The sequence below is a fragment of the Synechocystis sp. FACHB-908 genome, assembly GCF_014698595.1.
Lineage (GTDB): Bacteria > Cyanobacteriota > Cyanobacteriia > Cyanobacteriales > Microcystaceae > Synechocystis.
The window spans coordinates 1-57,671 of the sequence record NZ_JACJTH010000034.1 but is presented as its reverse complement, the minus strand read 5'-3'; the positions used below and the strand labels follow the sequence as shown (position 1 = coordinate 57,671).

Annotated in this window: 49 protein-coding genes, 1 other RNA gene and 1 pseudogene (1 of these 51 running past the window's edge); 25 read left to right on the top strand and 26 right to left on the bottom strand. The window is 48.0% G+C overall.

Annotated elements, in window-relative coordinates; translation table 11 throughout:
* From H6G46_RS11775 to H6G46_RS11745, 7 genes are all read right to left on the bottom strand, one after another.
* Positions 1–595 carry the 5' portion of a YybS family protein gene (locus H6G46_RS11775; RefSeq protein ID WP_010872881.1) on the bottom strand. Its footprint begins 233 nt before the window's first position, so the window shows 595 of its 828 coding nt (coding positions 1–595); it begins with the start codon at positions 593–595; the stop codon falls past the left edge of the window.
* Between the two features lie 130 nt (positions 596–725).
* Positions 726–1,421 carry a Crp/Fnr family transcriptional regulator gene (locus H6G46_RS11770; protein WP_190759862.1) on the bottom strand — a complete coding sequence of 232 codons (696 nt, stop codon included), beginning with the start codon at positions 1,419–1,421 and terminating at the stop codon, positions 726–728.
* 528 nt (positions 1,422–1,949) lie between these two features.
* Positions 1,950–3,020, bottom strand: a complete 1,071-nt coding sequence (locus H6G46_RS11765; protein WP_014407111.1) for a mannose-1-phosphate guanylyltransferase — start codon at positions 3,018–3,020, stop codon at positions 1,950–1,952.
* 83 nt (positions 3,021–3,103) lie between these two features.
* A complete protein-coding gene (locus H6G46_RS11760) occupies positions 3,104–4,396 on the bottom strand; it encodes a D-alanyl-D-alanine carboxypeptidase/D-alanyl-D-alanine-endopeptidase (RefSeq protein ID WP_010872884.1) in 1,293 nt (430 codons plus the stop codon).
* A 59-nt stretch (positions 4,397–4,455) separates the two neighbouring features.
* On the bottom strand, positions 4,456–4,857 hold the full coding sequence (locus H6G46_RS11755; RefSeq protein ID WP_010872885.1) for a ubiquinol-cytochrome c reductase iron-sulfur subunit: 402 nt from the start codon (positions 4,855–4,857) through the stop codon (positions 4,456–4,458).
* Between the two features lie 96 nt (positions 4,858–4,953).
* On the bottom strand, positions 4,954–6,705 hold the full coding sequence (locus H6G46_RS11750; RefSeq protein ID WP_010872886.1) for an HlyD family efflux transporter periplasmic adaptor subunit: 1,752 nt from the start codon (positions 6,703–6,705) through the stop codon (positions 4,954–4,956).
* Between the two features lie 156 nt (positions 6,706–6,861).
* Positions 6,862–9,897 (bottom strand): peptidase domain-containing ABC transporter, encoded by a 3,036-nt coding sequence (locus H6G46_RS11745; RefSeq protein ID WP_010872887.1) that lies wholly within the window; start codon positions 9,895–9,897, stop codon positions 6,862–6,864.
* Between the two features lie 359 nt (positions 9,898–10,256).
* On the opposite strand from H6G46_RS11745, the gene rpoC1 reads away from it, so the two are divergent.
* Positions 10,257–12,137: a DNA-directed RNA polymerase subunit gamma gene (gene rpoC1, locus H6G46_RS11740; protein ID WP_010872888.1), complete on the top strand. Its 1,881-nt coding sequence runs from the start codon at positions 10,257–10,259 to the stop codon at positions 12,135–12,137.
* 87 nt (positions 12,138–12,224) lie between these two features.
* Here rpoC1 and H6G46_RS11735 read toward each other — a convergent pair whose 3' ends face one another.
* On the bottom strand, positions 12,225–14,072 hold the full coding sequence (locus H6G46_RS11735; protein ID WP_010872889.1) for a carbamoyltransferase: 1,848 nt from the start codon (positions 14,070–14,072) through the stop codon (positions 12,225–12,227).
* A 129-nt stretch (positions 14,073–14,201) separates the two neighbouring features.
* Between H6G46_RS11735 and H6G46_RS11730 the strand changes: the two genes are divergently transcribed.
* The 11 genes from H6G46_RS11730 (at position 14,202) to H6G46_RS11680 (ending at position 27,157) form a co-directional block, all read left to right on the top strand.
* Positions 14,202–14,759, top strand: coding sequence for a DUF2808 domain-containing protein (locus H6G46_RS11730; RefSeq protein WP_010872890.1), 558 nt, complete (start codon positions 14,202–14,204; stop codon positions 14,757–14,759).
* Between the two features lie 4 nt (positions 14,760–14,763).
* Positions 14,764–15,945 carry an FtsW/RodA/SpoVE family cell cycle protein gene (locus H6G46_RS11725; RefSeq protein ID WP_010872891.1) on the top strand — a complete coding sequence of 394 codons (1,182 nt, stop codon included), beginning with the start codon at positions 14,764–14,766 and terminating at the stop codon, positions 15,943–15,945.
* A 25-nt stretch (positions 15,946–15,970) separates the two neighbouring features.
* Entirely contained in the window at positions 15,971–17,527 is a 1,557-nt protein-coding gene (gene ggt, locus H6G46_RS11720) for a gamma-glutamyltransferase (protein WP_010872892.1), read from the top strand.
* A gap of 96 nt (positions 17,528–17,623) precedes the next feature.
* The gene (locus H6G46_RS11715) at positions 17,624–19,204 is read left to right on the top strand and encodes a TolC family protein (RefSeq protein WP_010872893.1); all 1,581 of its coding nucleotides are present in this window, start codon (positions 17,624–17,626) and stop codon (positions 19,202–19,204) included.
* 197 nt (positions 19,205–19,401) lie between these two features.
* The gene (locus H6G46_RS11710; RefSeq protein ID WP_010872894.1) at positions 19,402–20,142 is read left to right on the top strand and encodes a WecB/TagA/CpsF family glycosyltransferase; all 741 of its coding nucleotides are present in this window, start codon (positions 19,402–19,404) and stop codon (positions 20,140–20,142) included.
* 251 nt (positions 20,143–20,393) lie between these two features.
* Complete coding sequence (locus H6G46_RS11705; protein ID WP_010872895.1) at positions 20,394–21,158, top strand: iron uptake porin; 765 nt, start codon at positions 20,394–20,396, stop codon at positions 21,156–21,158.
* Positions 21,159–21,187: 29 nt separating this feature from the next.
* Positions 21,188–21,628 carry a hypothetical protein gene (locus H6G46_RS11700; RefSeq protein WP_010872896.1) on the top strand — a complete coding sequence of 147 codons (441 nt, stop codon included), beginning with the start codon at positions 21,188–21,190 and terminating at the stop codon, positions 21,626–21,628.
* Between the two features lie 184 nt (positions 21,629–21,812).
* Complete coding sequence (locus H6G46_RS11695; RefSeq protein ID WP_010872897.1) at positions 21,813–22,916, top strand: type IV pilus biogenesis protein PilM; 1,104 nt, start codon at positions 21,813–21,815, stop codon at positions 22,914–22,916.
* A gap of 81 nt (positions 22,917–22,997) precedes the next feature.
* Complete coding sequence (locus tag H6G46_RS11690) at positions 22,998–23,852, top strand: PilN domain-containing protein (protein WP_010872898.1); 855 nt, start codon at positions 22,998–23,000, stop codon at positions 23,850–23,852.
* A 39-nt stretch (positions 23,853–23,891) separates the two neighbouring features.
* The gene (locus tag H6G46_RS11685; protein WP_010872899.1) at positions 23,892–24,719 is read left to right on the top strand and encodes a pilus assembly protein; all 828 of its coding nucleotides are present in this window, start codon (positions 23,892–23,894) and stop codon (positions 24,717–24,719) included.
* Between the two features lie 95 nt (positions 24,720–24,814).
* Positions 24,815–27,157, top strand: a complete 2,343-nt coding sequence (locus H6G46_RS11680; RefSeq protein WP_020862340.1) for a type IV pilus secretin PilQ — start codon at positions 24,815–24,817, stop codon at positions 27,155–27,157.
* 8 nt (positions 27,158–27,165) lie between these two features.
* Here the strand turns inward: H6G46_RS11680 and H6G46_RS11675 are convergent, their stop codons facing one another.
* Together H6G46_RS11675 and H6G46_RS11670 are read right to left on the bottom strand one after the other, a co-directional pair.
* The gene (locus H6G46_RS11675; RefSeq protein WP_010872901.1) at positions 27,166–27,990 is read right to left on the bottom strand and encodes an FkbM family methyltransferase; all 825 of its coding nucleotides are present in this window, start codon (positions 27,988–27,990) and stop codon (positions 27,166–27,168) included.
* Between the two features lie 19 nt (positions 27,991–28,009).
* Positions 28,010–28,744: an FkbM family methyltransferase gene (locus H6G46_RS11670; protein WP_010872902.1), complete on the bottom strand. Its 735-nt coding sequence runs from the start codon at positions 28,742–28,744 to the stop codon at positions 28,010–28,012.
* A gap of 66 nt (positions 28,745–28,810) precedes the next feature.
* Here H6G46_RS11670 and tilS point away from each other — a divergent pair, with 66 nt between their 5' ends.
* A complete protein-coding gene (gene tilS / locus H6G46_RS11665) occupies positions 28,811–29,803 on the top strand; it encodes a tRNA lysidine(34) synthetase TilS (RefSeq protein ID WP_010872903.1) in 993 nt (330 codons plus the stop codon).
* Positions 29,804–29,852: 49 nt separating this feature from the next.
* Here tilS and thrC read toward each other — a convergent pair whose 3' ends face one another.
* The gene (gene thrC, locus H6G46_RS11660) at positions 29,853–31,001 is read right to left on the bottom strand and encodes a threonine synthase (protein ID WP_010872904.1); all 1,149 of its coding nucleotides are present in this window, start codon (positions 30,999–31,001) and stop codon (positions 29,853–29,855) included.
* 282 nt (positions 31,002–31,283) lie between these two features.
* Here thrC and ndhC point away from each other — a divergent pair, with 282 nt between their 5' ends.
* The 4 genes and pseudogenes from ndhC to H6G46_RS11640 all read left to right on the top strand — a co-directional run bounded on the left by ndhC (position 31,284) and on the right by H6G46_RS11640 (position 34,210).
* Positions 31,284–31,646, top strand: a complete 363-nt coding sequence (ndhC, locus tag H6G46_RS11655) for a photosynthetic/respiratory NAD(P)H-quinone oxidoreductase subunit C (RefSeq protein WP_010872905.1) — start codon at positions 31,284–31,286, stop codon at positions 31,644–31,646.
* A gap of 71 nt (positions 31,647–31,717) precedes the next feature.
* Positions 31,718–32,464: a photosynthetic/respiratory NAD(P)H-quinone oxidoreductase subunit K gene (gene ndhK / locus H6G46_RS11650; RefSeq protein ID WP_010872906.1), complete on the top strand. Its 747-nt coding sequence runs from the start codon at positions 31,718–31,720 to the stop codon at positions 32,462–32,464.
* Positions 32,457–32,996, top strand: coding sequence for an NAD(P)H-quinone oxidoreductase subunit J (locus H6G46_RS11645; RefSeq protein WP_010872907.1), 540 nt, complete (start codon positions 32,457–32,459; stop codon positions 32,994–32,996). Before ndhK ends, H6G46_RS11645 begins: the two co-directional genes overlap by 8 nt.
* A 366-nt stretch (positions 32,997–33,362) precedes the next feature.
* Positions 33,363–34,210: pseudogene (locus H6G46_RS11640) on the top strand (IS630 family transposase).
* A gap of 43 nt (positions 34,211–34,253) precedes the next feature.
* On the opposite strand, the gene H6G46_RS11635 reads toward H6G46_RS11640, so the two are convergent.
* Both H6G46_RS11635 and H6G46_RS11630 read right to left on the bottom strand, forming a co-directional pair.
* A complete protein-coding gene (locus H6G46_RS11635; protein WP_010872910.1) occupies positions 34,254–35,837 on the bottom strand; it encodes a diguanylate cyclase in 1,584 nt (527 codons plus the stop codon).
* 300 nt (positions 35,838–36,137) lie between these two features.
* The gene (locus H6G46_RS11630) at positions 36,138–36,854 is read right to left on the bottom strand and encodes a Crp/Fnr family transcriptional regulator (RefSeq protein ID WP_010872911.1); all 717 of its coding nucleotides are present in this window, start codon (positions 36,852–36,854) and stop codon (positions 36,138–36,140) included.
* Between the two features lie 1,217 nt (positions 36,855–38,071).
* Here H6G46_RS11630 and hik34 point away from each other — a divergent pair.
* Complete coding sequence (gene hik34, locus H6G46_RS11625; protein WP_010872912.1) at positions 38,072–39,466, top strand: two-component system sensor histidine kinase Hik34; 1,395 nt, start codon at positions 38,072–38,074, stop codon at positions 39,464–39,466.
* A gap of 17 nt (positions 39,467–39,483) precedes the next feature.
* Here the strand turns inward: hik34 and H6G46_RS11620 are convergent, their stop codons facing one another.
* Positions 39,484–40,779 carry a serine hydrolase domain-containing protein gene (locus H6G46_RS11620; RefSeq protein ID WP_223211266.1) on the bottom strand — a complete coding sequence of 432 codons (1,296 nt, stop codon included), beginning with the start codon at positions 40,777–40,779 and terminating at the stop codon, positions 39,484–39,486.
* Positions 40,780–40,893: 114 nt separating this feature from the next.
* Here H6G46_RS11620 and H6G46_RS11615 point away from each other — a divergent pair, with 114 nt between their 5' ends.
* The 4 genes from H6G46_RS11615 to ssrS all read left to right on the top strand — a co-directional run bounded on the left by H6G46_RS11615 (position 40,894) and on the right by ssrS (position 43,220).
* A complete protein-coding gene (locus tag H6G46_RS11615; protein ID WP_010872914.1) occupies positions 40,894–41,082 on the top strand; it encodes a hypothetical protein in 189 nt (62 codons plus the stop codon).
* A gap of 172 nt (positions 41,083–41,254) precedes the next feature.
* Entirely contained in the window at positions 41,255–42,301 is a 1,047-nt protein-coding gene (locus H6G46_RS11610; protein ID WP_020862336.1) for a DUF3326 domain-containing protein, read from the top strand.
* A gap of 6 nt (positions 42,302–42,307) precedes the next feature.
* Positions 42,308–42,892: a type II CAAX endopeptidase family protein gene (locus tag H6G46_RS11605; protein ID WP_010872916.1), complete on the top strand. Its 585-nt coding sequence runs from the start codon at positions 42,308–42,310 to the stop codon at positions 42,890–42,892.
* A gap of 142 nt (positions 42,893–43,034) precedes the next feature.
* Positions 43,035–43,220: non-coding RNA, 6S RNA (ssrS, locus tag H6G46_RS11600), on the top strand.
* 93 nt (positions 43,221–43,313) lie between these two features.
* On the opposite strand, the gene H6G46_RS11595 is transcribed toward ssrS, so the two are convergent.
* The 7 genes from H6G46_RS11595 to H6G46_RS11565 all read right to left on the bottom strand — a co-directional run bounded on the left by H6G46_RS11595 (position 43,314) and on the right by H6G46_RS11565 (position 48,980).
* Positions 43,314–44,417, bottom strand: coding sequence for an AI-2E family transporter (locus tag H6G46_RS11595; protein WP_010872917.1), 1,104 nt, complete (start codon positions 44,415–44,417; stop codon positions 43,314–43,316).
* A gap of 135 nt (positions 44,418–44,552) precedes the next feature.
* Positions 44,553–44,933 (bottom strand): DUF4359 domain-containing protein, encoded by a 381-nt coding sequence (locus tag H6G46_RS11590; protein ID WP_010872918.1) that lies wholly within the window; start codon positions 44,931–44,933, stop codon positions 44,553–44,555.
* The gene (locus H6G46_RS11585; protein WP_010872919.1) at positions 44,933–45,895 is read right to left on the bottom strand and encodes a pentapeptide repeat-containing protein; all 963 of its coding nucleotides are present in this window, start codon (positions 45,893–45,895) and stop codon (positions 44,933–44,935) included. The genes H6G46_RS11590 and H6G46_RS11585 overlap by 1 nt, the downstream gene beginning before the upstream one ends.
* 131 nt (positions 45,896–46,026) lie before the next feature.
* Entirely contained in the window at positions 46,027–46,629 is a 603-nt protein-coding gene (gene leuD, locus H6G46_RS11580) for a 3-isopropylmalate dehydratase small subunit (RefSeq protein WP_010872920.1), read from the bottom strand.
* A complete protein-coding gene (gene pyrG / locus H6G46_RS11575) occupies positions 46,616–48,274 on the bottom strand; it encodes a CTP synthase (glutamine hydrolyzing) (protein WP_010872921.1) in 1,659 nt (552 codons plus the stop codon). Before pyrG ends, leuD begins: the two co-directional genes overlap by 14 nt.
* A gap of 93 nt (positions 48,275–48,367) precedes the next feature.
* Positions 48,368–48,655 carry a DUF4926 domain-containing protein gene (locus H6G46_RS11570; RefSeq protein ID WP_020862333.1) on the bottom strand — a complete coding sequence of 96 codons (288 nt, stop codon included), beginning with the start codon at positions 48,653–48,655 and terminating at the stop codon, positions 48,368–48,370.
* Complete coding sequence (locus H6G46_RS11565) at positions 48,633–48,980, bottom strand: DUF6883 domain-containing protein (RefSeq protein WP_010872922.1); 348 nt, start codon at positions 48,978–48,980, stop codon at positions 48,633–48,635. Before H6G46_RS11565 ends, H6G46_RS11570 begins: the two co-directional genes overlap by 23 nt.
* Before the next feature lie 92 nt (positions 48,981–49,072).
* On the opposite strand from H6G46_RS11565, the gene H6G46_RS11560 reads away from it, so the two are divergent.
* The gene (locus tag H6G46_RS11560; RefSeq protein ID WP_010872923.1) at positions 49,073–51,580 is read left to right on the top strand and encodes a sigma 54-interacting transcriptional regulator; all 2,508 of its coding nucleotides are present in this window, start codon (positions 49,073–49,075) and stop codon (positions 51,578–51,580) included.
* A gap of 94 nt (positions 51,581–51,674) precedes the next feature.
* On the opposite strand, the gene H6G46_RS11555 is transcribed toward H6G46_RS11560, so the two are convergent.
* Complete coding sequence (locus tag H6G46_RS11555; RefSeq protein ID WP_020862332.1) at positions 51,675–52,625, bottom strand: fatty acid desaturase; 951 nt, start codon at positions 52,623–52,625, stop codon at positions 51,675–51,677.
* A gap of 398 nt (positions 52,626–53,023) precedes the next feature.
* The gene (gene pdxH / locus H6G46_RS11550; RefSeq protein ID WP_014407112.1) at positions 53,024–53,668 is read right to left on the bottom strand and encodes a pyridoxamine 5'-phosphate oxidase; all 645 of its coding nucleotides are present in this window, start codon (positions 53,666–53,668) and stop codon (positions 53,024–53,026) included.
* Between the two features lie 56 nt (positions 53,669–53,724).
* On the opposite strand from pdxH, the gene H6G46_RS11545 reads away from it, so the two are divergent.
* Positions 53,725–54,567 (top strand): segregation/condensation protein A, encoded by an 843-nt coding sequence (locus H6G46_RS11545; RefSeq protein ID WP_010872926.1) that lies wholly within the window; start codon positions 53,725–53,727, stop codon positions 54,565–54,567.
* Positions 54,568–54,591: 24 nt separating this feature from the next.
* Here H6G46_RS11545 and H6G46_RS11540 read toward each other — a convergent pair whose 3' ends face one another.
* Together H6G46_RS11540 and H6G46_RS11535 are read right to left on the bottom strand one after the other, a co-directional pair.
* On the bottom strand, positions 54,592–55,395 hold the full coding sequence (locus H6G46_RS11540; RefSeq protein WP_010872927.1) for a hypothetical protein: 804 nt from the start codon (positions 55,393–55,395) through the stop codon (positions 54,592–54,594).
* Entirely contained in the window at positions 55,388–55,636 is a 249-nt protein-coding gene (locus H6G46_RS11535) for a YgiT-type zinc finger protein (RefSeq protein ID WP_020862330.1), read from the bottom strand. Before H6G46_RS11535 ends, H6G46_RS11540 begins: the two co-directional genes overlap by 8 nt.
* Positions 55,637–55,854: 218 nt before the next feature.
* On the opposite strand from H6G46_RS11535, the gene ffh reads away from it, so the two are divergent.
* On the top strand, positions 55,855–57,303 hold the full coding sequence (gene ffh, locus H6G46_RS11530) for a signal recognition particle protein (RefSeq protein WP_010872928.1): 1,449 nt from the start codon (positions 55,855–55,857) through the stop codon (positions 57,301–57,303).
* A gap of 236 nt (positions 57,304–57,539) precedes the next feature.
* On the opposite strand, the gene H6G46_RS11525 is transcribed toward ffh, so the two are convergent.
* A partial coding sequence (locus H6G46_RS11525; protein WP_190759818.1) for a transposase occupies positions 57,540–57,671 on the bottom strand: 132 nt, incomplete at its 5' end.

The window sequence follows — 57,671 nt, the reverse complement described above, 5'->3', positions numbered from 1 at the left end:
ATTGCCAAAGGTTTTCCCCCAACAGAAAGGAAAATAGCCAAAAGCGAAAGAAAAAGCCAAAGGTACCGATTAGTGCACCGGTAAAAATGGAAAAGCCCCAGGATGCATTTCTCACCCAGCAGAATCCCAACTGCAAACTCATGAGCCCATAGGGAATGACAAAGACCACACTCCGGGTGGGGCCCATCAACACAGAAAGTAGCAACCCGGCGGCAATCATGCCCTTAATGGCGGCCGGCGATCGCCAACGCAGATAAACCAGAGCCAGGGGAATGGGAAACAGGATCCTTAATAGGGGGCCAATGGGAAAATAATAATTAATCAGCCAAATAATGCTGACCATGCTAGCGAGAAAGGCGCTTTCCACCATGGCCAGGGTCTGGGGAGATTTCAACACCGGCTGTTGACGGCTCAAGGGTAATTCCTGTAGTGCTTTGCTTTCCTCTGTTTCTCCGTCCCCCGCATCCACCCAATTGTCTTCATCCATACTATTCACATCGACCATATCCGCCGTAGTCTCCTTGGGATCACTAACAGAATTGGTAATCTCAGCTTTAATTCCGGTATTCGGCGATCGGTCAGCAGAAAAAGTCATGGAAAAAGTTTTTCAGTTATAACTTTGAACCCATCTAACACGGGATTCTGTGGCAACAAGCCCAACCCACCTAGTGTGACATACTATGTTTCGGCGATCGGCAATGGTGCCAGGGCAATATTTTCTATGTTCAGGAAATTAGATCTTCTAAATCCCTGAGATTGGCCACACTGATAAAATCCGGCTCTCGATGGATTAAGCCCCGTTTTTCCAGTTTAGTTAGGCAACGGGTGACAGTTTCCCTGGCTAACCCACTAATACTACTCAATTCTCGGTGGGGCAAATTGGGAATAATTACCCCTTTGTCCGTATCTCGGCCCCGACCTTCCGCCAAAAATAGCAGGGTATCCGCCACCCGGGTTAAACTTTCTGCTTCCCTCAGCCGCAAACGACGGTTAAGTTGCCGCAGACGGCGAGCAATGATCTGGGCTAAACGAATGCCCGCCATGGGCTCTGTTTGGAGAAAATTGTAAAATTCCGGAGCTGGTACACTGCACACTTCCGCCGGGGTAAGGGTGATGACGTCGGTGGAGCGGGGAGCCTCTTCGATCGCCGCTCCACCGACAATCTCTCCCCGGCCGACAATGTTGAGGGTTACTTCCCGACCATCCACATTATGGGTGCGAATTTTGACCCAGCCATCCATGACGAAATAAACTGAGCCGCCCCAGTCATGTTCGAGGAGAATAACTTGGTTGGCGGGATGACTGCGAACGGAAACATGGGCAATGGCCTCTTGCAATACTTCCAGCCTTAATCCCTCAAAAAAAGGTATTTCTTGGCTTAAACGCTCAGTAAACTCTGAATTTTGGGGACTAGTGCCCATAACCCTCCTCCCTAAACATTGATAGCCTCCCTAGGATGGCTCGGTCTTTTAATTCTGGCAAACAATGGTTGAAACATCTTGTTTACCTGGGTTTGAATTCCCTATAAGTAAACCTTAAATTGGTTGTGCCCCACTCCAGAGAAAGTGAGTTTTTTCACTTGCTAGGGAGCATTTCTGGATTGGATTAAGACTTGTTACCATGAACCGAGTGGGCAAACCAAATCAAAATGGCACAAACAATGCCACTGGCAATAGCCTGTGGGTTCCAAGCTTGGGAATTTTTTTCCTCAACTAAATCCCCCCAAATTAGAATCACATCGAGCAGAATGATCGCTTGTTAGAGAAGGGAAGATAGATATTCTAACGGGTAGTTGACAGTAATTTATTGAAAGACATTTATCACAGTCTAATTCTTTAGGATTTTCTACAGAAGAAACTAAAAAATTGTGTGCTGCCGATATCAATAACTTTTGATTTGTTAGCGGTACCCAGATTTTTTATAAAATCAATTTTTTATGGCCGCTTATTCTACAGCAAATTTTCGTACTCCGGTTGAGATTGTAGTTGTTTAAGCAAATCCTTGATGTCCTGGGTATGGTCTTTGGGCACCACCAGGGTGACATTGCCTTCCCGCACAATTACCACGTCTTTCAAGCCAATGGTGGCAATTATCTGGTTCTCATCACTGGCGTAAACAATACAGCCCCGGCTATGCAAGTTGACATGGTTAGCCAAATCCACATTGGCTTCTGTTTCGGGAAAAAGTCGCTCCAAGGCATTCCAATCCCCCAAATCATCCCAACCAAAATTGGCCGGTAGAACGGCGGCTAATTGGGTTTTTTCCATCAATACATAGTCAATGCTTTTCTTTTCTAAAGCTGGGTAACCGGCTGCTCCCTTAGCCCTTAAAGTAGCTAATAATTCGGGGGCGTGCCGGTCTAATTCCCTTAGTACCACCCCGGCTCGGAAAATGAACATGCCACTATTCCAACTAAACTTACCGCTGTCCACAAAGGTTTGGGCCGTGGCTCGGTCGGGCTTTTCGGTAAAGCGGGTCACTTGATACACCGGTAAACCATCTATTTCCCGTTCCAATGTGCCCTGCTCGATGTAGCCATAACCAGTAGCGGGGCCATGGGGTTTAATCCCAAGGGTGACAATGGCGTCCTGTTCCTGGGCATAGGCGATCGCCGCTTTCAAAGTTTGCTCGTAGGCGCATTGGTCTTTAATCCAGTGGTCAGCGGGAAAAAAACCAATAATGGCATCGTCTCCATACTGTTGGGCGATTTCTAGGCTAGCCCAGGCCACCGCAGGGGCCGTATCTTTTCCCTCTGGCTCCACTAGGCAATTTTCCTTGGGCAATGAAGGCAATTGCTCGAAAACACCTTCTGCAATGGGGGCCGCCGTAATCACCCACAAATTTTCCCAGTCCCCAGCCAAGGATAGTAGACGTTGGGCTGTGGCCTGCAATAGACTAACCCCGGAACCATCCAGGGACAAAAATTGTTTAGGTCGTTGCCTACGGCTTAGGGGCCAAAATCTTTCTCCTTTACCACCGGCAAGAATTACGGGAATGAAAACGGGGGATGATGTATTCATAGGGGGCAAAATTGACTGGCCAGGGATTTCCACCGCCTAGGATACAACGACAGGAATCCCAGGGGTCTGAAAATTCTTAATAATCAAGATTCAGACGGTGGGGGAGTTAGGTTACGGGCCGGATCGCCTAATAAAACCTTATCCATGGGGCCAGCATTTAAATTTTCCGGTAACACCTGCCAATGTTCGGCGATTTGTTGTAACAGTCGGTCCTGCTCGACTCGCAGACGATCAAAATTGGGGCCATTATTGATGATGGCAAACCAAACAGTGCCCCGCTCCTGGGTAGGAATAGTACCCGCTAGGGCACTGACCGTATTTAATGTGCCAGTTTTTATCGTTAATCCCTGGGGCATACTGCGCCATTCCAATGTTCCCCGGCGATCGCGCCCCATGACGGGAAAAATATCGTCAATGCCTAGGCCATGGGGTTCCAGTTGCGCCGCTAAAACTTGATACATTTTGGTCACGGCCCTGGGGGAAAGCCGATTGTCCACCCCTAGGCCGGAGCCATTTTTTAGTTGAATTTCCGCCGCTGGAATTGCCCCCAAGCGCGAGGTGGTTTGGGCCACGATCGCCGCTCCGCCTATGGCCTGGGCCAACATCTCGGCCATATCGTTATTGCTGTAGATGTTCATCTGTTTGAGCAAGGCCGCTAGGGGAAGGGATTGATGCTCTAGTAACGGTTCTAAGTTGGCGGGTAAAACAGCCTGGGTCTGGACAGCGCCAGCAATTTTTACTTGGGGCCGGGGAGTATTGGGAGGTAAATCCCCGAAGGCTTGGCTCACTGTGGCCGACCATTGGCTTTCATCCACGGCTTGTTGAAATAAAGCTCCGGCAATGGCAGGGTTGGCCTCAAAGTTCATAGCAAAATTGCCCACCGCCACCAAATCTCCGGTTACTTCCCGAATGCCTGCTTGGTTCAGGGCATTGCCCACGGCGATCGCCTCTTCCCAGACAAAGAGGGGATCATGGTCCCCAGCGACGAATAAATTCCCCTCTAAAACCCCGTTATGGATGGGGCCATCGGTGTAAAAACGGGTGATAAAACGATGGTTGGGTGCCCATTTATCCAACGCCGCCACACTGGTGGCAATTTTGGTCAAAGAAGCCGCTGGAAAAGCACTTTCTCCCTGGTTGTAGCCCAAATAGGCCCATTCTGACTGTAACCAAATGCCCTGGCGCTGGCGATCGTAGCCCAAGGATTCCAGGCGATCGAGGTAATTATCTACAATTTTGTCGATGGCCGGATCCGCTTGGGTGGGTACAGCAAAAACCTTCGCTTCCTGCCAGGCCACTTCCTGGCCAACTAAGGGTTCCCCCGCGCCCCCCCAACTGAGCAGGGCCAACACCGTCGCCCCAAAGATTCTCACCATAACTTAGCTTTTTCCTCCCACCAATTATCCAAGCGGCTTTGAAAAACCTTGGGTGGCCCCTAGGCTTTGACCAGAATGTTGTTGCCGCTCACCTGGGTAGCATAGGTAGGTAAATCCCTGATGGCGGGCCCCTTCAGCACCTTGCCGGTGGCCGCAAATTCCGCTCCGTGGCAGGGACAGACAAATTTACCATTGGCTTTTTTCCAATTCACCTGACAGCCGTTGTGGGTACAAGTGGGATTAACCGCACTAATCTGGCCACTATTACCATTGGGTACTACCGTCACCGGCCCCTTGGGAGTGTTCCCCTTCAACTCTCCCTTGGCCTTGAGGTCCGCCATGGTACCAACATTTACCGTTTGTCCTTGGCCGTTACTACTATTACCACCAAAACAACCAGTGATGACAGCGATCGCCGTACTGAAAGCAGTGTAAGAAATTAGCTTGCGTCGTTTGACCATGGTGGTAGATAAAAAGAACTGCCCCCAGTTTAGCCAAAGTTTCGATGCGGTGGCAGTTGGAAGCAGTCTGATTTTGAGGCAATAAAAGCAAGAACACTAACGAACAGTTTCTAAGCTCTCAATTTTCTTGGTAAACAGCTCTGTGAAGATGCTCATCACCGTGCGTTTTTCACGGACACGGATGTTAGCTGTGACGGACATGCCCGATTGGAGGGGAATCTCCCGCCCATGACTAACTAATTCCTGGCTATCTAGCTTGATCCTGACGGGGAATCGATAAAATTGATAGGTTTGATCGGGGGGCAGGGCATCGGAGCCGACGTATTCCACTTCCCCATCGACTCCACCAAACTCACTGTAGGGGAAGGAATCAATCCGTACGTCAACGGGCATACCAGTGCGCACGAAACCGATATCTTTATTTGTCACATCCACCTCGGCTACTAAGCTATCGGCGGGAATAATTTTGAGCAGAGGTTCAGTTTGGTTGGGGGGGGTAACGTAACCAGGGGTGGCCTTGAGGTCAAATACAACCCCATCCACCGGGGAAGTGATTTCTTGATAACCAAGGTTTACCTTTGCCCGTTCAATCTGTCCGTTTAATTCGGTCAGCCGTTTGTCGTTATCAACGATGATTTTGGTGATCTGACTATCAATTTCTGCCAGCCGCTTATTGTTGTCTGCAAGGCGATCATAGATGTCCTTATCAGTTACGGCGCTGGTGTTGGCCAGGCGGGCTTGGGCTTGGGAAATTAAAGACTGAAGGCGTGATTGCTCCGTTTCTAAGCGCTGGATTTCTGCTTGGCGGGACTCAATTTGTTGTTTTTGGCGGTCTACTTCCACCACCGTGTTAACTTTTTGCTCGATTAACTGCTGAGTCCTGTCATTGAGGGATTGTTGCTGTTTTTCTACCTGTAACCGTGCCAGGGCTCCCTCCTCTAGCAAGGGGGTCATACTATTAACGATGCCTGCTTCAATCGCTAAGCTTTTCTCTGCCTCCACGAGGGCCGCTTCGTTGCGCCCCAATAGCCCAGCCAAGATTTTCTGGTCTTCCTGGAGCTGACTCCTTTCCGCCCTCAATTGTAGGCTGGCCTGCTGTAATTGTTTTTCAATTTGGCGAATCTCCAATTCAGCAGCGGTCACACGACTGCCTAATTCAAAGCGGGCCATTTCCAGTCGGGAAAGTTGTTCGGCACTGAGTTGGCCTTCACCACTGGCGTTTCTTAACCCCAATTGCTGACGATAAAGTTTATTTTCATTAATCAATTCAGCCCGGTTATTGGCCAAAGCCACTACTTCCCAGGGTAAGTTGAGCTGGCTGATCGCCCTCTGTAGGGTACTGCCCTCCAAACCGTTTTGCAGTAGGGTGCGATAGAAAGCATTTTCCTGGAGAACCTTAGAGCGAATATTTTGGGCGGCGGTCAATTCTGCCCGGGTACTGCTGGAATCCATGATTACCAGCACTTCACCTTTTTTGACCTTGCGGTTGTTTTCGACTAAAACTTCCTTAACCACCCCATTGAGGGGAGCATTGATGTCCTTAACTGTATCGAGGGGTTTCAGTTGTCCGGTGGCGGGGACCACCTGTTCAATGGTAGCGATGGAAGCCCAGGTCACAGCCACCACAGTCACCCCCATAATCGCAATGGCAATACCCCGGGCCCACATGGGGGACTGACGCATGACAATGGCTTGTTCCGGTTGGAATAGGGATGAGTTGGATGAGAGAGCAACGGGAGTTTTGGCAGCCTTTTCCTGTTCTTTTACGTCGGCCAAGGTGCCCGCATCCATGGTTTTGGAGCTGTGGCCGTTCCTTTGGGGAGCATGTTCCTGGGTGGGGCTATTCATAATTCTGGGGGCGATCGCCAAAGATGATGGACAAAGAGTTGATTGGGCGAGGAAATTATTTAGGCTAATGGTAATGGTATAGACAAAGTTTTAAAACCCATGGGGGCACACTGTCTGGCTAGTTGATAAAAATTCACACAGTTTTAGGTGAGGGCACTAAACATCGTCACCGCCGGCGCCCTGTTGTTGGTAAAGGTAATAGTAACGTCCCTTGAGGGCCATTAATTCGTCATGGCTACCCTGCTCAACAACGGAACCTTGGTCCATCATAACGATTACGTCGGCGCTCCGGACAGAGCTAAGGCGGTGGGTGATGAAGAAGACGGTGTGATCCTTGAAGGCATCCCCAAGGTTGATACATACTTGTTGTTCGGTTATGTAATCCAGGGCGCTGGTGGCCTCGTCCAACACCAAAATGCGTGGCCGCTGTAACACCGATCTGGCAATCGCAATTCGTTGCCGTTGTCCCCCGGAGAGAGTAGCTCCCCGTTCCCCTACCCTGGTGTTGTAACCGTTGGGCAAGGTCATAATGAATTCGTGGGCAGAGGCAACTTTAGCCGCCGAGATAATTTGTTCCGTGGTCGCGTCTGGGTTAGTCAGGGCAATATTTTCTTGCACTGTGCCTTCAAACAGGAGGGTTTCCTGGGGGACTACCCCCACCTGACGACGGAGGGAATAGAGTTCCACTTTGCCAATATCAAGGCCATCGACCAAAATCCGCCCCCCTTCGGGTTCATACAGTCGGGAAAGCAGTTTGGTCAGGGTACTTTTACCAGCACCACTCTGCCCAACCAAAGCCACAAAGGTGCCCGGGGGGAAGGACAGGTTAATGTTGTTCAACTGTAATGGCCCCTGTTTTTTAAACCGGAAACTGACGTTTTCAAACTTCACTTCGCCGGCAATTTCGGGCATGGGAATGTTTTGGCGATCGCGCTCCGATTCCTGGGGCGTATCAACAATGTCCGCCAACCGTTCCAGGGACAGGGCGGTTTCCTGGAAGTTCTGCCAGAGTTGGGTCAAACGCAGAATAGGGGAGGTAACGTAGCCGGCAATGATCCGAAAAGCGATTAACTGACCCAGGGTTAAATCCCCATCCAACACCAGGGATGCCCCCACCCAAAGTACGAGTAAACCGGATAACTGGTTGAGAAAATGACTGGAGGAGCTAGCTAGGGTAGAGGTAATGACAGTGTTGAAACCGGCCCCCACATAACGGGAATATTTGTCCTGCCATTGCCAGCGGGAGCGCAACTCGATGTTTTGGGCTTTAACGGTCTGAATCCCTGACATTACCTCCACTAGATAGGACTGGGTTTGGGCGTTTCTTTCCGCTTTGAGCCGTAACTGCCTACGAATAAGGGGGGAAAATACCAGAGTCAAAATAACAAAAATGGGCACAATTCCCAGGGCCACCGCCGTCAGCAGAGGGCTGTAGATAATCATCACGACGATGTAGACCACAGAAAAAACGGAGTCCAACACCACCGTCAGGGCCGTACCTGTTAAAAATTGCCGAATATTTTCCAGTTCGTTAACCCTGGTGGAAATTTCCCCCACTGGGCGGTTCTCAAAATAGCGCAGGGGTAACCGCAGTAGGTGGTCGATGATCTCCGACCCCAAACTCATGTCGATGCGATTGGTGGTATCTACAAATAAGTAGGTTCGTAGGGTGCTTAAGAGGGCCTCAAAAATGGCGATCGACACCAACGCAATACCCAGCACCTGCAGGGTATCTTTGCTGTTTTGCACAATCACCTTGTCGATGATGATTTGGATCATCAAGGGATTGGCCAGACCAAATAGTTGGACAAAGAAGGATGCCACAAAGACCAGCAGGAGAATGTAGCGGTACTTCACCAACGCTGGCCAAAACCAACTCAAGCCGAACCGTTGCTGGGGCGTATCTTTGGAAGGGTACATCATCAGCACTTCCCCTTGCCCCTCTTCTCCCCAGGTTTCAAGAAACTCACTGGTGTCGCGTTTGACTAGACCCAATTCCGGTACGGCAATTTTTACTTCCCGATCGCCAGCTTCGTAGACCAGGGCAAGGCTATCTTGCCAGCGGATGAGAAAAGGGACCTGCATTTGCCCAAAAACTCCCTTGGGGATGCGGACCAACTGACTGGTCAAACCCATCAACTCCACAATGGCACCGCAAATGGGCAAAGAAAGGGCTTCACTGCGCTTAATTTCTTCGGTGACAATCCTTTGGATGATGTCCCGACGGAAAGGCATACCGAAATATTGACTAATCATCTGGAAGCAGGCTACCCCGGCATCGGTGGGATTTTGCCCCCGCACAACGGGATAACTTTTGCGCCCAGATTTGACCACGGTGGGCTCTGGTAGCGGCTCTCCCAATTGGTTGGGGTCAGCATAGGGAATATCATCCCAGGGGGAATCTTCTGGAGCGAGGCGGGTCACCGTGGCCAGGGGCACTTCTCCATGGCCGTTACCATTGCCATTGGTTTTCGATCCAGAACTTCCCGGGAAAAACCGGGGTAAAGGAGGTAGCCCAATCAAACGGACAAGGGTTTGGGCCTTGAGCACCAAGGCAGAGTCTGGATCAGGCAAAGCGCTACCCCGGGGACATTGCTCCAATTCACCACTACTCACCAACCAAAGTCTTTCGGGATCGGGCAAATCACTGGGCAAACTGTGGCTACCGGGTTGCAACTCGTAAACCTGACTCTGGGGCAACATTTCCAGGGTTAGCTGGCGCAAATCCACATTGCCTTGGGCGGTGCGTTGTAGCTGTTCCCCTAATAAATCGAATAGTTCCACCCGACCGCATTGGTGGCGATAAACCCTGGCTAGTTCAGGATACTTATCTACCAAAGCTAAAAACTCGTCCCTAGTGAGGCTGGCGCAAATAGTTTCCGTAGAGGCGATCGCCGTTTCACAGGGGACATTTCTGATGGCGTTGTTATCCCCAATCACTGCCCCATTCTGGAGCAAAGCCATGGTGGCGGGGTAACCAGTGCCGGGGTCGTAACCGAGTAGTCTTGCTTGCCCACTGACTAAGAAATAAACATTATTGGCCAACTTTCCCCGGGCAAGAATTATCTGTCCCATGCGAAACCTTAGCGGCCTCAGTTTTGCCGCTATCTCGGCGATCGCCGGGGCAGGAAGTTGAGCAAAGGGTTCAATTTCCCGCAAGAAGGATTGATAATCGGCAATGGTCAGACTCATAGCAACAGATAATTTAAAGACGGGAAAATTGATTTGGCAAATAGCTGCGCGACAACTAGCGACGGCTTTGGATATGTTGAAACATCTTCACCTTTCAACCAAGGTTTTAGACTACCGAAAAGCCAGGCAGTACCCCTAAGGGTCTCCACTTCCCCCCAGACATTACAACAGATCGGACTTTTTTCACCAGACCTAGTTCCAGATTCTCCTCCAAACAAGTTTGGCAAAACACCTGTTGTCCCACCGAAAAACTATTCCAAGTATAAGAAATTAGACCCATTGATTGACCCGGTTTCCCATCCAGGGGCCGATAAATATCGTACAATGAAGGGTCTGAAATTTTTTGTTCCTTGCCCAGCATGAAAGCCCAATCAGAACCTCGGTTTGATTACGTCAAAATTGCGATCGCCTCCCCCGAAAGGATCCGCCAGTGGGGAGAACGCACCCTACCGAACGGCACCGTAGTGGGGGAAGTGACCAAACCCGAAACCATTAACTACCGGACGTTAAAGCCGGAAATGGACGGTCTGTTCTGTGAAAAAATCTTTGGTCCTTCCAAGGATTGGGAATGCTGGTGTGGCAAATATAAACGGGTACGGCACCGGGGCATTGTTTGTGAGCGCTGTGGCGTGGAAGTAACGGAATCTAGGGTTCGTCGTCACCGCATGGGCTACATCAAATTAGCCGCCCCCGTCACCCACGTTTGGTATCTCAAAGGCATCCCTAGCTATCTCAGCATTCTTTTGGACATGGCCCTGCGGGATGTGGAGCAGATCGTTTACTTCAACGCCTACGTGGTGCTCAACCCCGGCAATGCCAGCAATCTGCAATATAAGCAACTCCTGACTGAAGACCAGTGGGTAGAAATTGAAGACCAAATTTATGCTGAAGATTCTGAGCTAGAAGGTATCGAAGTGGGCATTGGTGCGGAAGCGGTGCAAAGGCTCTTAGCAGAATTGCAACTGGAAGAAGTGGCGGAAAAGCTCCGGGAAGAAATTCTGGCTAGTAAAGGACAAAAGCGGGCCAAGCTGATTAAACGTCTGCGGGTAATTGATAATTTCATCGCTACCCACTCCCAAGCGGAATGGATGACCTTGGATGTGATCCCTGTTATTCCGCCAGATTTACGTCCCATGGTGCAGTTGGATGGGGGGCGCTTTGCCACCTCTGACCTGAATGATCTCTATCGTCGGGTAATCAACCGTAATAACCGTCTGGCCCGTCTGCAGGAAATCCTCGCCCCGGAAATCATTGTCCGCAACGAAAAGCGGATGCTCCAGGAAGCAGTGGATGCCCTGATCGATAATGGTCGCCGGGGTCGCACCGTCGTGGGTGCCAATAACCGGGCGTTGAAATCCCTTTCCGACATCATTGAAGGTAAGCAGGGTCGTTTCCGTCAAAACCTCTTGGGTAAACGGGTGGACTACTCCGGTCGTTCCGTTATTGTGGTGGGCCCCAACCTCAAAATTTACCAATGCGGTCTGCCCCGGGAAATGGCGATCGAGCTATTCCAGCCCTTTGTGATTCACCGTCTGATCAAACTAGGCATTGTTAACAACATCAAAGCGGCCAAGAAATTGATTCTCAAGGGCGATCCGCAAATTTGGAGCGTATTGGAGGAAGTGATCACTGGACACCCCGTTATGCTCAACCGGGCACCCACTCTGCACCGTTTGGGTATCCAAGCCTTTGAGCCAATTTTGGTGGAAGGGCGAGCCATCCAACTCCATCCCCTGGTGTGTCCTGCTTTTAACGCTGACTTCGACGGGGACCAAATGGCTGTACACGTCCCCCTTTCCCTAGAGGCCCAATGTGAAGCCCGGCTGTTGATGCTGGCTTGCCATAACGTTCTTTCCCCCGCTACAGGTAAACCCATTGTGGCTCCCTCCCAGGACATGGTATTGGGCTGTTATTACCTCACCGCAGAAAATCCCAATGCCCAAAAGGGAGCAGGACGTTACTTTGCCGGGATCGAAGATGCCTTGCGGGCCTATGACCACGGCCAAGTGGATCTCCACTCCCAAATTTGGATTCGCCATCTGGATGAAGATGTGGTGACGGAAAAACCAGACACAGAGGTCATCAAAACCGAGGATTTGGGGGATGGCACGGTGATGAAATATTACCGGGAACGGAAAATCCGTGAAGGAGTTGATGGGGAGATTATTACTCAGTACATTCAGACGACTCCGGGGCGGATCATTTACAACAAAACGATCGCCGAAGCGTTGGTGTTCTAAGCCTAGCTAAAGCCGTTAGTAGTTTATCCAGCCGTTTAACTTTTTGCAGTTGCGGCTGTTTTTTTGGAATAAACAGGATGAGAATGTTTAATCTAGCTCAAATTCTTCCTGCCATTTTTGATCCTGCTCCCTTTGGGGTTGGGCGGTTTTAGCTAAAACAAAATTTTCCAACACCAAGTAATCCATTTCCGTCCGCATAAAGCAACGGTAGGCATCTTCTGGGGTGCAGACAATGGGTTCCCCGCGCACGTTGAAGGAAGTATTAACCAGTACTCCACAGTCTGTCAGGGCTTCAAATTGACGCAGTAGTTGATAGTAGCGGGGATTGGTTTCCGGATGAACGGTTTGAATTCGAGCAGAATTGTCCACATGGGTGATGGCAGGTAGTTGGGACCGGGGAATGTTTAATTTTTCAATGCCAAATAGTTGCTCTTGTTCAGGAGTCAATGGCAAACGCAATTCTTCCCTTACATCGGCCACAATAAGCATATAGGGGCTGGGTTGGTCTAGCTCAAAATAATCACCCACTTTTTCGGCCAACACGGACGGGGCAAAGGGGCGAAAGGACTCCCGGTATTTGATTTTCAAATTCATCACCGATTGCATGGTGGTGTTGCGGGGATCTCCTATGATGGAACGTCCACCCAGGGCCCGGGGTCCAAATTCCATCCTTCCTTGGAACCAACCCACCACATTGCCTCCGGCGAGGATATGGGCCACTTTGCCAAATAAATCTTCATCGGAGTAATAGTCGTAAACTGCTTGTACAGCGGGACCTTTCAGATAAGTTTCAATTTCTTCGTTGGTAAACCTAGGGCCTAGGTAGGAACCGGCCATGGCATCGGGTTTTCGCACCATTCTTTCATTCTGTAAATACTGGTGCCATACTGATAGGGCCGCTCCGATCGCCCCTCCCGCATCTCCAGCGGCCGGTTGAATCCAAATATTTTTAAATTTGCCTTCCCGTAGTAAGCGACCATTGGCCACACAGTTGAGGGCTACCCCCCCGGCCAAACAAAGATTTTCCAGCCCCAATTCTTCGTACACCGTATTGCCCAAGCGGAGCACGACTTTTTCCGTTACCACTTGAATGGAAGCGGCAATGTCCATTTCCCTTTGGGTTAACGGACTTTCCGGCGATCGCCGGGGCGCACCAAACAGATCGGCAAACTTTTTATTGGTCATGGTGAGACCAGTGGCATAGTTAAAGTAAGCCATGTTGAGGCGAAACGTGCCGTCAGCCTTCAAATCCAACAGATTATCTAAAATTAAATCCACATATTTCGGTTCTCCGTAGGGGGCCAAACCCATCAGTTTATATTCGCCAGAATTAACCTTAAAACCCGTGTAGTAGGTAAAAGCGGAGTAGAGCAGACCCAAGGAATGGGGAAAATGAATTTCCCAATGGGGCGTTAACTGATTACCTTGGCCAGACCAAAGGGAAGTGGTGGCCCATTCCCCCACCCCATCCATACAGAGCACTGCCGCCTCATCAAAAGGACTGGGGAAAAAAGCTGAAGCGGCGTGGGATTGGTGATGTTCGTTAAATAACAAAGGAGGCAAATCTTTGGTCTTACAGTCGCCCAATTCTGCTAGGGCTTTTTTTAAGACAGTTTTGAGGTAAAGTTTTTCCTGCAACCAAGCGGACATGGCGGCAATGAAAGACCGCAATCCCCTGGGGGCAAAAGCCAGATAGGTTTCCAGTAACCGTTCAAAGGTCACTAAGGGCTTTTCGTAGAAAACAATATAATCCACTTCTTTTAAACTAATACCTGCTTCCCCAAGACAATAATTAATGCCTTGGGTGGGAAAAGAAGCGTCGTGTTTTTTGCGGGTAAATCTTTCTTCCTGCACTGCCGCCACAATAACGCCATCTTTGACCAGGGCCGCCGCACTGTCGTGGTAGTAAGCAGAAATGCCAAGAATATGAGTCACGTTAAACTATCCTGACCAAAGGGAATGTTGGTGTCGCTGTCAATGGGTCGCCCCGTATAATAACTTGGGTTGGGAACTAGACCGATCGCCAATCCGTTTATCTTTCATAGAAGCCGGGATTTATCAGCTATGTCGAAGAATTTTAACTTGCTATTGGGCACCCTGGTGGGGGTTAGTTTAGTTTTTCCCCAGGCGATCGCCGTCCAAGCCCAAACAGACCCTTTTCCCGCCAATGCCACCTTTTTTACCGGCACTCCCCCCAGTTTGGCCGATGTGGATGCGGACTTTAACGGCATTAATATCCCCAACAGCAGATATTTTTTTAGTGTTAGTCTGCCTGCGGGAGAAATTGAGCCCCTAGGCAAGGTAGTGCTGCACCAACAACCCAATCCCTCTCCTATTAGTCTGGATTTAAGTCAAACAGAAGTATTTTTGGGCCTGCCTTCCCAACGGGGTAACGACTTGGCCAGTTCTGCGGTTTCCACCAGCGGCGATTCCCAAACCATTGTGGTGCAGTTCAATCCCCCCATTGCTCCTGGTAACACCGTCACTATTGCTCTGCTAGCGGAGCAAAACCCAGAAGTGGCAGGGGTCTATCAGTTTCGAGTACAAGCCTTTCCCTCCGGGCCAGCCTCTGTTGGTCTAGATTTGGGCGTGGGACGGTTACAATTTTACGAAAATCGCTAGCTCCATGATCACCGCCGCCAATTTGCTCCGAATCATTTTCCCCTTTTATGACCCTGAGGTACTGCGGTGGTCGGGGGAAGCCCGTTTGATGCGGACTTTGTTCTTCGCCTGGATGGCAATGGGCGTGGTGGTGCTATTTTCCGCTTCCTATGCGGAAAGTCTGGATACCAGCGGCACAGGCCTGAGCATTATCCTCAAACAAATTGCCTATCTTTGGCTGGGGCTAAATATTTTTAATTTTCTGGTGCGTTTGCCCCTCCAGGTCTGCCTCAAGCTAGTGCCCTGGTTTTTGATTGTGGTTTTACTGCTGATTTTTTTGACCAAAAGCGGTTTGGGAGTGGAAGTAAATGGGGCCCGTCGTTGGATTAGTTTGGGACCAATCTTGATCCAGCCGTCAGAATTTATGAAGCCCTGTTTAGTGCTGCAGGCGGCTAATTTGTTCGGCAATTGGCATCGTTTCCCTTGGCGATCGCGCCTCATTTGGTTGGGCATTTTTGCCCTAACCCTAGGTAGTATTTTGCTCCAGCCCAACTTGAGCACCACTGCCCTGTGCGGCATGGGGTTATGGTTAATTGCCCTAGCGTCCGGTCTTCCCTGGATTTATCTCATTTCCACTGCTCTGCTGGGGATAACCACTGCAGTGACAAGTATTTCCATCCGGGACTATCAACGGGCTCGGGTCACCTCTTTCCTCGACCCCTTTGCCGACCCGAGGGGCGATGGTTACCAGTTGGTGCAAAGTTTATACGCGATCGCCTCTGGGGGAGTTCTCGGGAGGGGATTTGGCATGTCCCAGCAAAAATTATTCTATTTGCCCATCCAAACCACGGATTTTATTTTTGCTGTCTTTGCGGAAGAATTTGGGCTAGTGGGCTGCATTACCTTTTTAGCGTTCCTCGGCCTATTTACCACCATGGGGCTGCGGGTGGCCATGCGTTGTCGCCATCGGGTCAAACGATTAATTGGTTTGGGAGTAGTGATATTTCTAGTGGGTCAATCTCTGCTCAACATTGGTGTGGCCAGTGGCGCTCTGCCCACCACCGGTTTACCTCTGCCATTTTTCAGCTATGGTGGTAGTTCCTGTTTATCAAGTCTAGTCTTAGCAGGGCTTTTGGTGCGGGTGGCCAGGGAAAGCAATGAAGCAGAAGTGATTCCCCTAGGAACAAAAACTGCTCCGGCGGTTTAATTTTCAATTGTTATCGAAACTTTCTATGGCGGGTAAAACCACTGGGGTTGTGGCGGCGGGCCATGCCCAAACGGCAGAAGCGGGCAAATGTATGCTCGAAGAAGGGGGCAATGCCTTCGATGCGGCGATCGCCTCGGTGTTGGCGGCCTGCGTAGTGGAATCGAGTTTAACTTCCCTGGGGGGAGGGGGTTTTCTGCTGGCCCAGACGGCGGCGAAGAAGAGTTACCTGTTCGATTTTTTCTGCCAAACACCCCAAGTTAACCCAGGGGAAAAAGCAGTGGACTTCTACCCCGTTGCCCTCAATTTTGGTGGAGCTTGGCAAACTTTTCACATTGGTAAAGGGGCGATCGCCGTGCCGGGGATGGTGGCGGGATTATTTGCGGCCCATAGGAAACTGGGGCAGCTACCTTTCAAAGTATTGATTGAACCAGCGGTGGCATATGCCCGCCAGGGATTTACCCTCAACCGTTTCAATGACTTTACCAATGGTCTGCTGGAGCCAATTCTGACCCAACAAGAGGAAGGCAGAAAGTTTTACGCTCCCCAAGGAAAAATTCTCCGCCAAGGGGAAAAGGCCTATCTGCCCCAGTTTGCGGACGTGCTGGAACAATTGGCTCGCCATGGCCCGGATTGGTTTTACCGGGGAGAGTTAACCGAGTGGGTGCTGGAATCTTTGGGGGAAGCCAGTGCTCTGACCGCCAAGGACTGGGCCGACTATCAGGTGGAAATTCGTCTACCCCTGCGGGCCCAATATCGCCAACGGCAACTGTTAACCAATCCTCCCCCCAGTGCCGGAGGCATTCTCATTGCTTTTGCTTTGCAGTTGCTAGAAAAATACGATTTGAGCCAATATCCCCTGGGCAGTGCGGCACAAATTCAGCTTTTTAGCCAAGTGATGGCCCTGAGTAACCAAGCCCGTCGGCAATATTTAGATGGCAATCTCCACTGTGGGGACATTGAAGCAAAATTTCTCGGCGGCGATCGCCTGGCCTCGGAACTAGGACAATCAAAATTTATCAATAAATTGGGTAGCACCACCCACATCAGTGTTTTAGACGGAGAGGGCAATGCCGCCAGCTTAACCAGTTCCAATGGGGAGGGGTCTGGGCATTTTATTCCCGGCACGGGCATTATGCTGAACAACATGTTGGGGGAAGAAGACCTCAATCCCCAGGGCTTTTACCAATGGCCACCGGGGCAACGCCTATCATCGATGATGGCCCCCACTATACTTTTAGACCAGGAACAACCCCGGCTAGTTTTGGGGTCAGGGGGATCAAATCGCATTCGTAGTGCCATTTTGCAGGTGGTCTGTCATCACCTAGATTACCAATTACCCTTAGCCGAAGCGGTGGGGCGGGAACGTATTCATTGGGAGGCCCATAAATTAGATTTGGAGCCAACCTCTGTAGCTGATATTCTGGCCCAGTTGCGATTTGACGACGGCACCCAGGGTACCCTTTGGACGGAACAAAATATGTTTTTTGGGGGAGTTCATGGGGTTGCCACCACCACTGCGGGGACCATGGAAGGGGTTGGAGATCCCCGGCGATCGGGGGCCGTGGCCTACAGTCTGGAATAACATTGGTTACAATTCTTAGGGCAATGCGGTAAGTTATTTAGCGAACAGCGTTTCCCCTTTTTGCGATTACGGCTGAGTTGTCTGGTCACATTCCCAATGAAATCAATCCATCCGCTCAAATTTTGGTCTTCTTCCACTCTGTTGTTGCTACTCAGCACCAGCGTCGGTGTCTTTTTGCCCGGCTTCAGTGGCGGCCAGGGGGCGATCGCCGTGGCCCAAAGTGTTTCTCCTCCGGACAATGCACCATCGGCAGAAACAGGAAATAATGCTGATGACAGTGGGTTTCCTCTTCCCCAATTACCGGACACAGCGCCCAACGAGCGCTTAAATCCCTCCGGTAACCCCCTCATGTTTCCCACCAAGCCCGACGAGGTGGACACCACAGTTCGGCAAGCTATTACTTTGGACGAAGCCATTGATCTGGCCCTGAGAAATAATGAACAACTCCAGCAGGCCAAGCTATCCCTAGAGCAACAGGAAGCTGGTTTAATGGCGGCAAGGGCGGCCCTTTTCCCTAGCCTGGACACGGATTTTACCTTTAGTCGGGATAGTAGTGCGGCGGCCGAAGCCACCAATGCCCTCATTGCCAACCAGAATCAAACCACTACCGTCAACCCAGAACTGCGTTCGGAAACTAGCACCAATGCAGTGGGTAACATCAACCTGACCTATAGTATTTATGCCGGGGGGGAAAGGAGCGCCCAAATTGCCAAAGCCGAGCAGTTGGTGCAAAACAGTCGCCTCCAGGTGGAAGTGGTGGCAGAACAAACCCGCTTTGAAGCCACAGATCGTTACTATGCTCTCCAGGGGGCCGATGCCCAGGTGGCGATCGCCCAAGCCTCCGTGGAAGATGCTTCCCAGAGTTTGCGGGATGCCCGTTTGTTAGAACAGGCCGGGTTGGGCACCCGCTTTGACGTGTTACGGGCGGAAGGAGATTTGGCCACCGCCAACGAAGCTTTAACCAGGTCGATCGCCGATCAACGCAATGCCCGCCGCCGTCTGGCCCAATTGTTGAGCGTGGGGCAACGGGTGGAATTAACCGCCGCCGATGAAATTGTGGAAGCCGGGGATTGGAGCTTACCCCTGGATGAAAGCATTGTTCAAGCCTATAAAAACCGGGCTGAACTGGAGCAACAATTGGTGCAAATTGAAGTGAGCGAACAGGACCGCTACATTGCCCTGGCAGCCATTAAACCCAGGGTGGATTTTCTGGCCAATTACACCTACCAAAATAATTTTGATAGCAGTGCCGGGTTAGTGGATGGTTATGCCTTTGCCGCTCGAGTACGGTGGAACTTTTTTGACGGGGGCCGGGCCTTTGCCGAAGCTCGCCGGGCTGATCGCCAGATGGACATTGCTAAAACTGCTTTTTCTGAGCAAAGAAACCAAATTCGTTTGGAAGTAGAGGAATCCTACTACACCCTAATTTCCAACAAGGAAAATATTGGCAGTACCCGCACCAACGTCATTCGTTTTGAAGAAGCCCTCCGTTTAGCTCGACTACGGTTCCAGGCTGGGGTAGGCACCCAAACGGACGTTATTAACGCCCAGCGGGACTTAGCCAACGCCCGGGGAAGGTTCCTACAGGCGATTATTGGCTATAACCAATCATTGAACCAACTACAACGCTCCATCAGTAATTTGCCCAACAATCATTTGTTTGATATTCAGCCTTAAACGCTGTCTGAGACGATGGGATGATGGGTGGTTAAAGGTGCTGATCAAAGTTTCCTTGAGAAATTGGCGATTCTTCCCTCGTATCCTTGTCACTTAAACTCCGGCAATTCTGGGAGAATACTAGACTGAGTCCCATCCCTCTGGACAATGCGGAGGGAAATGATTAAGGCACTTCTTCACTTCAATTTATTTTCCCTATGGTCACCAACTTTGCTGAGCCAAGCTTGCCAACAGCCTCGGTTTTTGGGGTGAAGGTGCACCTTTCTGATAACTATGGTCATTGGCTAGAAAATTGTCTGCAAAGGGGTCAGGGAGTCCACGTGGTCACCCTCAACTCGGAAATGGTGATGCTGGCCGAGAAGGAACCAGCGGTGCAAGAAGTGATCCAAGGGGCAGAATTGGTCATTCCCGATGGAGCAGGGGTAACCATTTATCTAAAATTGGAAGGCATCGAGCAAAGCCGTTGCCCTGGCATTGAACTAGCGGAGGCCATGGTGCGTCACATTGGCGAAGGTAAGGATAATCAGCCCATTGCCTTTTATGGAGGAGCACCGGGTATCACTGAACTAGCAGCCCAGCGTTGGCAGCGGGAATATCCAGGATTAAAAATTTTGGCTAACCATGGTTTTTTAACCGAATCGGAGCAGGACGCTTGGCAACAAACTCTGGCCCGGGAACGACCCTGTCTAATTTTGGTCGGTTTAGGAGTTCCCCGGCAGGAGTATTGGATTCGGGACCATCGTCATCTTTGTCCCCAGGGCATTTGGATTGGGGTGGGGGGCAGTTTTGACGTGTGGTCCGGCACGAAACAGAGGGCACCGGAATTTTTCTGTCGCTACAACCTGGAGTGGTTTTATCGGCTATACCAAGAACCTTGGCGCTGGCGGCGGATGTTGGCCCTGCCCAAATTTTTCTTCCGTACTCTGGTGAGCCGTTGATAATTCTTCAAACAAAATTGGCCCTTTATGCAGTGGAAATGTTCCAGGGGTTAATAATCGGGGGAAATTGTGGATAAAGGTTACGGCTGGGGGAAATTGGGTTACATTTATTAGGTATCGCCGTCTAAATTGGTGTTGATTGGCAGGCGATCGCCCACACCTCCGGTTACGCTGACGACATATTAAATTTTATTAACTTTTGCGGCTTATTTTCCAGTCCGTTGGTCATTTTGGTTGAGGAGTGTTCTGTAATGATTAACCGATCGATGAAATCTTGTTTGTTAGCGGCCCTGGGGGGATTGCTACTAGGGGGGATGACTCCTCCGGCGATCGCCGACCCCGTCAGTCTTGTCCCTGGTATGCCTGCCCCGGCCCCAGATAAGGAAACAGCCCAAGCTAACTATGACCGGAGTTACCAAGCCTATACAGAGCTATTGGGGCAAGTCACCAGCATTAACCAGTTCCGGGATGTTTCCCCCAACAACTGGGCCTACGAAGCATTACGAAATTTAGTGGATAACTACGGCTGCATTGTCGGTTATCCTGACCGCACTTTCCGGGGCGATCGGGCTTTAACCCGGAACGAATTTGCCGCAGGTTTGAGTGCCTGCCTCACCCAGTTGGAGGCCAGGATGTTAGCCTCTCGGCAACAATTGGGGCAGTTTATGGAAGAGAAAGAAACTTCCGTCGCCGCTGGAGATACTCTGGAGAATGTTTTCACCCGAGCTTCCTACAATGCCACGGGGCGTTTTTACGACCTCACCAGTATTTCTGGCCAAGCTAACAAAATTTTTGGTTGGCGTAGTTGGCCCGGTTCCTACTTTGACAACATGATTGCCGAAGATGCCGCTGTGGTGGAAGCCGTTTACCAAGATGCTTTGGAGCAACAAACCAGGGGGACCGTCATCCATACCAGGGATTTACCTGATCCTTTCAACCAATCCCTGTTGGAAGATTGGTCTCGTTACACCCGTTTTGGCAATCCCACTCTGCCCCCCACTGCCCCAGGTTTTTAAGGCCCTAACGCTCGTTTCCCTTTGAATCTATGTTTTTAACTGCTCTGCGGTCTTTCCTTCTTTTTCTGGCGGTAACCTGTCTGTCCCTGGCGATCGCCATGCCCGCCTGGGCTCTAACGGAGGTGCCCCTGACAGAAATTGACTATAAACCCTGTCCAGCAGACTTAGCGGAAGGCAATGTGGGCAGTGGTTCGAGCAGCCCGGCTAACTGTTTTTTGGTAACCGGCATTGCCAACAATCGGACGGGGAAAACAGTGTATGATGCCGATGTTTTTGGACGCATTTACGATGCTAACCACGAACCAGCCATGCAAAACCGGACTCGCTTGGGTAACATTGCCGAAATTCCTCCTGGAAAAAGCGATTTTGAGGTGCGCATCAGTGTACCCGCCCAGCAACCTCTACCTTTGCAGTTGGAGCAGTTTAAAGCCTCGGGTTTTTCCGCTAAAATCCGTGGCCAGGCACTGTAAGCTTTGTTGATTGCCCTCCGACTGGATTACAGTAAGGTTTCAGTTGAAGCTTAGTTAACACTTTGTTGCTTATTGTTGACAGTGTGCGCCAGAACCCTACCATTGACTGATAGATATTCTCTCCCTCCCATCCTTACTCCTTAATAATTTTGTCTTATTATCGCCAGCGATTACCGCAACCCCCATGTTTAGCCGTTTTACCAGCTTATTTGGCCGTAAATCCTCCGGGGTAGGGCTAGAAATTACCCCAGAAAGGGTTAACGTCGCCCAACTTACTTCCCAGGGTCAGAGTTATAAACTAAGGAAATTTGGACACGCATCCATTCCGGAGGGAATTTTCGAGGAAGGAAAGATCGTTGATTCTCCGGCCCTAGCGGAAATTATTCAGGAACTGCTGAGCGAGAATGGCATTAACACCAAGCAGGTGGCAACAGCGGTACCCATGCGGGAAGCGATCATCCGTATGCTGCCGGTGCCGGCGGAGTTGGACGAAAATGAGTTGCGCGACATGGTGCTAAATCACGAAGCTGCCCTGTATCTACCCTATCCCAGGGAAGAAGTGGATTTGGATTACCAAAAGCTGGGCTTGTTTGAAGATGAGGATGGCATTGAGAAAGTGCAAGTGTTGTTAGTGGCTACCCGGCGGGAGGTAACCGATTCCTATCTGGACACTTTTCAACAGGCAGGGCTCCAGGTGGACGTGCTAGAAATTAATAGTTTTGCGTTGATTAGAACCATTCGGGAACAGTTGCGGCAGTTTGGTTCCCGGGAAGCGGCGGTGCTGGTTGATATTGAGTTCGATAGCACGGAAATTGCCATCATTGTCGATGGAGTACCCCAGTTTTCCCGCACAGTGCCCATTGGTACTTACCAAATGCAAAATGCCCTTTCCCGGGCAATGAATTTGCCCCCTTCCCGCAATCCAGAAATTTTGCAGGGCATGACCATTCCCGTCACCCAGTTTGACACCATGAGCACCCAAGGCACAGCGGTTAATCCTGGGATGAATGCTCTGATGCGTGTGATGGGGGAACTAACCGACGAGTTGCGACGGTCCATTAACTTCTACCTCAACCAGAGTGAGGAATTGGAACTAGTGCAGTTACTCTTGGCCGGCCCTGGTGGTGGCCTGATTCAGTTGGATGAGTATTTCACCCAACGTTTGAGTATTCCCACCGTCAAAATTGATCCCTTTGAAGCTCTGGCGATCGACACGGATCAGAATTTTTCTGACATAGAGCGACCCAGTTTGGCCACGGTTTTGGGTTTAGGTATCCGGGAAGCCTAGCGGCTTGGTTTGTTCACCTTGCCCACACCTATTGCTTCACTCCTCTCCTTGTCCGATGCCATACTCCACTGAAACCATCCCATGTATAGCCTAGATGTAAATTTTCTCAAGGATCGTAACTCTGACGTTGTTCGGTCGACCCAAACTACCACTATCACCCTAACGGGGGACGATCTACAGAAGCAAATGCCGCTTTATATTGGGGCGGGGGTGATGGTACTTTTGCCTGCTTTGGCGGGGTTGGGAGTACTGCTAATCAATTGGCAAAAGGGTGTTGCTCAAACCAATATCCAACAATTGGAAACGGAGTTATCCCAGCTACAGGGGGAACAGCAAAAAATCCAGGAAGTTGAGGCAAAAACGGCGGCGGCTCACCAAGAAGCAGATGGGCTAATTGGCGTTTTTAATCAAATTAAACCTTGGTCAGCCCTGTTTCAGGAGATAACTAATCAGTTGCCCCAGGAAGTGCAACTCCAAAGTATCCAGCAGGAAGGAAATGTAATCACTCTTTCCGGTTTTGCTGGCAACTATGGCTCCCTCAATGATTTTCTGCTGACTTTGCAAAGCTCGAAGTTTTTGCAGGCTAATAAAACTAAGCTGATGACAGCCAACGCGGCAGCCCTACCTATTACGGGGGAAGGGGCAACGGCAGAAACCGGGGGCACAGAGGAGCCAAGTGCAGATCAAGCTGCTTCTGGTGTTGTCATTCCAGCGGGAGTGAGTTATACCATCCAAACGGAAATTACCAATACCCCCGATAAGGAATTGATAACGGCATTGATCGCCAATGGGGCAGCCGGTTTAGTGGCTCGTTTCAAGTTTCTGGAACTGAAGGGCGTCTTGGATCGACCTGCGGGAATACCGGAGGTTGCGCCTATTTTGGAGCCACCGGCGGAGGGAGCTCCTGGAGCAGAAACCCCACCAGCTAATAATTGATGATCCCTAGCCACCGAACTTTGTTTTTAGAGGAGTGCCATGACCAGCTACAGCGAAGAGTATTCATCAACGACAACAATTATTGATGAGGAATTTGATGCGGGAGGAAATTATCCAACTGCATTTGGGATAACCTTCACCCCCCAGGTAAGTGGCATTAGTTTAGGTATTCTTGGCTTGCTGGCCATGGGTTATGTTCTGCTCAATTTTGTCATGCCAGCTTTGGGAGAATATCAACAACTAAGACAGGACGAAGAAGCTAAACAAGCTCAAGTGGATCAGCAGTCCCCGGAAGTGTTGATGCGTCGGCTAGCCAATGCGGAGGTGCAGTTACAGGAAGCTCAACAGCGTAAAGCGACAGTGTTGGAACTCTACGCCAATAGCGAGGACTTGAACACAATCCTCTATAACTTCAATACTCTATTCGTAAATAGAAACGTGAAGTTAGTCAGCTTTTTGCCCCAGGGAGATCCGGTGGTAATCTCCGATGATAGTCTGGGGGCAAACGCAAAAAATCAGCTTAAACGACAAACTTATACCATTTCCATGACGGGCGGTTTTAGTGAAACCCTGGCATTAATTCGGGATATTGAACGGCTGCAACCGTTAATTTTGATGAAAAATTTGCGGACTAGCTTGGTTAATCCAGAATTTCCAGTCAATGTGGTTAGGGATGGTGACACTGTACAAGTGCAAACTGATGCGCCAGATATCCTAACTACGGATTTAACGTTGGAGGTGTTTATGCCATTAACCCCTGAGGAGATTGCCGCCCTGACTCCTCCCCCGCCGCCGCCTGGACAGGAGGGTCAACCACCGGCTGAGGGACAACCTCCAGCGGAAGGACAAGCGGCCCCGGCCCCCTAAAGGGTAATTTTGCTGGTAGATTATCGCTAACGGTCTTACGATTTTTGAATAATTATTCAATAATTGATTTTAATTGGTGTGTGAGGAGCAATTCTGTGAAAAATTTTCGGTTTTGGTTAACAACGGAAATAGCGACCTGTTGCTTGTTGGCCCTAGCGCCTGCCCAGGCAGAAACGGTTTCCCAGTCAAATACTTTGGATGGAGATTTGCGGACGGCGATCGCCGGTGACTCAAGTCGAGATTGGCTACAGTTTGAAAAGAGTTTGGAGCAGTCTCTCAAGCAAAAAGAAGAAATTGATTCTTGGAAACCATCATTGGAGTTGATGCAGGCTAAATCCCTTGTCAAACCAGGGCAAAAGTTGACGAATATTGAGTTGCTGGTGCAGGAGTTGGAAGCCTTATCCGACCCACTGGCATTAAATTTTCCAGAACCGAACCAGACCAGTGTTGCTCAAATGGCTCCCCCCAGCCGCCCTATGCCTCCCCCTCCAGCGGGCAGTGGGCAGGTCATGTTTCCCAATCCCGAAATAATCATCCAACAGCAGGGTGGTGTGCCCCAACGTGGTGCCAGCCCTCAGGTGGGAAATCCTAGCATTTTATCTCCTGCGGTACCTGTGGCTCCGGTACGTTCCCGGGCTGTGCCGCCACCAGTGGGGGATTTGGCCATTTCCAACATCAATGCTTCCTTCGACATGATTGATCTTGGCCAAAGGGGTCAGGTTAACGTACCAAGCTTGGTACTACGGGAGGCCCCAGCAAGGGAAGTTTTGGCTGTGCTAACCCGTTATGCTGGCATGAATCTAATTTTTACCGATAACCAAAACAATGAAGGCACTCCTACCCCAGGTACACCTCCCGGTGGTCAGGTTGCTCCTCCCCAAGCTCAGTCAACCATTACTCTGGACATTCAAAATGAAAGTGTTCAGGACGTTTTTAACTACGTTCTGATGGCCTCAGGGCTAAAAGCTAGTCGTCGGGGTAACACAATTTTCGCTGGGGCTAATCTTTTGCCTTCGGCTCGAAATATTATTACCCGCACTATCCGGTTGAACCAGGCTAGTGCTGAGTCTGTGGCCAGTACTTTGGCTTCTCAGGGTGCGGAAGTTAACATCCTATTTGAAGGTCAGGAAGATGTTCAGTTGGCAGAAAATGCGCCGCCAAGGGTAATTAAGCAGCCTCCTACTCTAGTTCCCTTAACTGTTCAAAAACCAGCCAACGATTCTTCAGTTTTAATTCTGGAAGGGCTAGTGGTTAGCACTGATCCCCGTTTAAACACTGTAACCCTGGTGGGTGAACCCCGTAATGTGGAATTGGCTAGTTCCATGATTACTCAAATGGATGCTCGCCGCCGCCAAGTGGCAGTAAACGTCAAAATTATTGACATCAATCTTAATAATATTCAAGATTATGACAGCAGTTTTTCCTTTGGCATAGGAGATAGTTTCTTTGTCCAAGACAGTGGTTCTGCGGTCATGCGCTTTGGTGACACGGCTCCAGTTCAGGAAATTGATATCAACAATAACCTGGGGCGAATCACTAATCCACCTGCCATTGTTAATCCTTTTCAAGACGGAGAGATTTTCTTTGATCTTAATAGAATAACTAACATTGAAGTGCCTCTTGGCCCAGGGACCATCCCCATAAATTTCTTCACATCAGGTTCTGGAGCCGTTTCCAACAATCCATTGTTTAATGGAGTTACTGAATTTCCAATTGTGGAGGTAGATGAACAAGGTCTGTTAACAATCACCCAACCTGAGTTTGGTTTGCCATCTTTTTATCAATATCCTAAAAAGTTTCAGGCACAAATTGACGCTCAAATACGTAGTGGGAATGCGAAAATTCTCACCGATCCAACTTTGATTGTTCAAGAAGGCGAGGCTGCTCAAGTTAAGTTAACAGAATCTGTTATTGCCAGCGTTGATACGCAAGTTGATACCCAGGGAGATACAGCAGTTAGAACTATTACGCCGGTTCTGGAAGATGTTGGATTAACACTAAATGTCATAGTTGATCGAATTGATGACAATGGCTTTATTACTTTGCGCGTTAATCCAATCGTTGCATCTCCTGCTGGAACACAAGTATTTGATAGTGGTGCTGGCGCCATCAACGAAATAACACTGATAAACAAAAGGGAACTTACTTCCGGTGTAGTTCGGCTGAGGGATGATCAGACATTCATTCTATCTGGCATTATTTCGGAACTTCAACGTTCTACCACAAGTAAAGTTCCAATTCTAGGGGATTTACCGGTGATTGGAGCATTGTTTAGGCAGTCCACAGACACAACAGACCGTTCGGAAGTTATTATTCTCATGACCCCCAAGATCATTCATGATAGTACAGAGGCGCAGTTTGGCTTCCGTTACAATCCTGACGCGGCTACGGCGGAATTCCTGCGGCAGAAAGGATTTCCCGTTCAGGCTCAGCCATAGTTAAATTCCTAGCGGGAGACTAAAGTGTTGACCAGCCGTTCCAGAATGTTAACTCGATAATAGGGTTCACAAATCTGGGATAGCTGGTTTGCTTTTGGTTGATAATTTCTAAACAAGATAATGTTGCCGTAAACGCTTTGAGGGGGGAAAAGTTTATCCAACTCAGATGTTTGCAATTGGCTTAAATCAAAGGTTATTTCTTGGCAATCTGGAGCAAAATCCAATAAAATTCCGGAGCCGTAGCCAAGAGTTTTTAATGATTTAAGAATGTTTAATGTATTTTCAAAGAATTCTGGGGCCCAACCCTTTTGGTTTTGACCTCGGTTGACGCCGCCGCCATATTCAAACATCACTACCGCAGGCAGTAAATAGGATTCTATATTTTCTAGCTGTTTAATTACAGCCCATTCCCAACCTTCAATATCTAGTTTTAGACAGGTGATTTTGTCAATTTTTTCTTGGTCAATTAAACTTTGGAGAGTTAGAGTTTTTACTTTTTTAGCTTGACTAGAAGCTCCAAACCATTGGGGAGAAAGGGAACTGAAATTACTATTGAAAATGCCAGCAAATTTGCCTATATATAGGGTTTGTTCTCCGTTCTGATCCGATAAACACACAGGAAGCAAAGTCAAATTAGGTCTTTCTGCTAATTTTTTTAAAGCCTTCACTGGTAACGGCTCGATCGCCAGACTGGTGAAATTCAACTCAGCAAAAATTTGGCAATAAAAAGCAAAGGTGCCCACCCCCACATCAATGCAAACTCCCTGCCGCTGGGGATCAACTTCCGGTAAAAGCTGGGCTAGGAGAGCTTGGCAACAGGGTTCAACGCGCATAGAAAGGTTTCAAAAATTGTTAATCGGGACGCAAGAAGAGAGCATTGAGATAGCGCACATGGCCATCGGCGGCGACCACTTGATCCAGATTGCCAGCATAGCGCAGTCCGAGATTGTCCAATAGGGGAAAAATATCCCGGAATTGGCATTGCCCCTTATACAGTCCATCTAAGGAAATTTCCAAAATACAGGCCTTAGCTTGCCTTAGTATTTTTTCTCCGCCTCGAATCACCCGGTCTTCGTAACCCTGTACGTCGATTTTTACCAGTAATTCCGGCAGTAGCTTTCCTACAAATTGTTCCATTTCCCGGTCAAGGGTTGACTGGTGAACGATAATTTTTTCCTGTTCCCGCACCATGGGATATAAGCTTTCGCAAAGTTTCGTCGTTGGTAAGAGGGATGAAGAAGCGGTAAAAAGCACATGGCTATTAATTTCCAACTCATCCACCCGATCGCCAAGGGCCAAGTTAAAAGTACGAACACGGTTTTGTTGGCGATCGCCCCATTGTTGGAGTTGTTGATAGGGTAGGGGCAAGGGTTCAAAGGCAAAAATTTGAGCTTGGGGAAAATAGCGGCGCATTTTTTTGGCAAATTGTCCCTTATTAGCGCCAATATCAATAATGGTTTGAATATTTAATTGCCTAATTCCCAGAAGTCTGCCATCCCAACTAGGGGTGAGCAAGTTGCCAACAAAGTTAAAAAAATTGTCACTGCAACGGCGGATAAAAGCGTTATTCAACAGAGCCTGGGCCATGGGATTATTAAATCTTGATGTTTCCCGTGGGAAAAATTGAAAATTTAGTGGACAAAAATAATATAAATGGCTTGGACATTACTGCACAGTAAGCTCCATCAAAATTTGCAACGGCGCTTCCCCGAGTTGCAAGGAACTCGAATTTTAGTGGCGGTATCCGGGGGACAAGACTCCCTCTGTTTACTGCATCTACTTAATGATTTAACCAAACAATGGCAGTGGCATTTGGCCGTAGCCCACTGTGACCACCGTTGGCCCACCGATGCAGGCATTGCCGACCACGTACAAGGCCTAGCCCAAGGTTATAAACTACCCTATTTCCAACGGGATGCCCAAGATTTACCCCAAACGGAAGCCGCCGCCCGCCATTGGCGTTACCACGCCCTCACGGCGATCGCCAAAGCAGAAAATTTTCCGGTGGTTATGACTGGCCATACCCAGAGCGACCGGGCAGAAACTTTATTGTTTAACCTCGTGCGGGGCAGTGGCAGTGACGGCTTACAAGCGATGAATTGGGTGAGGAATTTGGAAGAGTCCGGCTCAGACAAAAGCCCGATTAGGCTAATCCGTCCCCTCTTGGAAATTAGTCGTCAAGAAACTGGAGATTTTTGCCAGCAACAACAATTGTCTGTGTGGGAAGACGTGCTCAACGAAAAGTTGACCTATCGCCGCAACCGCATTCGAGGAGAATTGATTCCCTACTTAAAGAAACATTTCAATCCCCAGGTGGAAAAAAGTTTAGCTCAAACGGTGGAATTGTTAACAGCAGAAGTGGCTTATTTAGAGCAAGTTAGTGGAGAAATTTATCAAACCCTAAGCCAAACGGATCAAAAAAGTTTAAACTGTCGTTTACTCAGTCAAAAACCCCTGGCCTTACAACGGCGTATCATTCGCCAATTTCTACAATCCTGTCAAAGCCAATCTCCCAATTTTGAGGAAATTGAACAGATAGTAGGGTTGATTAATGCCCCCAACCGCTCCCAAACTTCTTCCCTACCAGGTCAAGGAATAGTTAGGGTGGAAGGGGACTTTTTGCGATACATTTACCAGGGTAAATAGTAATCATTTCTCCCCAGCTAAACTATGGATAAATTGGCTGAAATTTAGGCTAAAAACCCATCGCTTTAGCAACAATTTCCAAATCTGGTTTTAAACCCGCTTTCACTTGATTGCCACTATTTTGCACAGCACAATCTGGATCTTTCAAGCCGTTGCCGGTCAGCACACAAACCACGGTGGCTCCAGCGGGAACTTGATCTTTTTGCTTCAATAAACCAGCTACGGAAGCGGCACTGGCGGGCTCACAAAAAACCCCTTCTTCGGCAGCTAGGATACGATAGGCTTCCAAAATTTCGGCATCGGTGACGGGGTGAAATTCCCCATTACTTTCCCTAGAAGCGGCCCAGGCCTTATCCCAGTTGGCAGGATTGCCAATACGAATAGCAGTGGCTAGGGTTTCGGGATGGCTAATGGGTTGCCCTTGGATAAAAGGAGCGGAACCAGCGGCTTGGAAACCCATCATCCTCGGTAGGCGATCGCCTTTGCCCAATTCTTTATACTGACAAAAACCCATCCAGTAGGCGGTGATATTGCCCGCATTGCCCACGGGGATACAGAGCCAATCGGGGGCCTGGCCGAGGACATCAACAATTTCAAACGCGGCGGTCTTTTGTCCTTCCAAACGGTAGGGATTAACGGAATTTACCAAGGTTACGGGGTAATGTTCCGATAACTGCCGCACGGTGGTCAACGCATCGTCAAAGTTACCATCAATGGCAATCACTTCCGCACCGTAAATTAAAGCTTGGCCTAATTTTCCCAAAGCGACATAACCATCGGGAATGATCACAAAAGCCCGCAAACCGGCCCGCCGAGCGTAGGCCGCCGCCGCCGCTGAAGTATTACCTGTGCTGGCACAAATTACCGCTTTGGCCCCTGCTTCCTTGGCTTTGGAAATGGCCATGGTCATGCCCCGGTCCTTGAAACTACCGGTGGGGTTTAGGCCGTCATATTTAACAAAAACCCTTACGTCCTTGCCAATGCGTTTGGCGATCGCCGGAGCGGGAATCAGGGGAGTATTGCCTTCTAAAAGGGTGACCACTGGAGTCTGGTCGGATACCGGTAAATAGGGCCGATAGGTTTCAATCAATCCACGCCAACGACAGGCCGAACTCTGGGGACAGACGGGGGTAGCACTGGGCAACACTGTCGAATTTGGGGCGGATGGGGTCATGGTGAAAGAATGACAAGAAATCATGGGGGGCAATGGCCCGAGGTTCCATTCTACAAAAGAGCGGGCACCGAAATGTGAATCGTTTCAGAATTGGATTATTGCCCAAACGATTAATAAGCATAGGTTAAACATATAGTTCAGGGCTTGGTCTGTCCTGGTTGGAGTCCTATAATCAGAAAAATTGGCAGAATGCCCCCAGGCGATCGCCCACAAGTCCGGTAAGCTTGACCCAGGTGTAATCCCTTGGGGTGCAACACCGCTGGACCCCCCCTGACCACCATTAGCCGTGAGGAGACCATTGGCCCTGTGTTTGTTTTAACCGGTTACGAATATTTTCTTGGCTTTCTCTTTATATGCTCCCTGGTGCCAGTGTTGGCCCTGACCGCATCCAAACTCCTCCGTCCTAGGGATGGTGGCCCAGAACGGCAAACTACCTATGAATCCGGTATGGAGCCCATTGGCGGAGCTTGGATTCAGTTCAACATCCGCTACTACATGTTTGCTCTGGTGTTTGTGGTCTTTGATGTGGAGACGGTGTTTCTTTATCCCTGGGCCGTTGCCTTTAATCAATTGGGCCTGTTAGCCTTTGTAGAAGCATTGATCTTCATTGCCATTTTGGTGGTTGCCCTGGTCTACGCTTGGCGCAAAGGGGCTCTGGAGTGGTCCTAGAAGTTTAGTAATGGCCACCAATCCATTGTCCTTGCCTTGCCTGCCCCCCCTATTGTCTTCTCCTATTTCCCATGAGTCCCAACCCTGCTAACCCCACTGACCTGGAACGGGTCGCCACAGCCAAAATTCTCAACCCCGCCAGCCGTAGCCAGGTCACCCAAGACCTTTCGGAAAATGTCATTTTAACCACGGTGGATGACCTCTACAATTGGGCCAAACTTTCTAGTCTCTGGCCGTTGTTGTATGGCACTGCTTGTTGCTTCATCGAATTTGCCGCCCTGATCGGTTCGCGCTTCGATTTTGACCGATTTGGTTTGGTGCCCCGCTCTAGCCCCCGGCAAGCGGATTTGATTATCACCGCCGGAACCATCACCATGAAAATGGCCCCGGCCTTGGTGCGCCTCTACGAAGAAATGCCGGAGCCAAAGTATGTCATTGCCATGGGAGCCTGCACCATCACCGGTGGTATGTTTAGCAGTGATTCCACCACAGCGGTAAGGGGGGTAGATAAATTGATTCCGGTGGATGTGTATATTCCCGGTTGCCCTCCCCGCCCCGAAGCCATTTTTGATGCCATTATTAAACTGCGCAAAAAGGTGGCCAATGAATCTATCCAAGAACGGGCCATTACTCAGCAAACCCATCGCTACTACAGCACTTCCCACCAAATGAAAGTGGTGGCGCCGATTTTGGACGGCAAGTATTTACAACAGGGTACCCGTTCCGCTCCCCCCCGGGAGTTGCAGGAGGCCATGGGAATGCCTGTACCTCCCGCTTTGACCACCTCTCAACAAAAGGAGCAATTAAACCGTGGCTGAGGAAGTGAACTCCCCCAATGAAGCTGTTAATCTCCAAGAGGAGACGGCGATCGCCCCTGTGGGCCCTGTATCCACCTGGCTGACCACCAATGGCTTTGAGCACCAGAGCTTAACGGCGGATCACCTGGGGGTGGAAATGGTGCAAGTGGAAGCGGATTTGCTTCTGCCCCTCTGTACGGCTTTATATGCCTATGGGTTCAACTATTTACAATGCCAGGGAGCCTACGATGAAGGGCCTGGTAAATCCTTAGTGAGTTTTTACCATCTGGTGAAGTTGACCGAGGATACCCGTAACCCGGAAGAGGTCAGACTAAAAGTATTTTTGCCCAGGGAAAATCCGGTGGTGCCCTCTGTGTACTGGATTTGGAAAGCGGCAGACTGGCAAGAGCGGGAATGCTACGACATGTTCGGCATTGTCTATGAAGGTCACCCCAATTTGAAACGGATTTTGATGCCGGAGGATTGGGTAGGCTGGCCCCTGCGTAAGGATTATATTTCCCCCGATTTTTACGAACTCCAGGATGCCTATTAGTCCCGGTCGCCCACGGCAAAATTAAACATCAAAATTAGTTTTAGCTCCCCCTTCCCCCACTGTTGCCAATGGACTGAAAACTTTGGGGGAATATTTTTGTGTTGACTGATTTTCAATCGGTTAAAACAACAGAAAAAAAGGCTTTGATGGTGGCAAGAACGCTAAGGGAGGTAAGCCTTATGTCGTAGTTGCTTTTCAGGAGCTTGTCTTGGGATTATTGGCAATGGAGGCCAATACTTCAGAGCGACTTGTGGAAATTAGCTACTAATTTATAGCTAATTTAATTAATTATGAGGCGTCTTACCTGGGTTTTGTGGTAATATATTGGAAGAATAACACAAGAATCCATAAACAACTAAATCAGTCATGGCTTACGATCTTGATTTACGTATTAAGGTAATAGATTTCATCGAGAGTGGTGGTGGAATCACAAAGGCTTCGAAAATATTTAAGGTGGGCAGAGCAACAATTTATCGCTGGTTGGGCAGAGAAGAGCTTGGGGCAACGAAAGTTGAGACCCGCCAGCGTAAGATAAACAGAAAAGAATTGGAAGAGGATGTGAAAAATAATCCTGATATGCTTTTAAAAGAAAGAGCTAAAAAATTTGGTGTAACTCCTGCTTCACTCTGTTATCAATTCAAAAAAATGAAAGTTACTAAGAAGAAAAACAGTTACTTTATCAAGAGAGAGATGCCCAAAAGCGAGCAGAATATCAGAAAATCTTGAGCCAATTAGTTTTAATGTACGATACTAAAAGTCCAGTATTTATAGACGAAGCTGGTTTTGAGGAATTTGTATCCTCACTTTATGGATGGTCTAAAAAGGGAGAAAGAGTATATGGAGAAAATCAGGGAAAAAGAGGGAAAAAAGAAAATCTTGCAGCAGGAAGAAGAAAAACGAAAAAAGACTTAATAGTGCCGATGTTATTCACAGGAAGCTTAAATGCAACGGGTTTTGAAGGATGGCTGGAATTCTTTTTAATACCAGCATTAACAGCTACATCAATCTTGATTATGGATAACGCCCCCATTCATCGAAAAAATAAGATTAGGGAAATAGTGAAATCCGCAGGACACACGGTGTTATTTTTGCCAACTTATTCCCCAGATTTGAATGATATAGAGCATGACTTTAGTGCATTAAAGAGAGCGAGAATGTACGCACCTTCCGGTACTAGCATAGATAAAGTTATTCAAGATTACTGCATATCTTAATGTCTCATAATTATCTTGATCAGCTATACATCTCCTACCCTTGTTATTTTTCCAAAGATAAATTTTTTATTGGTAACAGGTGGGATTTGCCATTGGCTGAAGGCTGAGTCTCATCAAAAACCACAAATAGCTCCCCGTTGCGCTTGGCTTCATACATGGCCGTGTCGGCATAATCGATTAAACGATCATAGTCAAACTGTTCGTAGTTGCTGATCACAATACCAATACTGGTACTGATAAGCAGTTGAATTCCCTCCATAGTTAACGGACGGGAAAATAATCGGTGAATGCGGTCTGCACATTTTTTCGCATCATCACCTGACTTGGTTGATTTCAAAACAATTATAAATTCATCTCCACTCAGTCGAGCAACCTGGTCACCGTCTCGCACACACTCCAATAGGATTTCTGCTACCCGTTGTAGCACTTTATCTCCAAACAAATGTCCGAATCGATCGTTAATGCTCTTAAATTTATTCAAGTCCAGCATCAGCAGAGCAAATGCCTGGTCGTCAGAATTATTTCTGCCATGGACATTCTGGTGTAGGTTTTCTAAAAAAAGAGCCAGGGAACGACGGTTAGGTAAACAAGTCAGGCTGTCATGGTGAGAATCATAATAAAGTTGGTCGTTAATGGTTGCGAGGGACGTTATGTCATTTAATAGCCAATAAAAACCATTGATTTCACCATTGTCATTTCTTTTTTGGGTGGCTTGAATATCCACACTGATGGAAATACTGCTCAAGGATTGGAGTTGCATTGACCAACAATAGGGCACCTGCCATTCACTTTGATCTTTAACTATATTTTCCAGATGGTTTTCGAGTAACGAAATTTGTTGTTGCGGTGCATAGTAAATAAAAGGTTTCCCCATTAGGGATTCTCTATCGGTTTTAAGCAAACGACAGGCATTTTGGTTCGCATCTTGAATTTTTCCATGGCAATCAATAATTAAGTAATTTCCAGGTAACAATTCTAATAAATTGTGGTACGAATTTTCGAGAACTGACTTTTGTCGATAAATTTTTTTATAAATTTTCCATAATCTTCGCTGATCCTGTTTCAGATCCGCTGGTGAGTCAACCACGGTTAAGTTTCGGGGGCAGTCCTGTTTAATATCAGCGAAAATACCGATGGCCTTTTCTGCCCTCAAATCTTCGAGATAACCAGGATAAGCTTTGTTAGCTTCTTTTTCATCGGTAAAAGGGCCAAAGTAATAGGTTACACAGGGAATAATAGTGTGCACCCTCACCCACCAATCCCTATCCTGGTAGAGGGAACTTGCCTGGGTATCCTGGTCAATAATTTCCCCTGAATCTTCTTGATGCACACGACTCATTAAGCTATCAATCATGTCTGGCATTGCCCGAAGAATTCTTTCTTCAATAACTAATTTTTCTTCAATTAGGCCGGTGTAGCCATGGACAGAAGTAAATTCTAAATCTTCGTCTGTCCTAACTTTATGACGGTTAGGAATTGTGCTTAAAATCTTCGCCTTGAGTTGTTGGCGGAAGCAGGACAACGACAGGGCCATGACATAGGGATGGTCAGGGGGAAAGTCCGTCAGAAATCGATCAATCTCCTCTTCCACTACCGCTAGAGTTTCGTTGACAAGATAGGAGGACATTGCATTGCACCTGTTGAACTGGCAATAGTTGTATAGTCGAATGACGGGAAGTTCTGGGAAAATCGACAATTATAGTCAGATCTACTTCTCCGAGATGCTTGAAGATTTGGCGTCGGCGCAAGGCTTCTAGGCAGTTGTTGAAAATATTGAATCCAGAATTAATCCAGAATTCTTCACCCGGTAATAGTGTGCCTATGGGCTAGAAACCTCTGCTTTTTATTTATTATTCCCCACATCCAATTTAGAAAAAATATTGCTTTTTGTCTGTACGATCATGCTCTTATCTTTAGCTTATTTAGCTTAACCCTGACGGAAACCAAGTAAACGAATATATTCATCTTGTACTAATTGATAGCATTCACAGCTAGTTTTTTTAAGGGCATCGTAGTCCAACAAAGTTATTTTTCCCCGACGATAGGTGATCATGCCGGATTGTTGGAGAGAGTTCGCTGCAATGGTTACCCCCGATCGCCGGACTCCGAGCATATTAGCGACAAATTCTTGGGTAAGGGGTATCTCGTCCACTTGAAGACAGTCATGGACAGACATTAACCAACGGGCTAGACGTTCTTCAATTTTATGTTGGCGATTACAGGCGGCACTCTGGGAAACCTGGGTGAGTCTGGCTTGGGTATAGAGCAACAAAATTCTCTGCAGTTGGGGAGACTGCTCAAACTCTCGTAAAAGTATATGGGCACTTAGTTTCCAAGCTTCCCCTTGCACCTGGACGATGACCTGGCTTGTGGTTTGTTTTCCCCCCAGAATAATGGGCAATCCCACCATTCCTTCATTGCCAATTAAACCAATTTCTGTGGTGGAGCCATCTTCCATAATTGAGACAACGGAAATCATAGCTGTATTGGGAAAATAGGCAAATTCCATCACCTCATTGGGCTCGTATAGTACTGTGCCGGTCTTGTAGACAACTTTTTTGAGATGGGGCGCTAAACGTTTATAAGCTTCGACGGGGAGGAGTCCTAATAACTGATTTAATTTTATGGGAGGATTATTGGTCATTGGCAATGCAATTAATTAAAAATGGCATCTCAATTCACTAACAATCATAAGGGTTGTATGCTAACGCCACTTAGATTCATTTGAATTAAAATGTTTATGACTCCTTGTCTCCCAAAGCTTGGAAAAATTTACTCTGCACGATAAGCTGATCTCTGTATAGAGTAAGGATTGTGCGCAAACGGGACGCCGGTCAGGCCCAAACCAAGAGTTTATCTTCGGAACTACATTCTTATCTGTACGAAACAGGACTTTAGGAGAATTTATTAATAGAAAATTTTCCGGCCATAGTCAATATCAAGGCGATTTAGTCTCGACTTCAACCTTTTTACTCTGTAATTCATAAATCTTTTAATCCGATTTAGTGAAAATAATCAATTCTCTATGGCCTCGATGATGGCGATCGCCAAAACTTGATAGCTGGTGCCGATTTTATTTTTTTCGGTAACTAAGTATCTCTATTAGACTTGATACAAAACAGGATTCTACAGTGAGAAATACTAAATTTATTAGCGTTTTTTTCTGTCTGTGTTGGGTCCGATTTCACTGTGGGGGCGATCGCCAAGGGTGGAGTAATCAGCAACCTTCCAACAATAGATAAAATAAATATTTAGTGAAAAAATATTGACATTAAGATATCTTAATTGACTCTCGGTGATCTCTTCTTCAAAAGGAGTGAAGTCATGACCAGTTCTAGCATTGATGGCGTGGGGGTGGCATTTTTAGTACGGGTTTAGACCGGCGATCGGTTGCTTAAAAATAACAGGGTGACGGAGTTCTTCCGCTGGATATGTTCACCGTAGGAGGACAATTGCTCGGAGTAGTTGACACCACCAGTGCAAAACCTTAATTAGGTAATTAGATTTTAAAACCGCATAAACTCATAATTTCTATTGGATCGTACCTGCGCCAATGATCATAGTGTTAATGCATCACAAAAATGATTGAGGAATTAACGTAGTTTTGCCCTGGTCAAGACGGAGAGCGGTATAGGTTTGTCATCCTTTCTTCGCGCCTTTGCGTCCATCCGTCGGATTTTGTTCGGTTTTACGCCTAAGGGGGAAAGGAAAATGGGCTTACCATCAGGGAGAGAGGCCACACAAGACTGCTGAGTCTGTTAAATTGCAGTGGCAAAAAGTTTGCTATTTCCTATTCCCTTTCAGAACATCGTCCCCCGTTGTTACCGCTGTTAACTTTCCCATCCTAAAAATCTGGTTCCCGTGAATGAAGTTTGCCTAAAGTTGAGTGATTTGTTTGTGTCTTCCGGTTGGGGAGGATATGACCGAGGGCGGGCTCCCCAGTGGGCCCATCCCAGAGCACAGCAACAATGGTTTGGGGCGATCGCCGCTTTGGAACCATTTTTAAGACAAACTTTGCCCAATGTTGGGGGAGAATTACCGGGAATTTGTTTGACGGGCCCTGCCCCAGTGCTGAAAGATGCGGTGCTGGTGCGAAATTTTTACCAAGGCATTGCCACCCCCTGGGAAGAGTTTTCCCCCTGGCCCTGTTTAGCTGGCGAGGAATCCGAATGGAGTGCTGTCCCCCCCATGCGGGAAATTCCCCTGTTTCCCCAGGACCCCTTGGCGGAAGAGCAATTTTGCTGGCTGATGACCCCCCAATTTGGTCTGCTATTGCTGTTGGGCAAAAATGAGCAGGGTTTGGCCCAGTTCTACTGGACTTTTGACCCAGAAATTTTGCAGCAAGCTTGGTTAAGCCTCCAGGCCCGCCTCAAATATGGCCTAAGTCCTGATCTGTCCCTCTTGCAAAAAACCATAGCGGCTTTTAATTTTCCCCAGCCCGATTTCCGTTTGGTGACTTACTTTGGGCAATTGATGTTGGACTACCAGCCCAATCCCTATAATCTTCCCCCATGCCAAGAACAGGAATCGGCGGAACCATCCCCGGATGTGGAACTGCTCCAAGCCTTAACCCATGAGGTGCGGACTCCCCTGACTAGCATTCGCACCCTAACCAAGTTGTTATTGCGTCGCAAAGACCTTTCCCCGGAAGTGCTCAAACGAATTGAATCCATTGACCGGGAGTGTAGCGATCAAATCAGCCGCATGGACCTGATTTTCCGAGCCACGGAATTGGAATCAACCCCCCTGCCGGAATTGGTGGTGCCCCTGACGGTGACATCCTTAGAAGCGGTGTTCCAAGCTGGCATTCCCCGCTGGCAAAAACAGGCCCAGCGCTATAACGTCAATTTACAAGCTCAGATTCCCCATTCTTTGCCCCAGGTGTGGAGTAACCCCAGTTTGTTAGACCAGGTGCTGGGGGGCATGATTGAAAAATTTGTGCGGAATTTCAACGGCGGCGGAGAGATCAATTTACAGATCACCACTGCCGGTGACCAGTTAAAAGTGCAGTTCCATACCCAGTCAGTACACCAAGCCAATCCCGTCAGGGCTCTGGGGGAATTGTTGATGTTCCAGCCCCAAACCGGTTGCCTGAGTTTAAATTGGGATGTGACCAAAAATCTCTTCCAACTCCTGGGAGGTAAGTTAATCGTCAGACGGCGATCGCCATCGGAGGAGATACTAACCATTTACCTTAAATGTGAACAAAGGACTGTGCCTGTGGCCAACTACGATAGGCAGTTCACCATGGTCTAGGGGCTCAACCGAGAGTTTCAATGGCCTGAAATTTGCCGCAGTAAGCCTGGGGTAATAAAGGTCAAAAGGCCAATGGCGATCGCCCCGGCTCCAATGACTATCAATGCCGGTACAAGGCGGGATTGCCAAAATCGTTCCCTGGCCGCCGTCGTTAGCTTGCCAGTTTCCCAATAAACCCAATCATCCCCTAGATGACTAGCCAGACTACGATTCCCCGATAGCAGCAACACAATGCCATTGCCCGTTTCTGGATTAACTCGCAAAGTGTGGTTCAGAGCGGGCATATTGCCCCCGTCATGGCCGATCACAGCTCCCCCACTGGTGGTGGTTTGGTACAGCATCATACCTAAACCCCAGGTGCCATCGGTGCCCGGTTGGGCCGTTGCCATCCTTTGCAAAGTGTCAGCTTTCAAAACCGAGTTGGGTTGGAGATGGGCCTGGGCGAATTTAACCATGTCAGCCAAACTGGCGTAGAGGGAAGCGGCCCCGGTGGCAGTGAAATGGCGGGGAGGGCTGGGCTGTAAATCTTCGGTAAAACTAGTGGCCAAATTATTAGCTCTTCCCTGGTCAACAATGGTTGGCCAATCAAAATTCGCCCCGGTCATACCCAACGGGTGCAGAATTTGCTCCTGCATAAATTCAGCAAAGGATTGTCCCGTCACCTCCTCCACTAACAGTTGCAAAACGGTATAACCGCCCCCGGAGTAGCTAAACTCTTCTCCCGGTGGATAAACTGCCTCCACCCCCCTTGGTTCCCCAAAGGCCACATCTTTTGTTAGGGTCAAAGACTGTTCCAGGGTTTGCAACGGTTGCCCCGGCAAAAATCCTCCATAGCCTAAATGATCGTTCTGTCCCCCGGTATGGCTCAACAGTTGGGCAATGGTTACCTCTCCTCGGTAAGGACTATCAGCAGGAAATTGCCAACGGCGAAGATGGGATAAAACTGGATCGTCTAAATTAATCTGTCCCATTTCCACCAATTTCATTACCCCCCAGGCCGTAACCAGTTTACTCACAGAAGCCATTTGGTAGAGGGTATTTTCTGGGTCAACGGGGGAACCGGAATCAACATTCTCCACTCCCACCGTATGTATGGTGTCCACTTTGCCATTGTGGATTAGGGCTAGGGCCGCACTGCCCAACTCCTTGCCTTCCCCTTGGTTAAGGCGATCGATTAAATATTGGTTAAGGGAAGCTCGATCACCAGGGCGTAGGGGAGGATGGGAAAACCAAATACTTTCCCCCCATAACACTGCCCCCACCAGTAAACTCCAAATGAGCAGGGCAGTAGTGCCGGTTAAAACCTTTTTCAAGCTCTTGTTTGCCGAGGTAAAACTTGCTGATAGTCTCAAATTTTAGCGGAAAATTTCTGGGGTTTTGCTAGAATCAGTCAGAGTTGCCTTACCCGCCCATATTTGCCAAAACCTATGACGACCCATTTCATCACTGCTGAAATTGACCTCCAGGAAAATCCCCTGCAACTGCAACAGGAAATTGAACAGGAATTGGCTAAACGGGGCGATCCCCTGCGGTGGGCGGTGACAGCGGTGGATAAAGAGCAACAAAAAGCCCAGGTGGAAGCGGTGGTGACGGTGACGGCGGTGCAGGAAGTCTAGAAAAAAAGGTTAAGAGCCTGTTTTAAAAGCCCCCCTGGCCCCCCAAATTTGGGAAGAAATTGAGTGAAAGTTCCCCAGTATTGCCGGAGTTTTAGTGGGTCGAGTTAGGGGGCGGGATAAAACTTTCCAAACACGTTCTAAGTTTTACTAGTTCCAGTCTTTTACGGTCACTTTGAGTTATAACGTCACTTTAATTATTCCCACTGGGGTGGGGGCGGCCCTTGGTGGTTACGCTGGGGATGCTCTACCGATCGCCAGGGCCATTTCCCAGGTGTGTGATCGCCTCATTACCCATCCCAATGTGTTAAACGGGGCCCAGCTTTATTACCCCATACCCAACGCCCTTTATGTGGAAGGTTACGCCCTGGATCGCTTTGCCCAGGGAGATTGGGGTTTAACTCCTGTGGGTAACAACGCCATTGGCCTAATTTTGGATCAAGGCATTGAAGAGGATTTGCGCTGGCGACATTTACAGGTGGCGGACGGGGCTCGGGCTACCCTGGGTTTAACCCTGACGGATTACGTTGTTACTGATGAACCCTTGGGGGTGGAATTGCGCCTGTCGGACTCTGGCACTAGTTGGGGCACCATTGCTAACCCAGAAAGTTTATTGCGGGCGGCGGATAAGTTATTGACCCAGACCCAAGCCCAGGCGATCGCCGTCATTGCTCGCTTTCCCGATGATGTGGGCACTCAAGTGCTGGCTGATTATCGCCATGGCCATGGGGTGGATCCCTTGGCCGGAGCGGAAGCGGTCATTTCCCATTTAATTGTGCGGCAATTTCAAGTGCCCTGTGCCCATGCCCCAGCGTTGAGTCCTTTGCCTTTAGACCCAGACATTTCCCCCCGGTCAGCGGCGGAGGAATTGGGCTACACTTTTTTACCCTGTGTATTGATGGGACTGAGTCGGGCTCCCCATTACCAAAGATTTCCCAATGCCCAGGGCCAAACCCTCTGGAGTCGGGATGTGAATGCTGTGGTTGTGCCCGCCAGCGCCTGCGGTGGTTCCGCTTTGATGAGTTTTAGCCAATCTTCTGCCCGCATCATTGCAGTGGAAAATAACTCTACCCAGCTAGAAGTCTATGGCGAAGACCTAGGCATTTCTGTGGTTAGGGTAAACTCTTATTTAGAGGCGATCGGAGTGCTCTGTGCAGACCGTGCAGGCATTAACCTTGATTGTTTCCAACCGGATTTTCCCCTTCTTCACCGCCTACCCTGAATATCTGTGTCTTCATCCAATAGTCCTTCCGAAATGGAGCCCCTAAGCCGTACCCAAATTTTGGGGGTGATGGGATTCACAGCGGTGCTACTGCTGATCATTGCTAAGCTTTGGCAATGGTGGGGGGATGTCACCCTGTTAAAAATCAGTTTTAATGTTCCAGACGCTTTATTGGGATTGGGTTTAGCAACTGCAATCATTCTGACCAGTGGGTTAATTTATCGGATTTGGCCTGCCTATCGGGTCAGTGCCGATGCCTACCTTGCCTTTGTGATTAAACCCCTGGTATGGGCAGATTTGCTCTGGTTAGGACTATTGCCCGGTTTAAGTGAAGAATTACTGTTTCGGGGAGTGATGCTTTCCGCCTTGGGGGGAGGTGTTTTGGCGGTGGTGGTTTCCAGCCTAGTATTTGGCGTTTTGCACCTCAGTAGTACGGAGCAATGGCCCTACGTGGTGTGGGCAACGGTGGTGGGGTTAGTGTTGGGCTATGGGGCGATCGCCAGCGGCAATTTAATGGTGCCTATTGTGGCCCACATTCTCACCAACTGGGTTTCCAGTGCCCTATGGAAATTCAACCACCGTCAAGGGTAAAAGGGTAATTAGTGAAACTAAATTAGGTTGAGTTTGATTCCCCTTAGTGCGTTATCTGGAAGAATTTCAACTCGATTAACGTCTCTGTTCGGAGGCTAGCCCCATTGCCCGATCGCCGAAGGATGGGGTTATAATGGCAGGGAAGTAACTACCGCGTTGGTGACTGCCAACAACGTTTTTTGATCTATGCTTGAAAAATAAGGGTGTCTCTGTGCATTCTGCGTGGTAGTAGACCGGGCTCGTACCCGGAAACGAAAACGAGAATTGATGACTCCCCCCTGGTTACACCAGGTCATAAACTGAGGTAAAACGGCGTGGTGGTGCTTCTCCTCTGCTTCTCAGGTTTATCCCTCCCCCCAGAACGGGTTTGAGCTGATTGCTCCCGATTTTTTCCGTCATTCTACATAGTTACCCCAACGCCCTAAGCCAGGGATTCCGGCAGTACTTCTACCTGTTCCTCGGTATCGATTTCTTCGTTCTCAGTTTTTCCAGCCCGCATATCATCAATCACTTTCTTGATCACACTGGCGATCGGTACGGCTAGCAACACGCCCAGTAAGCCAGCTATTTCCGCCCCAATAAAAATTGAAATTAAAATCCAGACCGGATTTAAACCAATTTTGTCCCCCATTAATTTAGGCGCAACACCGTTGTCGGTAATTTGGTCAATGACAATGGCGCTGACAAAAAATTTCACCGCTACAACCCAGCCTTTTAATAACAAAACTAAGGTTCCAATCAGGGTAACTACAGCTCCAGCAAAAGGAATTAAACTAGCTAACCCCAAACTGAAGGCAAAAAGAATGCTGTAGGGAATGCCCAAGGCCATAAAAACCACTAACCTAGCCATACTGGAACCAGCGGCAAGAATTAAACGGCTAATGAAATAATCTCGAAAAATTTCACCGGCATATTGGGGGATTTTTTTCTCCCAGGGTGAGGGTAACCAACTTAGAATTCCCTGCCAAAAAGTATCTCCTCCCACCAGCAAGAAAATAGTCAAAACCAGAATGACCAGGGTATCTACCACCCCACCGATGGTTTCCGTTAATACTTTTAAACTGATTTGTCCGATGCGGTCTAATTCCTTGCTTAAAGTTAGGTAAGCTTTCTGAAATAAATCATCGACATTGACCCCCGCATTATCCAAAGTTAAAAACAAAGTAGAGTTTTTCAGGTTGGCTAAATGCTCTTGACTGCCGCTGAGCCAACGGGGAATATCTTGGGAAAGATTGCCCAATTGATTACCCATTAAGGGAATAAGGGTGATGCCTCCCAAGGCGATGAGGGCAAAGCTGATGGTGATGACAGCAAAAATTGCCAGCCTTTTACCAATCCCTTTACTGACCAAAAAATTGATGGTTAATTTGAGCAGGAAAGTCACTAGGGTGGCAATGATGATGTAGTCAAAGAGTTCCCGAAAGCGATTAATAATCAAACTCAGCAAAACCCCATTCAGAAAAAAGATGGGAAAAATCAACATTAGCTTCAGCCAACCCGGTAAAGATTTAATTAACTGAGTCATTATTAATAGCCACAAAAGTAGAATAAATGATTAAGTTTATAGTCAGGCTAAAAAAATATTTGTGGAACTTATTTAAGTATACTCAAAGGCTTTGGCAACGTTACAAGAACACCTTTAGATTAATTAAAAAGAAGATCAAATTTCCATTGCCTGATAAGTATAAAACTGCTTCATTACCCCAATGGTTTGAAACTCATAGGTAGGAAAAGGATCCGGCAGAGATAATGTGGTTTGGTAAATACTAAACAACAAAAAATTTTGCTGATTAGTAGTTTGGGCGATGATTTGTTTAATTTGTGGTTGTCCTGCATCCACCAAGGTTTTGCAATAACTCTGCACGAAGCCGCCAAAATCCGCAGGCGCTTTGGGACAAATCTCGGTTTTTAGATAGGTACTGAGGGTTTCCACTGCGTAGTCTTCATAGTCAGGCTTGCCCGGATTGCCGATCGCCATCAGAGCACCACTGGCCAATACCATCACCCCTCCGATCGCCCCAAACACCGATAGCATTCTCATCAGGGATGTACACTCCCATCGGGCATAATTGTTTTTGCCAAGTTTATGCCGCTAATGTGACTATTTTGAAAATTGACATTACGTAGGTCTGCCCCCCGTAAACAGGCATCGATTAAATTGGCGCCCCGGAGTATGGCCCCGGCCAATAAAGCTTTTTCCATCAAAGCATACTCAAAATTAGCATTCTGGAAATTAGCTCCCTGGAAAATAGTGCCCCGCAGGGCGCAACCGGCACAGTTAATCTGCTCCTTGTTGGGGAGAGCTTTAAGATGAATTTCCGATAGATTAATCAAACTGAGGTTAACTTCCTTCATCAATGCCCTGCCTAAATTCGCTCCTTTCAAATTAGCTTGACTGAGGTCTGCTCCCTGCAGAAAAGCCTCCTCCACTGTGCCATGACGTAATTGGGCTTGACTTAGATTCACCTTATACAAATTGGCATGGTCAAAGTTGGCTTTGCGAAAATCGGCCCCACTCAAATCTGCCCGACTGAAATTAGCCTCTGCCAGATCAACTCGTGTGAGATCGGCCCCACTCAAATCCGCTCGACTGAAATTAACTGCTTCTAGGATTGCTCCCTGGCAATCGGTTTCCGCCAAGTTAGCCCCTTCTAAATTTGTCCGTATTAACCGGGCTTGCTTGAGCTTGGCATAGGCCAAATTGGCTCCACTGAGGTCACAATCGGTTAGGTCCGCCCAACTGAGATCTGAATAGCTTAAATCTATGCCAGTCAGGTCTGACCCGACAAATTTCACTCCCATCAAACGGGCATGGCTTAGGTTAGTACGCCGTAGCTGGGCTTCAGATAAATTACTGCCGCTGAAGTTGCCATATGCGAGCAGGGCCCGGTTGAGGATAATGCCCACTAGATCGGACTGGATTAAATCGGCATGATGTAGTTCAATGCGGCTGAAATCCCTAGTGCCCTGGCCATATTGCCAAAGAAGTTGCTCAGTTTCCATTGTGTCCTGACGGTGGTGGGAGGGGAGAGCAAAGCGGTGTGTTCTGACGACCAGACATAAACCAACTCTGTGGGCATTGTGCCCAAAAAAGCTGACTTACCAACACACCCAACGGAAAAAAGCAATAGGTTCTAGGCGGCGGAAGTTTGCCAATGGAGATAGGGCAATTTTTCAGCGGTGGCGGCAATTTTCCCCTGATTTTGCACCAGTTGACCACAGGTGTCCCATTGGCCATCCAGCAACATTTGCTGGGCCCCGTCGGAGAGAATTACGGGAAAACTCCGATCGCCGTAGGTAACGGCAGCGGTGGTTAGGTCTAAATTCACTGCCAAATTAGGATCGGCGGTAATGGCTTGTTGTAAATCGGCAATCTGACCATGGGGGGCAGTGACACAGGGCACACCGTTGGCCAAGCAGTTACCCAAAAAGATTTCAGCAAAACTTTCCCCAATGATGGCCTTGATACCCCATTTAATAATGGCTTGGGGAGCGTGTTCCCGGCTGGAGCCACAACCAAAGTTGCGGTTGACCACCAACACTGTGGCGTCTTGGTATTGGGACAGATCAAAAGGATGGTTGCCCCCCTGTTGCTGGCGATCGTCGGCAAAAACATGTTCCCCCAGACCGTCAAAGGTGACACAACGCAAAAAGCGAGCGGGAATGATGCGGTCAGTGTCGATGTCATCCCCCACTAGGGGCAAGGCCTTACCCTGGATTTGTTTAACTTGGCTCATGATCTTCGGTAACGGTGTGGCAGTTAACCGCTATCTTAGCAGGGGCATTGCGACGTTTTAAGACCGCATTAATAAAGCCGCTAAAAAGGGGATGAGCTTGGTTGGGACGGGAATGGAATTCCGGGTGAAATTGGCAGGCAATGAAAAAGGGATGGTGGGGATATTCAACGATTTCCACTAGGCGGCCGTCGGGGGATGTGCCACTGACCACAAAACCAGTATCGGTGAATTGGGTGCGGTAGGAGTTATTAAACTCATAGCGGTGGCGGTGCCGTTCGTACACCACTTCCTTTTGATACAGGGAAAAGGCCAGGGTATCTGGGGCAATGCGACAGGGATATAGTCCTAACCGCATGGTTCCCCCCAGATCCACCACATCCTGTTGTTCTGGCAAAAGGTTAATGACTGGGTTGGGGGTTTCCGTTTCAAATTCCGCGCTGTTGGCTTCCGGTAATTTGGCCACATTTCTAGCCCATTCGATGACGGAGCACTGCATACCCAAACATAGGCCCAAAAAGGGCAGTTGATTTTCCCTGGCATATTCGATCGCCTGGACTTTGCCGTCCACCCCCCGAATGCCAAAACCGCCGGGCACTAACACGCCGTCCACATCTTTCAGAAAGGTGGCTGCCCCTTGGGCTTCAATCTCCTCGGCACTGATCCAACGCAGGTGGAGTTTGCTGTCACTGGCGATCGCCGCATGGCCCAGAGCTTCCACCACGGAAAGATAGGCATCGCTGAGTTGGACATATTTACCCACCAGGGCCACGGTGATGTCATGGTGGGGGGACTGCATTTTTTCCACCAGGGATTGCCACTGGGACAAATCTGGCGATCGATTTTCCATTCTCAGCAGTTCTAGGGTCTGGTGGGCCAACCCTTCCTTTTCCAAAATTAACGGCACTTCATAAATACTGCTGGCATCCTGACAGGTGATCACCGATTCCACCGGCACGTCGCAGAATTCCGATAACTTTTCCTTCATACCTGGATGCAACGGGCGATCGCAACGACAGACCAAAATATCCGGCTGAATACCGATGGAACGTAACTCCTTAACCGAGTGTTGGGTGGGCTTGGTTTTCATTTCCTTGGCGGCGGGAATCCAGGGAATGAGGGTAACGTGCATGTAGATAACGTTATGGCGACCCACCTCTTTGCGGAATTGGCGAATCGCTTCCAAAAAGGGCAGGGATTCGATATCTCCCACGGTGCCGCCAATTTCTGTGATTACCACATCGGGGTTCGTGTTCTGGGCCACCCGGAGAATTCTTTCCTTAATCTCGTTGGTAATGTGGGGAATAACCTGTACAGTGCCCCCCATGTAGGCTCCTCGTCGTTCCTTATTAATCACTGCTTGGTAAATGGACCCGGTGGTAACGCTGTTGAGGCGAGACATGGAAGTATCGGTAAAACGCTCGTAGTGTCCCAGATCTAAATCTGTTTCGGCTCCGTCTTCAGTGACAAACACCTCCCCATGCTGAAAGGGACTCATGGTGCCGGGGTCCACGTTGATGTAAGGATCAAGCTTAAGAATGGAAACGGAATAATGGCGGGATTTTAGTAACCGTCCCAGACTAGCGGCCACAATGCCTTTACCAATGCTGGAGACCACTCCCCCAGTCACAAAAACAAACTTCGACATTGGCCAAACTCCCTACAAAGTGCGCTTAAATCCCCGCCCATTTTACCGGAGATACCAGCCAATAACTAAACCTAACCTCCAATTGAGTACTGCCTAACTTGCTAGCAAGATTGGTTGATCGTGTAAAGCCATTAATTTTTCTCTGGGAACCGCCAACATGGCATAAGCCTGACCATCTCCGTCGGCAAACTCGACTTCAAAAGCTTCCCCTCCCCCCAGGATCTCAATAATTGTCCCAACTTGTCCCTGACGCAATAGAATTGGCTGGCTTGTCAGAAAAAGCTTGGCAGTAATATCTTCTTTTAACGCCACAAGACTATGTAGTTGAAGGTTGTCCATAAGTGTAATTTCCTTGATGCTAATTGCGAATGGGATAAACATTGGTTAGTCGAGGATAGGTCTCCCCGGGGCGGATTATCCAAGCACTAAGTACTTTCGCTGTTCCAGTGGTAGTGGTCATGGGAAAAACAGCCACATAACGTTCTCCGTACTGGTCAGAATCTGTCAATTCAAAATTTTGATAATGAGCGGCTACTTTTCTGAGCCTAGTAATAAGAAAGTCTTGGTTATCTATTGTTATACCCAATTTAGCTCGAAAAAGTCTAGCTTTATGTTTGCCATTAGGATGGTTTAGGTTAAGGGAATAGGTCTGTAGTTTATCAGTTATTTGCTTCACATCAGCTTGGTTTCCGTAGGGCAATTTCATAACTTAGATTAAAAATATCCCAGAACTTAATTCAGGATAGATGTTACAGCATCGATTAGTATGATCATAGGTTTTTCCTCAGGGGTTTTGCCATGACCGATCGCCTTTCCTATTTGCTTTCCTGGCTCCGACAACGGACGGAATTAGGCCAACTTGCCCCGGAGATTCTGGAGGCGATCGCCAGCCAATTAATTGAATTTTCCCTGGCTAAGGGTGAAAGTCTGCCCAAAGATAGGGACAAGGGAACGGACTTGTACATTCTTGGTCAAGGACAGTTGGAATCTGATGCCCGGAAATTTTGTTTATTGCCAGGGGCAATTATTAATCTAGAGGCATTCATAATTGATAGTCCCCTAGAACAGGATTTAGTCGCCCTTACTGACTGCCAATTGTGGTATTTACCAGGGCAAAAAATGCGGCAATTGCTGCAAGATTATCCCCAGATAACTCAGGCTTTTTCCCAACAATTGGTGCAGGAACTCAGGGAACTGAATGCCCAATTATTTTTTGAACAGGAAAAACAGAAGATTTTACGCCCCTACCTCGTCCCTGCCGCTAAGCGAGCCATTATGGGTAAAAGTCGCTATGCCCAAAAGCTCCGGGAGCAAATTAAAGCAGTATCAACAGATCAAAAGCCAGTATTATTGTTCGGAGAGCCGGGACTGGAAAAGGATAACACCGCCGCCCTGATTCATTTTGGCTCAGCCCAAGCCCAACGGTCGGTGATGGTGAAGGTCAACTGTGCTCTGCTATCCGCCAGTGGTCAAGAACTCTTTGGCACCAATCAAGGTAAACCCGGAATTTTAGATGCCTTGGGTCAAGGAACCTTACTGTTGAACAATATTCAGGAATTGAAACCCCAACTTTTACCGGCGATCGCCAACTTAATTTGTGAAGGTATTTACCAACCGGTGGCCACAGCAGGGGGAGCAGAACCAACTTTTCGCCATAGTCAAGCCAAGGTAATTGCCATTGCTGAAAACATCATTCCCAAGCTTACTTCCCTATTTACTAACACCATTAAAATTCCCCCTTTGCGGGTAAGAAAAGCGGATATTGAGGATTACGTTGACTATTATTTAAGTTTAATTTGTCGCTCCAAGGGCATCGAAGTTCCTAACCTAGCACCGGAGGCCCTGCGTCGCTTACAAGCCTACGATTTTCCTAATAATATTCGGGAATTAAACAATCTAGTGGAACGGGCGGTAACCCAATTACAGGGCGAAAAAGTAATTACCGAGGAAATTATTTGGCCTTCCCAAGGTAAGAAACAATTATTTCGTCTGAATTTACTCAACCGTTACCCGCAATTACGGCAATTTTTACGCAGTGCCTGGTGGCCCGATCGCCTCAATTATGGCTTCACTGTGTTCGCTTTCCCAGTCATTGTGGCTATTCTTTTTCTAGGGCCCCAAACTAGGGACCAAAATTTTGCATTGAATTTATTTTGGGCATGGTGGTGGCCCCTAGTGCTATTGGGATTTATTTTTGTTGGTAGACTTTGGTGTGCGGTTTGTCCCTTTATGATTTACGGAGAAATTACCCAAAAATTATCTCTCTGGCTCTGGCCGAGGAAACTGAAAAAATGGCCGAGGCAGGCAGCGGAAAATTGGGGTGGTTGGTTTCTCTTTGCCCTTTTTGCCCTAATTTTACTCTGGGAAGAACTGTGGAATTTGGAAAATACTGCTTATCTTTCTGCTTGGTTATTACTGTTAATTACCGGGGGAGCTATGGTTTGCTCCGTGATTTTTGAGCAAAGATTTTGGTGTCGTTACCTCTGTCCCATTGGCGGCATGAACGGCATGTTTGCTAAATTAGCTATCACAGAATTGCGGGCCCAACAGGGAACTTGTTCGGCAGAATGTACTACTTACCAGTGCTACAAGGGAGGCCCCGCTAAGGGGGAAGGTCAAGCCACTGAAGGCTGTCCCCTGGGTACCCATCCGGCCCAACTAACCGACAATCGGGATTGTGTACTATGTATGACCTGTTTAAAAGCCTGTCCCCATCGTTCGGTGGAATTTAATCTGCGTCCCCCGGCGATCGCCATTGTTACTACCCATACCGTGCGCCCTTACGAAGTAGCCTTATTGTTGTTACTCCTGAATAGCGTTTTATTGAGGAGATTACCAGAATTTATCCAGGTATGGCATTTATCGCCAGTGGGTACATTTATTGACCATGGTTTTCTGTCCCTCGGTTTACTATTTTTACCAGCTTTATTGCCACTAATCGCCTACTTTTTGATTCCCGCTCCTAAAGTTGGGCAAAAAATTCCCTTCATTAACCTAGCCTACGGTCTATTGCCTCTCACTTTAGCGGCCAACTTAGCCCATTATCTCAACTTGGGTTTGGGGGAAGCGGGGCAGGTGTTGACCCTAGTGCCAAAAACTTTCCACTGGTCTTTACCCTTTGATTTACCGATGTTGGTGGCGGATCCAGCGGCGATCGCCTTTTTGCAAGGTATGCTGCTTTTGGCCGGGGTACTTTGGTCGATTTTTCTCAGTCAACAGTTAGGTAAACAATCCTTTTTCAATCTTCTGCCTCACCACAGCACCGTTGTTGGTTTAATGCTGATCTTTTGGAGTGTGATTGTTTAACTTCTTCCATACTTCTCATAAGGCGATCGGAAGGGAGTAATACCATCTAATATTGCCTTCCCTCCCGATGTTGGTTTGATTCAATTAGGATCAATTAAGGTTTCTTTTGATATCCACCATTGGATGGGGATTGGTAATAGACCCCTGAACCTTGATTAGGAACAAAATGGCAAGCCCAGTAGGACTTAAAAAAAGCTTGCCAAATTGGCTCGTCAGAATATCGATAATATTCCCCTAAAATGGGCTTGATGGCTTCAGTCGCCCGGCGTAACTTGTAGTGGGGCATATTCGAGAAAATATGGTGGGCGACGTGGGTGCCAATGTCATGGTGAATGGGGTTAATGAAGCCGTAATCCCGATCAATGGTGGAGAGGGCACCTTTGAGAAAATACCAGTCATCACCACGATACCAAGGGATATTGTCTTCAGTGTGATGTAAAAATGTGACCAAATCTAACCACACCACAAACACGAGGTAGGGGGCAACATAAAATTTCAGCAAAAATAGCCAGCCAAATTGCCAAGTTAAAAAGCCAAGGAAGCCGACAAAGGCTGCAAGGGCAAAGGTGCTGGTGAGAACAGCTGCTTTTTCTCCGGGACGGAATAGGGGACTGCCGGGCATGAAATGGGAGCCTTGCCGGTTTGGCGATCGCCGAAATAGATAAATGGGGTAGGCGATCAGAGGCAAGTAAAAACGTAGAAGTTTTTCATACCAGGCCATTTGGTTATATTTTTGCTCCGACACTGGATACCAACTTTCGTCGGTGTCGATATTGCCCGTGTTGGCATGGTGAGTACGATGACTAATACGCCAGCCATGGTAAGGCACCAAAATTGGCGTGTGGCTGAGATGACCAATCCAATTATTAAGGGTTTTGGATTTGGAAAAGGAGCCATGGCCACAATCATGGCCCACCACAAACAGGGACCAGAATAGGGTTCCCTGAATTAACCAAAAAATCGGATAGAAGAACCAGGAATCAAGGTAGGCCGCTAGAGCATAAAACCCGGCAATTAAACCAACATCCAAAAAAAAGTAGCCCAAGGACCGGACTACCGATGGCTCAAAACAATCCGCTGGAATAGCGTTTCTGAGCTCTTGGAGGGTAAATGGTAATTCTTCAGTTTTGGGGTAAGGAAGCTTTGTTTGAGGCGATGAAATTTCTAGACGCACGTATTTATCTTAGGGGCTATGACGGCAAAACAATCCTATGATTCTATCCTAAATCTTCAAAGAAGGCTGCCGTTGGAAGATGAAAATTCGGCAGTAAGACCAATTTTGACTAAGACAGAAAACACACTAAGGAGAATACTTGATTCAAATTTGTGTAGAGAAAGGACGATAAAAAGTTCAAATGTTTATAAATACGCAACTCTGATCAACTTTATGGACTAAAACGTCAAAACTTTAAGACTGCAATGGAATGGGGGCTAGTTTAACTTCTACGGCGCCAACCTCTGTCTGTGCCATTGACCATCAAGCAAATTAAATTGCAAACGGTCATGGAGACGACTAGGGCGGCCTTGCCAAAATTCGATGCGATGGGGAATCACTCGAAATCCTCCCCAGTGGGGGGGGCGGGGAATGGATTGGTTTTCGTATTGTTTTTCCCAACGGGCTAGATTGTCTTCTAACTCCTGGCGATCGCCAACAATCCGACTTTGGGGAGAAGCCCAGGCCCCCAATTGAGAACCCCGGGGACGGGACTGAAAATAGGCATCGGATTCTGCCGGATCAATTTTTTCCACTTGACCATCCACCCGTACCTGTCTTTCTAGGGCCGCCCACCAAAACACTAATCCTGCCCAAGGATGGGCCGTTAACTGTTGCCCCTTGGCACTGTCATAGTTAGTGTAAAAAACGAAGCCCCGCTCATCCAAACCCTTGAGCAGCACCATACGCCCCACCGGATGGCCTTCCTCGGACAGAGTGCTTAAAGTCATAGCATTGGGTTCTGGCAACTCAGCGGCGATCGCCTGTTGGAGCCATATGTGAAATTGGGCAAAGGGATGGTCTGCCACCTCAGCCTCGATTAAACCCCCCTGGGTATAGTTCAAGCGTAAATCCGCGAGGGAAACCCCATCCATAAAGCCTGCGTCCTCCAACTGGTGATCTTCACAGCGGGCAGTTAACATAAGGAATTATGACACCATCTGCGGCGAGTCATGCCATTGATACCCTGATCGAAATGGCCCACCAAGGGGAGATTAACCCCTGGGACGTGTCGGTGATCGATGTAATTGATCGCTTTTTGCAGGATCTGGGCATTCTCAACAGCCTCGACCTGAATTTTCAACAGCAAAATTTACCCCGTTCTGGCCAGGCTTTTCTTTGGGCCTCCATGTTGGTGCGCTACAAAGCTGACAGTCTCCACAATTTGGAGCAGGAACCAGAAGAAGTTTTACCTGAAGCTGAGCTAGAAGAATGGCCCGATGGTCTAATTGCCCGGTTACCAAGGGATTTAGAAAATCGTCTGCGTCGCCGCACTGCTGTCCCGCCCCTACAACGTCGTCGGGTTACCCTGGCGGAATTAATTGATCAGATCGAGGCGATCGCCGTTGAAATCGAAAAAAGCGAACAAAAACCCAAGCGGGTGAAACGGGCCCGTCCCCAATCCCGGCGGGAAGCACTACAAATCATTACCGAATTAGCCCACCAGGAAAATTTAACTGAGTTAGCCAGCCAATTGGAACAATTTTTACAAACCCGTCTGCCGGAAATTTTGCCTGATTTACCCCATCGTTCCTGGGTAGATTTGGATACATTACTCCACTGTTGGCATCATCATTTAGATCCAGATAAATTGCCGGATAAAAAAGATAAAGTTGGCGTATTTTGGGCATTACTATTATTAAGTTCCCAGTCGAAAGTATCTTTGGCTCAGGAAGAGTTTTACCAAGATTTACAAGTTCAAATTATTGATGACTCTGAAAAAAATATACAGTTAACCTTAGATCCAGAAACAGAAGTGTTAAACTCAGCCTAGTATGCAAGCAATTACTCTTAAATGCTAAATATTTCTTAGTTGCAAATCTAAAGACTCATATGAGGAGTTAGATGTCAATCTAGTTGCATATAGATTCATTAAATCTTGGATGGAAATCAATTTAACTTCTATAGAATTAATTGCTTGAATTTTTCGAGAGTGTTGACGACTAATTATCCAAACTTGCTTATGATCTTCATGAAATTCTTCAACTATTCTATCTGAAAACTCTATTCTGCCTTGCTTCAATTGACTACAGTAATTAATGATTTGTTGACTTTTAAGAGTTTCAATGTCTCCCTTTGCCAAGGTACAGTCATAAATGACTGAAAGATTAGTAGTCCGAAAAAATCCATCCGCCTTACCAGCTTGTTTTTCTCCAAGGAAACTTTTGATAGTTACAATTCCTAGTGACTTTAATAATAAAAAGGTATATTTTTCAAACTCTTGCCAGTTATTAGTAGTAGCTAATATCGGAAAAAAGTTAGGGCAGATATCTGAATTATTTTCCCACGAAAGGTCTTTGGATTCTACTTCTATAGAGCTTGATTGAGACAAGTTATCAGCAGAAACATGCATTTGTCCAGAAGCGATACTTATAAGTTGATGTAATACACGCTCAAACTCCAACATCTCATCTTCAAAAATTCTTATTTTTGATCCCACAAACTTGTCTCCAACCTTCTTGCGTTGATCGATAACAATATATTTTGAGCCATTTTTGGCTACCTTTAACTCAAAAAAATAATTATGGGAACCTGAGAAATAGCGAGCTTTATGCAATAATTCTCTTTCTTCTCTTGTGTACCATTGCTCTGAATTATCCATTTTCGTAATTATTAGGAATGATTTGATTTTCTGAATAACTATAAACCGGAATTTGAATAAAATGATCCGGCTCCTGATTGTCTAGAACAGTCTGTTGTAAACACTCTACCGTTGCTGGCGAAAAAAACTGCTCTCCAGTTTCTTCATTAACCCGTGCTGGGACGTTTTCAATAATAATTAACCGACCATTTAAACTAAGGGTGTAATTTACCCTTTTTTCAACCAGAGTTTTGTTGTCCATTATTGGTTTCTCTCCTTCGAGTGATCAGCAAGGTCATTACTGGATTGTTGAGGTGGGTATCTAAACCAAATTACACGGCGATCGCCATTGGGGAGGAGAGGCCTGGGTCCGCCCATGGTTAGGGGATGGGACCGATCAGATTCTCTGGCCAGGGCAACCCTTTGCTACAGTTGAATTGGTTACAAATAGTTAAAGTTCCGTCCCGCCGTTAAAAGTCTATGTTTGATGCCTTAGCCGATCGCCTTGAAGATGCCTGGAAGAAGCTCCGGGGTCAGGACAAAATTAGTGAAAGCAATATTAAAGAGGCGCTTCAGGAAGTCAGGAGAGCCCTGTTGGCGGCGGACGTGAATCTCCAGGTGGTCAAGGGTTTCATCAAAGACGTAGAGCAAAAAGCCCTCGGTGCGGATGTGATCAGTGGGGTTAACCCAGGGCAACAGTTCATCAAAATTGTTTACGACGAACTGGTAAACCTGATGGGGGAAAGCAACGTGCCCCTAGCTCAAGCAGAGCAAGCTCCCACCGTCATTCTTATGGCCGGCTTGCAGGGGACCGGGAAAACCACCGCCACGGCCAAATTAGCCCTCTATCTCCGCAAACAAAAACGCAGTGCCCTGATGGTGGCCACGGACGTTTATCGCCCCGCCGCCATTGACCAACTAAAAACTCTGGGGCAACAGATTGATGTGCCTGTATTTGACCTGGGCAGTGATGCCAACCCGGTGGAAATTGCCCGCCAAGGGGTGGAAAAAGCCAAGGAATTGGGAGTCGATACGGTCTTAATCGATACCGCCGGTCGTTTGCAGATTGATCCCCAAATGATGGCGGAGTTGGCCGAAATTAAACAGGTTGTTAAACCTGACGATACTCTACTGGTAGTAGATGCCATGACGGGGCAAGAGGCGGCCAATTTAACCCATACTTTCCACGAGCAAATTGGTATTACCGGAGCAATTCTTACCAAGTTAGATGGGGATACTAGGGGCGGTGCAGCCCTATCGGTGCGGCAAATTTCCGGCCAGCCGATCAAATTTGTCGGGGTGGGGGAAAAAGTGGAGGCCCTGCAACCTTTCTATCCCGATCGCCTAGCCAGTCGGATTTTAAACATGGGGGATGTGCTGACCCTGGTGGAAAAAGCCCAAGAGGCGATCGATGTCGGGGACGTGGAGAAGTTACAGAACAAGATTCTCGAAGCCACCTTCGATTTTGATGACTTCATTAAGCAAATGCGCTTTATGAAGAATATGGGTTCCCTAGGGGGTCTGCTGAAAATGATTCCCGGCATGAATAAGCTCAGCAGTGGCGACATCGAAAAAGGGGAAAAGGAACTCAAGCGCACCGAAGCCATGATTAGTTCCATGACCACGGAGGAAAGGAAGAATCCCGATTTATTAGCTAAATCCCCCAGTCGGCGTCGTCGCATAGCCCAAGGATCGGGTCATAGTGAAACCGATGTGTCTAAGCTAATCACCAATTTCACCAAGATGCGGACCATGATGCAGCAAATGGGCATGGGAGGAATGCCTGGAGGTATGCCAGGGATGGGAGCAATGCCAGGCATGGGGGGAGGTATGTTTGGCGGTCAACCAGGCCCAGGTTTTCGAGGTTACAGAGGTGGTGGCGGTAAGCCGAAAAAGAAAAAGAAGAAAAAAGGTTTTGGCCAGCTTTAATGTGTTATTTGCCTAGTCTTATTCTGCTCCCTAAATTGACTACTTCATGGACAATGGGGAGCAAATTTTATCTTAACTTCTCTGTAAAATTAGGAGAGGTTAATAAGATTTGCTGAGCTTATCTGCAAATATTTTGTATTGTCTGAATCCGTTGTCAAAATCTTGATAAAAATGATTGATTTTAACTATTTTAGGCAAAATTTAGATTTATAGTAGTTTCAAATAAAGCTGAGACGCTAAACGCCACAGTAAGAACGGATAATTTCATCAAGAGACGTGTCAATAGGAGCGTACATTCTAGCTCGTTTCAAGGCACTAAAGTCATGCTCAATATCATTTAAATCAGGAGAATATTTCGGCAAAAAAAG

Excerpts from the sequence above, each read along its gene's own strand:
- H6G46_RS11770 (WP_190759862.1), bottom strand. The coding sequence starts at position 1,421 with ATGGGCACTAGTCCCCAAAATTCAGAGTTTACTGAGCGTTTAAGCCAA.
- H6G46_RS11765 (WP_014407111.1), bottom strand. The coding sequence starts at position 3,020 with ATGAATACATCATCCCCCGTTTTCATTCCCGTAATTCTTGCCGGTGGT.
- H6G46_RS11760 (WP_010872884.1), bottom strand. The coding sequence starts at position 4,396 with ATGGTGAGAATCTTTGGGGCGACGGTGTTGGCCCTGCTCAGTTGGGGG.
- H6G46_RS11755 (WP_010872885.1), bottom strand. The coding sequence starts at position 4,857 with ATGGTCAAACGACGCAAGCTAATTTCTTACACTGCTTTCAGTACGGCG.
- H6G46_RS11750 (WP_010872886.1), bottom strand. The coding sequence starts at position 6,705 with ATGAATAGCCCCACCCAGGAACATGCTCCCCAAAGGAACGGCCACAGC.
- H6G46_RS11745 (WP_010872887.1), bottom strand. The coding sequence starts at position 9,897 with ATGAGTCTGACCATTGCCGATTATCAATCCTTCTTGCGGGAAATTGAA.
- rpoC1 (WP_010872888.1), top strand. The coding sequence starts at position 10,257 with ATGAAAGCCCAATCAGAACCTCGGTTTGATTACGTCAAAATTGCGATC.
- H6G46_RS11730 (WP_010872890.1), top strand. The coding sequence starts at position 14,202 with ATGTCGAAGAATTTTAACTTGCTATTGGGCACCCTGGTGGGGGTTAGT.
- H6G46_RS11725 (WP_010872891.1), top strand. The coding sequence starts at position 14,764 with ATGATCACCGCCGCCAATTTGCTCCGAATCATTTTCCCCTTTTATGAC.
- ggt (WP_010872892.1), top strand. The coding sequence starts at position 15,971 with ATGGCGGGTAAAACCACTGGGGTTGTGGCGGCGGGCCATGCCCAAACG.
- H6G46_RS11715 (WP_010872893.1), top strand. The coding sequence starts at position 17,624 with ATGAAATCAATCCATCCGCTCAAATTTTGGTCTTCTTCCACTCTGTTG.
- H6G46_RS11710 (WP_010872894.1), top strand. The coding sequence starts at position 19,402 with ATGGTCACCAACTTTGCTGAGCCAAGCTTGCCAACAGCCTCGGTTTTT.
- H6G46_RS11705 (WP_010872895.1), top strand. The coding sequence starts at position 20,394 with ATGATTAACCGATCGATGAAATCTTGTTTGTTAGCGGCCCTGGGGGGA.
- H6G46_RS11700 (WP_010872896.1), top strand. The coding sequence starts at position 21,188 with ATGTTTTTAACTGCTCTGCGGTCTTTCCTTCTTTTTCTGGCGGTAACC.
- H6G46_RS11695 (WP_010872897.1), top strand. The coding sequence starts at position 21,813 with ATGTTTAGCCGTTTTACCAGCTTATTTGGCCGTAAATCCTCCGGGGTA.
- H6G46_RS11690 (WP_010872898.1), top strand. The coding sequence starts at position 22,998 with ATGTATAGCCTAGATGTAAATTTTCTCAAGGATCGTAACTCTGACGTT.
- H6G46_RS11685 (WP_010872899.1), top strand. The coding sequence starts at position 23,892 with ATGACCAGCTACAGCGAAGAGTATTCATCAACGACAACAATTATTGAT.
- H6G46_RS11675 (WP_010872901.1), bottom strand. The coding sequence starts at position 27,990 with ATGCGCGTTGAACCCTGTTGCCAAGCTCTCCTAGCCCAGCTTTTACCG.
- H6G46_RS11670 (WP_010872902.1), bottom strand. The coding sequence starts at position 28,744 with ATGGCCCAGGCTCTGTTGAATAACGCTTTTATCCGCCGTTGCAGTGAC.
- tilS (WP_010872903.1), top strand. The coding sequence starts at position 28,811 with ATGGCTTGGACATTACTGCACAGTAAGCTCCATCAAAATTTGCAACGG.
- thrC (WP_010872904.1), bottom strand. The coding sequence starts at position 31,001 with ATGATTTCTTGTCATTCTTTCACCATGACCCCATCCGCCCCAAATTCG.
- ndhK (WP_010872906.1), top strand. The coding sequence starts at position 31,718 with ATGAGTCCCAACCCTGCTAACCCCACTGACCTGGAACGGGTCGCCACA.
- H6G46_RS11635 (WP_010872910.1), bottom strand. The coding sequence starts at position 35,837 with ATGTCCTCCTATCTTGTCAACGAAACTCTAGCGGTAGTGGAAGAGGAG.
- H6G46_RS11630 (WP_010872911.1), bottom strand. The coding sequence starts at position 36,854 with ATGACCAATAATCCTCCCATAAAATTAAATCAGTTATTAGGACTCCTC.
- H6G46_RS11615 (WP_010872914.1), top strand. The coding sequence starts at position 40,894 with ATGACGACCCATTTCATCACTGCTGAAATTGACCTCCAGGAAAATCCC.
- H6G46_RS11595 (WP_010872917.1), bottom strand. The coding sequence starts at position 44,417 with ATGACTCAGTTAATTAAATCTTTACCGGGTTGGCTGAAGCTAATGTTG.
- H6G46_RS11590 (WP_010872918.1), bottom strand. The coding sequence starts at position 44,933 with ATGAGAATGCTATCGGTGTTTGGGGCGATCGGAGGGGTGATGGTATTG.
- H6G46_RS11585 (WP_010872919.1), bottom strand. The coding sequence starts at position 45,895 with ATGGAAACTGAGCAACTTCTTTGGCAATATGGCCAGGGCACTAGGGAT.
- leuD (WP_010872920.1), bottom strand. The coding sequence starts at position 46,629 with ATGAGCCAAGTTAAACAAATCCAGGGTAAGGCCTTGCCCCTAGTGGGG.
- pyrG (WP_010872921.1), bottom strand. The coding sequence starts at position 48,274 with ATGTCGAAGTTTGTTTTTGTGACTGGGGGAGTGGTCTCCAGCATTGGT.
- H6G46_RS11570 (WP_020862333.1), bottom strand. The coding sequence starts at position 48,655 with ATGTTTATCCCATTCGCAATTAGCATCAAGGAAATTACACTTATGGAC.
- H6G46_RS11565 (WP_010872922.1), bottom strand. The coding sequence starts at position 48,980 with ATGAAATTGCCCTACGGAAACCAAGCTGATGTGAAGCAAATAACTGAT.
- H6G46_RS11560 (WP_010872923.1), top strand. The coding sequence starts at position 49,073 with ATGACCGATCGCCTTTCCTATTTGCTTTCCTGGCTCCGACAACGGACG.
- pdxH (WP_014407112.1), bottom strand. The coding sequence starts at position 53,668 with ATGGATGGGGTTTCCCTCGCGGATTTACGCTTGAACTATACCCAGGGG.
- H6G46_RS11545 (WP_010872926.1), top strand. The coding sequence starts at position 53,725 with ATGACACCATCTGCGGCGAGTCATGCCATTGATACCCTGATCGAAATG.
- H6G46_RS11540 (WP_010872927.1), bottom strand. The coding sequence starts at position 55,395 with ATGGATAATTCAGAGCAATGGTACACAAGAGAAGAAAGAGAATTATTG.
- H6G46_RS11535 (WP_020862330.1), bottom strand. The coding sequence starts at position 55,636 with ATGGACAACAAAACTCTGGTTGAAAAAAGGGTAAATTACACCCTTAGT.
- ffh (WP_010872928.1), top strand. The coding sequence starts at position 55,855 with ATGTTTGATGCCTTAGCCGATCGCCTTGAAGATGCCTGGAAGAAGCTC.